The following is a 57,671-nucleotide window of genomic DNA, read 5'->3' as shown; positions in this document are numbered from 1 at the left end:
GTCCCTGTTGAACCTCCCTATGAATATGATGAATTTAAAACAATCCTACAAACAGGAGCAGAATTATTGCGTGTACCAAGTATCCGAATTCTTAAAATTGGCGATTTTGGTTATATTCATGGTGAAAAAATAGATTTACCTATGTCTGTTATTGATATACTTTGTCAAAACGAAATACTCAGTTATGAACATTTACAAAATGAAGAAACACAACAACTATTGCTTAATTTTGTTAATAAAGGCTATTGGTATTTTATTGATGAACAATAATATTATTTATCTGCCGATAATAAAATCGGCGGATAAAATAACCTTTTTAAGCTTTAGACTTGGCTTTTTATAAGTTTTAAGTATATACTTTGCCCCGCTTTAGATTACCCCCCGTTTAATGGCAAATTAAACATCACAAAATGCTAACTTTTAGCAAAAAATCTATTTTCAATTACTAGAGGTATACATGAAAACTGAATCAAACTCAGTCAAGCAAGTTGAAAGTGAAAAAGCAACACCATACCAAAAGAAAACGCTTTTTGCATCGACTGTCGGTTATGCATTAGATGGCATGGATATGATGATTTTAGGTGTCTGTTTTAGCCTAATTTCGGTTTCTTTTAATTTATCCAAAACCGATCTAGGGACGTTAACTTCTGTAACCTTACTTGGTGCTGTATTGGGAGGCATTTTATTTGGTGTTTTAGCGGATAAATATGGTCGAGTACGCGTGTTTTCATGGACTATATTAATCTTTTCTTTATTCACTGGTTTATGTGCAATATCCCCCAATTATGAAAGTTTTTTAATTTTCCGTTTTTTAAGTGGTTTAGGTCTTGGGGGTGAGTTTGGCATTGGTATGACACTCGTATCAGAAAGTTGGCCAAAGCATAAGCGCTCACGAGCAACATCGATTGTTGCGTTAGGTTTTCAGGCTGGTATTATCCTTTCTACTTTAACGGTCAATTTTGTTGGGCAAGCTTATGGTTGGCGATGGGCTTTTGCTGTCGGGGTATTACCTGCACTATTTGTTGCTTGGACTCGAAAAGGTTTAGAAGAGCCAGAAATTTGGCAAAATTTAAAAGATCAGAATAAAAATGAAATTGCAGTTGGTAAATTGTTTAAAACACCAAAAACCACTGCAACCACTATTGGTTTAACAATTGCATGTGCGGTGCAAAATTTTGGTTTTTATGGTTTGATGGTTTGGATGCCAAGTATGATTGCTTCTGAACTAAAATTACCATTTAAAGATACTCTTTATTGGACTATCTCAACCACAATTGGTATGTCATTAGGTATTTTGATTTTTGGTTGGCTTTGCGATAAATTTGGTCGCCGCCCTTCATACATTATATTCCTTTTAATTTCAGCAATATCTATTTGGTTCTATTTCCAACAAACCGATATGATAATATTAATTATATTTGGTTCAGCAATTGGCTTTTTTGTTAATGGTATGATGGGTGGATACGGCGCCCTACTTGCCGAACATTATCCTACCGATGCCCGTTCAAGCGCTGAAAATATTATTTTTAATGTAGGACGAGGAATTGCTGGAATATCACAAGTTCTAATTGCTTATTTCGCAACGGTGTATTCAATTAGTTACGCATTAGCTCTATTATCCGCTACATATCTATTATCTGCCGCAGCTTTTGTATTTCTCATACCAGAAACCAAAGGTAAAGCTTTAGAATAAAAGGGTAAAACTAAACAGGGCTATTGCCCTGTTAATATAATAGAATATTGATAACTATTTAAATTAATAAATTTTAGAACCCTAGTTAGCGTTACATGAAGCTGGCGTTAATTTTACGCTAAATAATTTTTCATCATCAATATAATAATTGTGAACAGCGCCATTTGGAAAAGCATCCCGGAACTCTTTAACTTGTTGATTGTCGCTACAATAAACTTTCTTCAAATTTTCAGACGTCATTTTTTCTGTTTCAGAAATTTGTAATTGGTCTTTAGATGCCTTAATAACATATCGATAATTAATAGAATTATCATCTTTAAAAATATCTACTAAACTGGTTACGGAATCAACTTGATAAGGAAGAGATTTTTTCGCATCACTAATAATTATGTCTTGTGTTTTAGTAAGCTTTTCTGCTTCATCTTTTTTTGCTTTCTCACTGTTATCACAACCAAACAATCCTAGACTTATTAAAACTAATGTTGTTATTTTTATAACTTTCATATTTATTCCTCAATTATTCATATTTTCAATATTATCAGATACTTTCTTAAGTATGTTTATGTATATAAAATATTGCCCACTGTTAATCTTATTTAAAATTACAATCTAATAACAACATATTATAAAACTGGTTAACTTTTATAAATAAACCTAAACAGCCAAAAATTGTTTTACATTAAAACATCACAATTAAAAAGCATCCTAACTTTTAAAAAAGTGTGGCTTATTGTACAAAATAGCGGCTAAAACTCAATAATTATTAGCTATATGCTTAAAATAAAAATTAAATTTCTTGTCTATCTTTTTTAAATGCAAATTTAAACAAACTCATGCGTATAACACATTGACAAAACTGAAATTATTTACGTAATTAATCATTCCTTTTTAAACAAAATGATGCAATTTTTGTTTCCAATTGAAATAAAAGGGCTCGAATGGCCCTTTTTAACAATAATTGATAAGTTCAAAATTATTTAGCATCACAATCACTAGGTTTTAAATCAAGTGTTAAAACTTTTTCTCCATTTAGGTAATAATTATGACTTGCGCCATTTGGAAAAACTAATTTTATGGCATTGATAGTCGCATCTTTACTGCAATAAAGGGTATGCAAACCATTTGAAATATTTTTTTGATTGCTTTCAGCTTGAAATGCGTCTTTAGTTATATTTTTTACATCATATTTATAACTAATAATATCGTTTCCTTTTGTTACATCGACTAATGTTGAATTTTGATCAACATCCAAAGGTAATTTTAAACTTAAACCTTTGATTATTGCATCTTGAGCAAGACTATAATTACCATCTTTTAAATTATTGAGGGCATCTTGAGTTGCAGATTTGGTTTGTTCATATAGTTCTGCTACTTTATCGCTAACCTTTGAACTCGTTTGCGCAACTTGTTCTTTGATATTATTAACTGTTGGTTTTGAATTATCACAATTTACTAAAAAAAGCCCCATCATTGCCAAAGTAATTACTTTAAATGTTCTCATTGTTCTGCCCTTATTGGTTATAAGTTCCGTATAGTTACTATTATGGTTTTGTATAATAGTGGTTAATTTAAAAGGAAATTAATTACTTAAACATGCAGTAAAAAGGCTCTTACAAGCCCTTTTACTGTAAAAAATATTAATTAATATGCATACCACCCGTTACACCATATGTTTCAGCTGTGGTATAACTTGACTCTTCAGAAGCTAAATGTACATATACACCAGCAAGTTCAACAGGTTGTCCTGCACGTTGTAATGGTGTTTGTTTACCAAATTCAGGGATAACGTCACTCGGTTGACCGCCACAGATTTGTAATGGCGTCCAAATTGGTCCTGGCGCTACACAGTTAACACGAATACCTTTGCTGCTTAACTGATTAGCTAAGCCACGGGTAAAGGCAATAATTGCTGTTTTAGTTGCCGCATAATCTAATAAATTGCCGCTTGGTTGATAAGCTTGAACAGAGGAAGTAGTAATAATCGTTGACCCTGGTTTTAAAAACCCTAAAGCCGCTTTAGTAACCCAGAAAAGTGAAAATACATTTATTTCGAATGTTTTTTTAATTTGTTCTGTGGTCAGTTCCATTATATCTTCCACAGCCGTTTGCTTACCAGCAACTAGGGTTAAATTATCTAATCCCCCCAACTTTTGATGTGCTTGTTCAACTAATTTTTTACAAAATGCCTCATCACTTAAATCACCAGGAATTAATACCGCTTTACGACCAACAGCTTCTATAACCTTAACCACATCTTCAGCATCTTTTTGTTCATAAGGAAGATAATTTATTGCCACATCAGCACCTTCTTTTGCATAAGCAATAGCCGCAGCTCGTCCAATACCTGAATCACCACCTGTTACTAACATTTTGCGACCTTCTAAACGACCATGACCTTGATAGGTTTTTTCGCCACAATCAGGAATCGGATCCATTTCACACTGTAGAGCAGGTGCTGCTTGTTTTTGTTTTGGAAATTTATCATGATGGTATTTTGTAAGAGGATTACAAATTTGTTTACTCATTATATTCTCCTAAGTTAACTATGTATTTGTACACAAATTCAATATAACTTAAATAAAATCAATTAGTAATCACAAAATCCTATTGTTAAGCCTATTTTAAATCTTTAAAATAACCAATTAATTCAATAAATTATATTCAATGACTATAAAATTTGAATATTTGTTTCTTAAAGCTAAATCATGTTGCTTAATGTTATCCTCTGTCTATTTAAGTTAATGAATAAAAAGAGGCAGAATATTATTAAAGGTGGCATTCCTTGATTGGCTTGGCGGGGTCACTGAAAGTAGTATTACCAAAGCCATGAGTGTTGCATAATCTTGCACCTCTCTCAGTTTAGCAAATTAATTTTAACTAAGCTAGTTATTACAAATTTTGCATTTGTAATTCGATTTATTGATAAATTTATATAAAGAAGATTAAATGTAATTATAGTAATTAAAACAGCTTTAACAATGATTAGCCAAACCATCATTAATATCTGTTTTTTTTATTTAAACATAATTAGATGTTTGTTTTCCAAAACTATAATTAAACAATGATAAAATATCAATTATCATTCAATGTGTCGTATTAACCTACCAAAATCACATTTTTATATTGAAACGTTTTATACTGAAATGTATAGTTAACCTGAAACTTTTTTACAATCTATTTCTAACACGTTATAAAAGCGAAAAAAATAGTTGCACTTTTTTTTAAAACGAGTATTTTGTTTAAAATAATTTTTAAAATGACGAAAAAGTTTATTAACACATATTATGAAATTTTCACTTAAAAACGTCCTTATCAACATTATTGTCAGCGTGGTCATTATTCCAACGCGGGGGCGTTTTTGAATAAAAATATGTTTATACATAAAATCAAAAACCCCGCTCCAAACAGCGGGGTTTTTTTATGAACAACGATTGGGCAAAAAAGAACAAGTGAGGAATAAATGTTAGGAACACAGTGGATAGTAAAAACCTTAAAAGAAAAAGGCGTTACCACCGTTTTTGGATATCCGGGTGGACAAATTATGCCTCTCTACGATGCTTTGTATGATGGAGGTATTGAACATGTATTATGTCGTCATGAACAAGGCGCAGCCATGGCAGCAATTGGTTATGCTCGTTCAACTGGCAAAACGGGGGTTTGTATTGCGACATCAGGCCCTGGTGCGACTAATATCATTACTGGACTTGCTGATGCATTAATTGATTCTGTACCTATTGTTGCCATAACGGGGCAAGTTCCAACTAATCTAATTGGTACGGATGCTTTTCAAGAAGTAGATGTTCTAGGATTATCCTTAGCTTGCACCAAACATAGTTATTTAATAAATGATGCTAAACAATTGCCCAATACATTAGAAGAGGCATTTAATTTAGCCAACTCAGGCAGGCCGGGACCAATTTTAATTGATGTTCCGAAAGATATACAGCTTGCCAATTTAGATTATCAACAATATTTAGCACCATCTTTAATAAAAAACAGTCCTGATAAAACACAATTATATACCATTCCTCCAGAAACAATAAAACTCGCTAAACAAATGATCGCTCAAGCCCGAAAACCGATGCTTTATATTGGGGGTGGTGTTGGACTTTCAGGCGCTATATCAGAATTGAAAGATTTTATGACATTGACTCAAATCCCAACTGTTTCAACATTAAAAGGATTGGGAGTTGCTGATATTAATAATCCTTATTATTTAGGTTTAATTGGTATGCATGGCGCTAAAGCAGCCAATTTAGCCGTACAAGAGTGCGATTTACTTATCGCCTTAGGTGTACGGTTTGATGACAGAGTTACAGGTAATCTTAATGAATTTGCCCGTCATGCAAAAGTGATCCATGTCGATATTGATCAAGCCGAAATCAACAAATTACGGCAAACACACTTAGGATTACAAGGTGATATTAAGCAGGTTTTACCATTGCTTAATCAAACTGTATCAATCGAAGCATGGCATAAAAAAGTGGATGAATTGAAAGCACAGCATCCTACACGTTATGATCATCCTGGTGAAGCCATTTATGCACCAGCATTATTAAAAACCATTTCCGAACGTAAGTCAGCCAATACGATAATCACTACAGATGTTGGTCAACATCAAATGTGGACAGCCCAACATATGCGTTTTAATCATCCACAAAATTTCATTACCTCAAGTGGATTGGGCACGATGGGATTTGGTTTACCAGCAGCGATTGGCGCACAAATGGCTCGCCCTAATGATTGTGTAATATGTGTATCGGGTGATGGATCATTTATGATGAACGTCCAAGAACTAACCACTATAAAACGTAAAAAATTACCGGTTAAAATAGTATTAATTGATAACCAACGTTTAGGCATGGTTCGTCAATGGCAAGAGCTCTTTTTTAACGAAAGATATAGTGAAACTAATTTATCAGATAATCCTGATTTTTTAATGTTAGCAAAAGCATTTGAGATTCCGGGTGAAATAATTACAAAAAAATCTGAAATTAATTCTGCACTTGACAATATGTTTAATTCATCTGGTGCATATTTATTGCATGTGCGCATTGATGAATTAGAAAATGTATGGCCATTAGTACCACCAGGCGCAGCTAACGAAAACATGCTCGATAAAAGTTGCAAGGAGTAAATGATGAATCAACAAATACAACATCAATTGACCATAAAGGCTAACGACACGTTAGGTACATTGGAACGTATTTTACGTGTTGTTCGTCATCGCGGTGGACATATTGAATCTATGCAAATGCAAACCATTGAAAATAATTTACTGATTTTGACACTCAGATTAACTATTGAAAGAGATCTTTCAATGTTACAAAACCAAGTAGCTAAATTAGAGGATGTTATTTCAATAGAATAAAAAACTTTACAGATAATTTATCGGTAAAACAAAAAGTTAAATTAAGATATGTCAATATTTTAGATATTAAACAAACAAGAAATTATTGTATAATGTTTGACGTTTAATTGATAAAAGCATAAAGCAAGATACATGCTAAACAAAAGTAAAATTTAAGAGGAAAACAGAAAATGAGTACTACAGCAAAATCTGATTATATTTGGTTTAATGGCGAATTGGTTCCATGGGCAGATGCTAAAGTGCACGTAATGTCACATGCACTACATTATGGTACATCGGTGTTTGAAGGTGTTCGTTGCTATAATACACATAAAGGACCTGCTATCTTTCGTCATAAAGAACATGCTCAAAGATTATTAAACTCAGCCAAAATTTATCGTTTTCCTGTTCCATATTCTCTTGAAGAAATTATGGAAGCAACACGCCAAACTATCAAAAAGAATAATTTAGAAAGTGCTTATATTCGTCCATTAGTATTTATCGGCGATGTTGGTATGGGCGTTATACCTCCAGCAGGTTATAAAACGGATGTCATGATTGCAGCATTCCCATGGGGAGCTTATCTTGGTGAAGATGCCTTAGAACAAGGTATTGATGCAATGGTATCATCATGGCATCGTTTTGCACCAAATACCATTCCAGCAGCAGCAAAAGCCGGCGGTAACTACTTATCATCATTACTCATCGGATCAGAAGCTCGCGCTAATGGCTTCCAAGAAGGAATTGCGTTAGACGTAAATGGTCAACTTTCTGAAGGTTCAGGTGAAAATCTATTTATCGTTAAAGATGGTATATTATTTACACCGTTATTATCTTCATCAGCACTGCCGGGGATCACTCGTGATGCTATCATCACCCTTGCACGTGATTTAGGTATTGAAGTACGTGAACAAACACTATCCCGTGAATCACTCTATTTAGCTGATGAAGTCTTTATGACAGGTACTGCCGCTGAAATTACTCCTGTTCGTAGTGTTGATCGTATCGAAATCGGTATTGGTCGCTGTGGTCCAATTACTAAAAAGCTCCAGCAAACATTCTTTGGTCTATTTAATGGTCAAACTGAAGATAAATATGGCTGGTTAGATCTAGTTAAATAAGGGATATCAGTTAGAGATCCTCCAGTTAACACGGCGGATTTTTTTCAAGAATGTGATTCACTTTATAGCATCATGTAAAGCAAGATATCGTTTTGAATGGTAACTTGAATAATAAAAAGTTGGGAGCAAGAAATGCCTAAATATCGTTCAGCAACATCCGTAGAAGGTCGGAATATGGCTGGAGCCCGTGCATTATGGCGTGCAACGGGCGTTAAAAATGAAGATTTTGGAAAACCTATAATTGCAGTCGTTAACTCATTTACGCAATTTGTACCGGGACATGTACACCTAAAAGATATTGGGCAGCTTGTCGCCAAACAAATTGAGGCATCGGGTGGTATTGCTAAAGAATTCAATACTATTGCAGTAGATGATGGTATCGCCATGGGGCATGGTGGTATGCTTTACTCACTTCCATCACGAGAATTGATTGCTGATTCTGTTGAATATATGGTAAATGCACATTGCGCTGATGCCATGATCTGCATCTCAAATTGCGATAAAATAACCCCAGGTATGTTAATGGCGTCACTTCGCCTCAATATTCCAACAGTATTTGTATCGGGCGGTCCAATGGAAGCAGGTAAAACAAAATTATCTGACCAAATTATCAAACTCGATCTTGTTGATGCTATGATCCAAAGTGCTAACCCAAATGTTAGTGATGCCGACAGTGAAGCCATTGAGCAATCTGCCTGCCCAACGTGTGGATCTTGCTCAGGTATGTTTACTGCGAACTCCATGAACTGTTTAACAGAGGCCTTAGGTTTATCACTACCAGGGAATGGATCACTTGTTGCCACGCACAAACAGCGAGAACAATTATTTCTTAAAGCAGCTAAACGTATTGTAGAAATTACTAAACGTTATTATGAACAAGATGATGCGTCTTATCTACCGCGATCTATTGCAACCAAAGCCGCTTATGAAAATGCTATGTCATTAGATATTGCCATGGGTGGATCAACTAATACAGTATTGCATTTACTAGCCACTGCTCAAGAAGGTGAAATTGACTTCACCATGTCAGATATTGATAGACTCTCACGCAAAGTACCACATTTATGTAAAGTAGCTCCAAGTACTGCCAAATATCATATGGAAGATGTCCATCGGGCTGGTGGTGTGGTATCAATTATGTCTGAACTTGATAAGGCTGGATTGCTTAGACGCGATGTTCACAATGTACTTGGACTGACTCTGCAAGAAACGTTTGCACAATATGATATTACCCAAACTAATGATGAAGCTGTGAAAAAAATGTATCGTAGCGGACCAGCAGGGATCCGTACAACTAAAGCTTTTTCACAGGATTGTTATTGGGATACGCTTGATGACGATCGTGAAAATGGTTGTATTCGTGACAAAGCCCACGCTTATAGTCAAGATGGTGGGTTAGCTACGCTTTATGGTAATGTTGCTCAAGATGGTGCAATTGTCAAAACCGCCAGTGTTGCTGCTGAAAACTTAGTTTTTCGAGGACCGGCCAAAGTATTTGAAAGTCAAGAAGATGCTGTCGATGCAATCTTAGGTGGTAAAGTGATTGCTGGTGATGTTGTAGTGATTATTTATGAAGGTCCTAAAGGAGGACCGGGTATGCAAGAAATGCTTTATCCAACCAGCTATTTAAAATCAATGGGTCTTGGCAAAGCTTGTGCACTTATTACAGATGGTCGATTTTCAGGTGGATCATCTGGTTTATCGATCGGACATATCTCACCAGAAGCGGCTAATGGTGGTTTGATAGGATTAGTACGTGATGGTGATATTATTGATATTGATATTCCTAACCGTAAATTAGTTTTAGATGTACCTGATGATGAACTTGAAAGACGACGTGTAGCAGAAATTGCTCGTGGTGATAAAGCTTATACGCCACATAATCGCAACCGCTATGTGTCATACGCACTGAAAGCTTACGCGAGTTTAGCAACTAGCGCAGATAAAGGTGCTGTTCGTGATAAAAGCAAACTAGGTGGCTAACTGTGAAACAAGAAGATAAAAAACTTACTGGCGCTGATTATTTAAAAGCAACACTTTGCAGCGCTGTTTACGATGTGGCAGATGTCACACCACTTGAAAAGATGGAAAAAATCTCATCAAGAATAGGAAACCAAATCTTTGTTAAACGTGAAGATCGGCAATTAGTCCATAGTTTTAAAATCCGTGGAGCTCAAGCAATGATTGCCAGTCTTAACGAAGATGAACGTAAATGCGGCGTGATTGCCGCATCGGCTGGAAATCATGCACAAGGCGTTGCTTTTTCGGCAACAAAATTAGGCATAAATTCGCTTATTGTCATGCCGTTAACTACAGCAGATATCAAAGTTGAGGCAGTCAAAGAATTTGGTGGTGAAGTACTTTTATATGGTGCTAATTTCGATGAAGCCAAAGCAAAAGCAATGGAATTAGCCAAAGAACAAAATCGAATTTTTATTCCTCCGTTTGATCACCCATTGGTCATCGCTGGCCAAGGCAGCATTGCCATGGAATTACTTCAACAAAATGCCAAACTCGACCGTATTTTTGTGCCTGTCGGGGGGGGAGGACTTGCTGCAGGCATTGCAGTATTAATTAAACAAATTATGCCGACAATCAAAGTTATTGCGGTCGAACCTTCTGATGCAGCCTGTTTGAAAGCTGCACTTGATGCAGGTAAACCCGTTGATTTAAGTCGAGTTGGGCTATTTGCTGAAGGTGTTGCCGTTAAACGTATTGGAGATGAGACATTTAGACTCTGCCAACAATACATTGATGATATTGTTACCGTTGATAGCGATGAAATTTGTGCTGCAGTAAAAGATTTATTTGATGACGTCCGCGCCATTGCTGAACCATCAGGTGCGGTTGCACTGGCAGGATTAAAAAAATATGTTAATCAACATAATATTCGTGGTGAAAATCTAGCACATATTTTGTCTGGTGCAAATTTAAACTTTCACAATCTGCGTTACATTTCAGAACGTTGTGAACTTGGTGAAAAACGCGAAGTGTTATTGTCGGTGACTATTCCTGAAAAGAAAGGTAGCTTTTTAAATTTCTGTAAATTATTAGGTGGACGCTCAGTAACGGAATTTAACTATCGTTATCATGACGATAAATCAGCCTGCATTTTTGTCAGCGTCAGAATCTCGAAAAGTAATGAAAAAGAAGACATACTACAAGAATTAACGGCTGCGGGATATCCTGTTGTAGATTTATCTGAAGACGAAATGGCAAAACTTCATGTTCGCTATATGATTGGTGGTAAACCGTGTAAAACGATTCAAGAACAAGTTTATAGCTTTGAATTTCCTGAATCACAAGGTGCATTACTTAAGTTTCTACAAACATTAGGAACAAATTGGAATATTTCCATGTTCCATTACCGTAGCCATGGCACAGATTACGGAAGAGTACTTTGTGCTTTTGAAATTGATGAAACAGATAGCAATAAATTTGCTCAACATTTAACTGAGCTTGGTTATGGTTTCCATAATGAAACACAAAATTCATCAATTAAACTTTTTCTTACCAACTCGCTTTAAAATAATGATGACCACCCTTTTTACTCTGGGTGGTCTAATGGGGATCAATTTTTAGTTCTGTTATATACGTTTCGCTTAAATGTAAAAGATGTTACTATTTATGCTATCTAACCTATTAATAATATAACAAAAAAATAGACTAAAACGTTATGTTAACCTCAAACTTTTTTACAAAAAAGTGATTAACATAGCAAATAAATTTATAAAGGCATGCATATGATTAGACTAGCAACAATAGGTAGCAACTGGATCACAGAAAAATTCATTGATGCCGCATTACAAACTCAACAGTATCAACTTGCAGCTATTTATTCACGAGATAGAGATAAAGCTCGCCAGTTTGCACAAAAATATAATATTGATGTTATTTATGATGATTTAATACAATTAGCTAACGATACTAACATTGACGTAGTCTATATTGCTAGCCCGAACTCACTACACTTTGCACAAGCAAAGTTAATGTTAGAAAACAATAAAGATGTTATTTGCGAGAAACCTTTAACTTCAAACTTAGTGCAAACTCAAAGATTATTAGATATTGCGAAACAGAATCAACAAATCATTTTCGAAGCACTAAAAACCTATTACTTACCTAATTTTGAATTAATTCGAAACTATCTACCTAAATTAGGAAAAATACACAAAGCTTTATTAAATTATTGTCAATATTCATCACGGTACCCTAGTTATTTAGACGGTGAAAATCCTAACACGTTTAATCCTCAATTCTCAAACGGCTCAATCATGGATATTGGTGTTTACCCCCTTAATTTTGCAATAGGCTTATGGGAAAGACCGAGTTCAATATATGCCAGTGGCACACAACTTGATTCCGGAGTTGATGCTCATGGTACGGTTTTATTAAATTATGATGACTTTGATATTATTATTTGGCACTCTAAAGTCACTAATTCATCTATTCATAGCGAAATACAAGGTGAAGATGGCACTTTAATCATTAAGCACTTATCTGTTTGTGAACAAGTATTCTATCAACCAAGACAAGGAGAATTACAAGAAATAACCCTTACACAAAATAGTAACGAAATGTATTATGAAGCGCTAGAGTTTGCTAATCTCTATCAACAAAGACAAATAAATCATAAAGGGCTAAAATATTCTTTGATTTCATCACAATTATTGACTGAAATAAGAAAGCAAATCCATGTAAAATTTCCAGCTGATAATGAATAAAATTTAAAGACAGCTTATAACATTAAATAGGTTTGGTTTACCGTTCATGCTTTGCTTCTATCAGGTTGTTTAAATGTAATTGATATTTACAACTATGCTAACTGAACACACTGAGTATAGACGAATATTCTTGGACTGTTTAAATTTTCTTAGCAAAAATTATCTATTTTAAATTATCATTTAATTAGTTTTCTTAATATTTATGATTAAACAGATCGCTAGGAAATTTTCAATGAAATGGTGAATATGACTTATATTGCAGCACCAATTTTTATCAGAAAATATAAACCTTTGTAAGCAAATAATCTAATATATTACTCAATATGTACATCAATTCCTTGTTTTTGCTGAATGTTAACAAATCGAAATAATTCAATAATATTTCGAATATGTTCAGTTATATTTTCAAGTACCTATTTTAATATCATTAAAAATGATTATTTGTGGCTTATTTTAAAAAATAATGCCACAAATGAATAATATTAAGCCTATACTCTAATTGAGTAATGGTAAAAAAATATTAGTTTAAATTAATATGCTCAATATAACCTTTAACAATTTCAACACTGTTTGCAAATAACTGTTTTTCCTTTTCAATAAAATTGAGTTCAATAATTTTCTTGATACCATGTTGGTCAAGTATGGCTGGTACACCAATAGCAACATTTTTGTAGCCATATTCACCGTCTAAAATACAACTAAGTGCTAAAGCTCGGTGACTATTGGTAAATATATGTTGGCAAATTTCGGTGATAGTACTAGCAATCCCATATTCAGTGCAATGTTTTCGTTCCATGATTTCAAAACCCATTTTTCGGGCTTGAGTACCGATTTGAGTAAAATCAATTTTATTTTTTTCTAATTGATTTAAATTGATACCATAAATCGAGGAATGTGACCAAACAGGGAATTGAGAGTCACCATGTTCACCAACAATAAAAGCATCAATACTTTGTGGACCAATATCCATTTTTTCACCCAATAATCGACGTAATCTTACCGTGTCAAGCCAAACTCCTGTACCAATCACACGGTGACGAGGTAATCCAGATAATTTCCAAACTTGATAAGTGATGGCATCACAAGGATTTGTCGCGACTAAAAAAATACCTTTAAATCCATTCTTCATCATATTAGGTATAATACTGGCGATAATTTTGGATGTTCCGTCTAACTCTTCTTTTCGGCTTTTTTGGGCTAGTCCTGATGTAACGGTGATAATAACAATGTCGATATCTGCACAATCAGTTGATTCGCGCAAGCTAACTTTAATCATATTTTGTCGATAGGCTGCTGCATCTAATAAATCTTGCGCATGTCCATATGCTAATTCTTTATTAAGATCAACGAGTGCGATTTCTTCACAAATACCTCGATTAACAAATGTATAAGCGGTTGTTGAACCAACATTACCAACGCCGATAATCATCACTTTTCGTAATTTCATGCTGCCCCCAATTAATTTCGGTGTATTCAAACATAAAGTTAATTAACTTTGTTCAATATTTATTCATCGTATACCTACTGTATGACAATTTCCAGCTATTAATGATTTATGATTTTTATAAAATCAATGTACATAAAATGATTAAATGGTAAATTTTTTGCTAGCTGGCTATATAGCGTAAGTTAATTGATTTAAAAAATTTCCAGAGAAATCTTAATTATGCTGATTTAAGTAATTAAGTGAATTTAACCTAAAATATCATGATTACCAATTTAATATTAATAAGCGTTTATCATGTTTTTTTATTTGTTAAAATTGGAATTTTAATGGTTTGCAATAGTTTACCGTCATCATTTACGGTAAACATTAATATTAGTAATTTTAATATATTCTTTTTAGATAATAATACTTTAAAAAAAGGTTGGGATTGTATCTATTTGTGAAAAAAAGATATTCTTAATATTCAATATTATTAATTAATTATTCTAGTATATTCACGTTTTTTATTAATAAATATAGGAATATTAATATTCCTATATTTCAAAACAGCTATATAATCTTTCAGCTTTCAGTTAGATGACTGATAAAATTATTGGCCTTATTAATCATATTGTTTCTTTTTTTCATTGCTTTTATCGTTATTCAGTATGATTTTTTTATTTCTTCAAGCAATTTAAAATCAGTTTTTAGGTGTTTTACGACTATATCTTAATCGGGCTTTACCATCTGACATAAAATAAGTACCATATCGAACCAATCCGCCCTCTTTAAAATAGCAAGTCATTTCATATGCTAATACCATGTTATCATTATTTTTTTCATCAATATTGATGTTAATGGCCTGTAGCCTTGGTTCATAGGTTAATAACGTTTGCTCAATTGCCCGCATTAAAACATAAGCTGAGGAAGGCAATGCTTGAAAAACTGTCGACATATCTGGTAATCCATAATCAGGCATATGCATAATTGCACCTGCCCGACTATTTAATATACGCTCAATGTTATCCATTACACTAATAACGGTTTGTTCATTTTCAGACACATCTTCAATGGCTATGCCTGATTCAAAATAACCATATAATATGTCGTATAAAGATGCACTCATTAATCTTTATCCACTAGTTTAATGATGTATTTACTTGCTTCTATTTTACGTGCTTTAGTTATGCGTAAATCAGAGCGTTTTAGTACTAATCGCCAATTATCCGCTTTTAAATCAGGATCGTTATAAAGAGCAACTACCGCAGCAAAATTTGCTCTACTGTCAAAAGGTATTTCGATTGACGCAGAAGTATCAGGTTTTAACACAATTTCTTTAGTATCAAGTAACGTTGCTTTCAACTCATCATTATCTTGATCAACCAGATTTTGATAAGACGCAGATTTAAATGCAGTATCTTTAGTTAATTGATAAATTCGAATAACAACAGGAGATGATTTCTCTTCGTCATCAAGATTTAATTCAGCTCTAGCTGTTATATCTAAGTGTAATGTTTTAATATCCCATGAAAAAATGCTGTTTCCAATACTTGTTGCGCCTTTCTTTACGCCTTGTGCTATACCACATCCACTTAAACAGATAGTTAATAGACAAATAATAAATAAATTAATTCGTTTCATACTTATTCCTTTTTTTTATGCTGTATAATCAATTCCACAATAGTGACCTAAATTTACAGCTACCTTATCTTGAATATACTCGCCATTTTCTGTCATTTTGGTTAATGATGCCGTCTGTCCTAAACGACAATTTTTTGATATTAGCTGGCTACGCGGCAAAAAATTTCGCTTAATATAAAGTGTAATTTTAGCATCAACTTGATAACCTAAATATGCACGCATCAATGCCATAAGATCCTTATATAACTGCCCATCAGGGAGTAAATCCACAATCTGATCTTCATGTTGAGGCGTTATGGCTATATGAATTGTTTGATTACATTCTTTAAAGCGAGATCCTAATACAGCACCACCATCTAAACCTATTCTGTTTGTTTTACCACCGACTTGAGCTGGATTTTCAATGGAATGCCAAGTAGGATAGAATTCCGTTATTTCAACTTTGGCATCACTAACTATTACTCTTGTTAAACCAGCAATACCCTCAGCTGTTCGTGTTTTTTGCGTAACTAGACCTAACAGGGCTAAAAATCGCGAAGCAGGTGAACCGATTTGTTCACTAGTCCCTTTTATTATAAGACCCGTTAGTCCAAGCAGACACTGAGATATAGAATCTTTACCACCATTTATAAAACAGGCAGGATAATGATATTTCAACCAAATTCGGTAAAATTGTGTTATAAATCGATGGTTGAATATATCTAAAAAATCGGTCATTGCATGATAGTTTTCTTCACGTCGGATAATATTGTGCAATAACCCAAAAGGTAATACTGCATCGACACCATACAAACCTAAAAAGCGAGTTCTTACAGTTGCCGGGCGATTTAAATACGGCGATCTTTCAATATACTGCAACTCGCTAGCAGGAAATGACATATTAATTGATGGTGCAAAGCGTAAAGGATCACCCGTTGGCGTTTCCGATTTTCCGAGTATAGGTTCTTTAGCATAGAGTTGCTCAAGTAACTGACAAAAACGATAAAAATTGATTTTTGGCAGTACTTTTTCAAGCTCCTGCATTAAAGGGCTACTTTCGATATTTTGCTCTGATTCCATACTATTTTATTTCCAACAGGTAGAAGATTAATGACTAATTGAGTAAATAAATTAACGTCAGCATATAGAGCAAAAAATTGATGTAATAACTCACCAAAAAGCATCACATCACCTTCGCCAGTAAACTGGAAACTATTTATAGTTACTTCGATCTCTATTCCCCTTTGTAACATTCCTTTTTCAATCCGTTTTATCATTCTATGAGATACATCGACGATACCTTCTAAGCGTCGACGATTAAGCTCATTTTCTGTCCAATCATATAATGCAAGCGTTCCCCTTAATACTTCTGCATTGATTAATGACAAATAATTTGGTGCTAAATGCGATAATACTCGCCAATGAAAGCGATCCTCGGTTGGCGGATAACAAGGCAACGTTGGTGAGCATAAATTTCTAACACTTGAAATACTATTTTGTGAACTACTCAGTGATTGTATCCGTGCATTACTTAACGTTTTCCGAGGCAACATACCATTGGTACCAGTAACGCGTAATGATAACGTTTCAGTTTCAAGAGATTGACCTTTATCCCAAATTTTACCGCCCAAAACTAACCAAGTTTCATGTAATCCAGAAGCACCTTTTCGAACATGAGTATGATAATATCTTTCTGGTGCATCATGACGTAACATACCGCCCCTATGCTTAAAGCTAGTAAAAGGTACATAACTATAACGACCGCTACGAGTTATAGCTTCAACGTTTTCAACTGAGTAAATTTCAATGTGTCCATCTTGACGTAATAATGGTCTAAGCAGATATTCACTTTCTAATTGATTAACTACAATAGGATCTGCTTCCATATCAAATAAATTTATAACTGGCACACAATGTAATCGAATGTTATCCTTATTAAAAGGCATATCACTTGGCCACGTTTGATTTAGAACAATTTCAATATCAATATATTCACAACCTTCTGGGACATTACGAATATTAAGTCCATGCAGATCGACAAACATAAATTTTTCACGAAACGCAAAATATTCTAATAATAATTGATAGCCTGCAAAAGCATTATCTGGTTTTAACCATAAGCGATCTTCTTCACTAAAGCCTACCGGCGTTATTTTTCCTTGAAAATGGACTATTTCATTAGGTTGATTAGAATAGCGCAACTGTATAGCTGAAACTTGATGAGTTAATGCATGATGTAAAGCTGATGCGATTGGGGCATCTGCATTTAAATAGAGTCGTAATTTAGATAAATCAACTTGTTCAAAATCAATTAGTTCACCAAAACCTAAACGAATGTTGATAATGCTTCGTCCATCTTGGTGTACCCCTAATCTTACTTGATTGATTTTAACAGGTTGCAGAGTTACTGGTTGAGTTGTTCTAAACGGACACTTTGTTCCTGTCGGTCCAAGTGGTTCGGTTTGAACTTGTAACCCTTTGGGGATAACTTCCAAACGTGATAATGTGGAGTAATTGGGTGTTAACTCAATAATCGATAATGAGGGTATTAATCGTAAATAATGAGGCCATAACAAACTCACAAGGCTCTCTGTTAATTCTGGTAAATCATCATCAATTTTTTGACGCAATCGCCCTGTCAAAAAAGCAAAACCCTCAAATAATCTTTCAACATATGGATCACGATCACCAACACGATCTAAATTCAATTGACCTGCTCTATCAGGATGAATTTTGGCAAATTCTTTCCCCGCTTCCCGCAAGTAACGCATTTCTGACTCATAATAGCGTAAAATCAAATCATCCATTTTTTATCTCTTTAGTTTTATATTTTTCTAACGTCACTCTTTTATTAAAAGTTTAAATCACACTTAGTGCCCTAGCTGGATTGAGCTGCATGAGTTCATGTTGCAAATTCTCTATTTGTTCACCAAAATTTTTATTATTATCTTTCTGTAGATTTTTTTGTTTAATTAATTTGAGTAAAAATCTTTTAATATCAAATAATAGTTCAGGTTCCCATTGTAACAAAGTAATTGATTGCTGTTGATTGTTTAATCCAGTTAGTAATGTTAATGCAATATCTTGTTTTCCTAATTGTTCCGCAACTCTTGCTTGCGTATATTGTAATAAATATTGTTGTTTAGGAGAACGCAATGATGGCAAACTTTGTATCCATTGGAATGCATGTTCTAGGCTTTCTGCATGAGCTAATTCTAAAGCTTGTTTTTCAATCTCACCCCAATCATTTTCACCCGATACAGCAATAGGTTGAATACTATCACCTTCACCTAAATTATGTATACGTGCATCACTGGCAATCCAGCTTAATGTTTCATCGTCAGCAAAAGGCATACCATTGTCAAAATAGAGGTTTTCAATTCCATGTAAACGCTCCAACATTAAGCCAATATCTGTTAAATAAATATCAGCCCATGACTGATAAGGCTCACCCATTTTTTTCAAGGCTAAAACAGAAGCACGTTGCAGATCTAACCAAAAATGATTTGCACTTTCCATAAAAGCACTTTCAACACGTTCGAAAAGTGTTGACCATTGCTTCTGAAGAATCAATCGATTAATATTTTGTTTAAGTTCTGCTCTTGGAGCTGGTAATCTTGTTTTACCTTTAGAATCAACAGGTGGCAAATCTACAATCATATCCCAGCGGATTACTCGCAAAAAACGTCCTGCAGCCAGATACCCTTCAGGATTTTCTCGTAAAAATGCTGCCATTTTTCGAGCTTGGTCAAGTAAATCTCGTTGAGAACTAATTTTTATTTCAACGTTACTTTGTTGTACTTCTGAAGCAGGTACAGGATTGGCCGTCGCTTGAGACGGTTGTTCTTCTTTTGTAGTTTTAACTGGTTGTTTTGCTATATTGCCAAAAAAATGAACCAACGCCGATAAATTAGGTGGTGGTGTTGACTGATTAGGCGTTTCAGAATCAAATAATTTTTGACAACTACTATCTATCTGACTTAACGCAGTGATAATACGACTTAAATACTCATCACTTATAGGTTGTAACTGTGTTAACTGTTCTATAAAACGAGCATTAGTAAGCCATTCAATGGCATTTTTGCGTATATTAGGTCTTGACGGATAAATCAATGAACCAAATTTATCAAGCAAACAAGCCAATATTTCAAGCCCTTCAGCAAAACCCTCAACACCATCTTGATATAATCGTGCTAAACAATAATATGTAGCCACACGAATATCTTTACTACTTCGTTTTAGTAAGTTTTCACTCTCAACAATAACAAACGTATAATCTATACCAGATATTTTTGCAATTTGTTCTTTAATATCTTGAAAAGTATCATGATAAGTCAGATCTTCACCAGTTGGTTTATCTGGATTGATTGGTTGTAACCAATCAATCCAAGTTTGATTTAACTCTTGTATCACTTTGCTCTGATCATCAGTACCTGTAAAACGGCTTAATAATTGACTAAACATAACATTAATCCAATATTAAATATAACATTATTCAAATACATTTTGTGGTAAAGTAAAATTGCGTAATTTCAATAACGTTAATGGTCCACCACCTAGTTGTGTTCTTAAAACATATCTAAGTTTATTACCGTCTTTAGCTTCCCAAACCAATTCATATCGACTGGAATCCAACGGTTTAATTGATGCTGATTCAAGTAATCTGATCCATGCCCAATCACCATTATAGTACTGATATAACCTTAAACCTGAATTATTACTACTCCAACTAAGCTGTGAATATGGTGCATATCCATCACCTGGCCAATTAAAACGTTGCCAAGTAGGTACTTGATTGAAATACTCAAGTTTCTGCTTATTAATTATTAATTCTGTTTTAGCGGTACTTGCTCCTGTACGAGGCATTAGATCGAATGATAAGGATACATCACCTGTTTCAAGTACTTCTGCGGAAAGTTCATTAAATAAGTTTAGTGCTTCAAGAAATTTAGGTGAAAAATTAAGACCTTGAGCATTAACATTATTTACAACCCACATACCACCTTTTTTATCTAATACACCATTTAATTCACTGATAATAAATTTATCTATAATGCCAGTATCAGCTCGAATAAAACGAGCTAATTCAGGTAAAGAAGCTTCGTTTTCACTATTTTTAAAAGGATAGCGACCAGCGAAAGACTTTTTCCACTGACTGACAACATAGTTTTGCCAAATATCATTAAAACTTTCTGCTGCTGGAGTCAATACTACTTGCCATGATTGTTCTAATGGTTTTTTGAATAAATTATAACTAAATCCTGACCACTCTTTTCCTAAATTAGCAGCGATTAAATTACCGTAATCTCGGGTTTCAGTTAAATCAACTGACGTGCCTTTAAACACACTTTTAGCTAATTCTTGCATCATAGTTTGTGGTTCAGCACTATTAGCTATATTTTGTAATTTCAATCGCACTTGAGTGATACGCGACAAATAGGTCTCTAAAGATAGACCATTGGCATTATCATTTCTTAACAAACTAACAATAGGTGCGAATGTCTCTGTTAAAGGACCCGTTGCTTCATTGTTCTTTTTAGACATTCCAGTTGATGATTTATTGTTATTAATAAGCTCTTTAGCTGAACGTAATATATTACTGGATAAACCGTCTTCGCTATACGCTACCTCTGATTGGTACTTAACCGCATTTACCAATGCGACTAAAGGAGATTGTCTAGTATCAGCAAGTATTGTTAGCTGTTCAATGACATCTGTTACATTATCAGATTGACGCCATTCTATAGCATTCAAAAAGTTCAACCATGCAGCACCATATTCACTAAAATATAGTTCGGTAAGTTGTTTTTTTAATGATTCAGACGAAATCGACTTAGGTAATGAATTATCTCCATCACTTAAAACCCAATCAATTTGTTCTTGGCGGAGTTTAGAGACTTCATTTATTTCCTGCTTAATTGTATTTTCCCAAGCTTTTCGTGTATAAATGCCTGGTAGATCTTCCTTACTAAAAAATAGTAAATGATTATCAAATCCATCAAGTAATTGATTCAAACTTTGATCTGCATAATTCTGACTAGCTTGTTGGATCATCTTTTTATAAATTGAGTTAACCGCATTTTGTGCGCCAATTTTATTAATTAATATTTGGCGAGCATTTTTTACTAATGATGCATCTTCTTTTTGTGCCCACTTAGGATTAAGATTTAATGATTGACCCCAAAAACGAACCAGATCAGGCATTAATCTTTGCCAATTACCATCACTAATGTCTTTCGGTGCATTCCATCTTTTAGTTGCAAATTGACTTAGATATTCACCATCACTTTTATCAGCACGACTCATCATCAGGTATACTTTTAATACATCATATGCCGATTCAACTAATTCGTCTCGGTGAGGATCATCTGGTGGTAATTGTGTTAATAACTCTAAATAATCCGTCATTATATCTTTAAATGGCACAACAATATTACGCAAGTTTGTTGTGTAATAGCTTGACCACAATTTTTTCAATAATTTACCATCGTGATTCAAACCAAAACGATAAGATAAAGGCGCGCCTTTTTGTTGACGGTACAATAATTGTTCTAATCTTTGTTGTAATTGATATTGAATTTGTAATCTTGAAGTATAATCTTTAGTAGCGGAATCATCAGCATTTTTGGCCAGTTTGATACTATCTTCAATTAATGATTGGTTCCGGAAATAAGATGTGAGCATAGCACATCCTGTCATGATCATAGATATAAATAAAACATAACAAGAAATTGCTCCCCAATTTAATCCAAGTCTTCGTCCTACATTTGTTTTTGCGTCATCAATGATTGACTGCCAAGTTGGTGTCATAAAGAAATGGTTTAAATCATAAAACTCTTGTTCTTCCGTTGGCTTCGATGACTGATGAGGCATAAAAAATAACCCACGAAGATTTGGAGCGTAACGAAGTGAAATCAATGAGCTCAAATATCGTTTGATTTTATCAATATCGTTTTTGACCAGATTCTGGCTTAACTGAAGCAAATAGGCATAATGAGAATTTTCTTTTACCTGTTGTATACCTCGTTGACAACATTCAGCTGCCAATTGTTTTAATGATAAATCCGCAGAATCAACGATGCTATTTTTAGATGAAGAAAAGGTTATCCCAACGCTTTGCTCAATTCTTCCTTCCTGTGACCATTCACTTGTTTGTCCTGATACTAAATAGAGCGGAGCAGACCATCTTAAAATTTTATCGCGGGATCTGAGTTGCAATATAGTTTTTTCAACTAAAACTTGTTGTTGTCGAGTATTATCAAGATAATTTTTTGAAACCGCCCAGATGATTGCATCTAGTGGTTTATGATAAAATGGCAAACAACGTGAGAAATGTTTCTTTAATGTTTTCATCCAAGGAATATTTACTTCACTTGAAACATCCCCGCCATAAACCATTAGTGTTTGACCACTTAACTGCCATTTCGCTTGTTGTAAATTAGGGAATAATGTTTCTATATCGGATGATGACCCAATAACCAAACATTTTCGAACTTTATAACGCCAAAACAGACCGTAACGCGATTGACACTGATTCTTTATTTCTGAAAATTCAGGAAAAGTAATAACTTTTTTTACAGGTTTTTTTTCAGCAGGATTTAAAGATTCACGCTTAACTTTATCCTTAGCCCATATTTTACGATTGTTGGTAATAATAACAGGTGTTAATAACAAGCCAAGCAATAAAAGCATCGCTTGCAACCATATAGAAAATTTCTGTCCTGTTGTTACATATCCTAAACCCGCTCCCCAGAAAAAAAGTCCAGCAGCTAGAATTAGTGCTCCTAATAATATAATGAAAATTAATCCAATCAGTTTCCATTTATTTTTCATTTACGACTCCCGACGTACTACCCGTCAAAATTGAAAGTAACCATTTGTTATGACTATATGCAGTCATAAGATTATTTTGGTTAGTGAGCATAACCATTTCACATCCCATAGCCAACGAAAGCCAAAAACTTAACACATTCTGATTACCAATAAACCTTTCTAATTTAACTAAATTGGTTGGGGAAATTTTTTGATGTGATAATAATGTTGTAATTTCTGTTTGTTGTTTATTATCCATATTAGCAAACCAAAGCTGTTTTACTTGCTTTATTGCTTGTTGCATATCTATCATTTGGTTAATAGCATTATCAAGTTCTGTTGCTATCATTGGTCTCAAGATTTCAACTTTCGCACTATTTATTCCCAAATCTTGACAATGTTGTTTGCTTGTTGCTAAAAAAGCACACAAAAATGCCGAGCTTGATGAGATAGTATTATTGATAATAACAAGTTGAAGACTCGCTTGTGAGTCATCTATCATTTCTTGTAGTATTTCAACATTAACATTATCTGATATATGCTGTGTTAACTTATATTTCCATGGCAGTTGTGCTGTTTGATAAGCATTATTAATATCTTCTTCTAAAAGAACATTTGATTCAAATGATGTATAAATAGTGATATTAATTGTTTCTTTTTCCGGTAAATCAAGTAACAATTTACGTAAAGATAAAAAAACTTCTTCAAGATATATGTTAATATTAAACTCGTCACCAAACTCTAATGATTTATTGACTTTTGTTGGTATATTTACACCGTCATTTAAGATGTCTTGTGCAGTTAGATGATTAGGTAAAACATAATAGCTATCAAGAATCACTAAAGATTTCATTGCCCAGTTTTTCCAATTTTCTTCAATGTTTTTTTGTTCTAACTGCCATATTTCATATTCTTCTTGAGCTAAACCATATATATATAATCGTATACTAACAGCAATCCCAGTAATTACTGTTGGAATAATTGTAGCAGATATCCAAAATATCCACTGTGAACCATAGTTTTCATTCGGCCAAATTAAAATAAGCAGAATAGTTGTGATAAAACTCAGAACTATAAAAAATAGATACCATCTACTGCGATGTAATTTTAACGGTGGTTTTAATGGATTAACTACCCTAGGTTTAGGCCAAGACATAATACTAGTCAATCTCCGATGTACTTAGTGTTGAAATCACTTTACAACCGCATTCACATGTACATTGATCCACGACAACTGGTTTACCGTCAGAAAAACAAGTCGTTGAAGCTTCAATAATTTTATTTACGCCATGTCCTTTCTTAGGACAGCTAACTAGATCACCTAATAGAGCTGCTGGTTTCCCTTCTACAATCATTGTTGAAGAAGCAGAAATAACCGCCCCACCATGAGTTGTAGGATCACCTAATCGAACCACGTTTTTTCCCATTATTTTATCCCTTACTTAAATTCTCAAATAAGAATGCTCGTTATACGATGTTTTTAAACTCACAATTTTTTCAGTATTAAAATCAATCGTATTGCATACGATTTTAGGTATTGATAGTAATTTAAGATATGTCATCAATACTTGTACTGTAATCACTATGATTAATAATAAATATTATCTTTGTCTATTTTAATTTTGTTTAAAACTGACCAATAAGTTTTAGACAAATTGGTCAGTTTATATCATTTAAAAAACATCATGTTATTAATCAATTTCATCTGATTTTTTTTGTTGTTTTTCCTTAGTTTTAGTAGATTTTGTTTTATTTTTTACGGATTTACTCTTTGTACTTTCTGAATTTTGTTTTATTGATCCATCAATTAATTCGAGAACAATGCCTTCCGTTTCGCTAAAATCTAATAATAATGTTGAAGCTTTCCCATTACTATTGTTCTTTCTTTGTAATAATAAATTTGAGATTGCAGGCAAAATTTGTTGATTCAAAATACTGTCAATATTACGAGCCCCTGTATCAGGTAACAAACAAGCAGACGCAAGTTGATCGTATAATTGATCACTAACTTTAAAGCCAATTTTGTAATGTTTTTGGATTCGTGAAGCAACTTTATCCAATTTCATTTTGACTATCTGGTTCAATGCTTTATCCGATAACGGTGTATAAATAACCGTTTGGAAACGAGCCAATAGTGCTGGTTGGAAATGTTCTCGAATAATTGGTCGTAATAACTCATGTTGAGTAGCCGTATCAGCATCTGGCATTTGTTCAAATAGAGCCATTAATTCATCATTACCTAAATTAGATGTCATGAGTATTAAGGTATTACGAAAATCGATTTCACGACCTTCGCCATCGCGCATAAATCCACGATCAAAAACTTGATAGAATAAATTAAGTACATCACGATGAGCTTTTTCAATCTCATCTAATAACACTACACTGTAAGGTCGTTTTCTAACTGCTTCGGTTAACACACCACCTTGACCATAACCAACATAACCTGGAGGAGAACCTTTAAGTTGAGATACTGTATGGGGTTCTTGATATTCAGACATATTAATAGTAACAAGTGACTGCTCACCACCAAATAATGTGTCTGCAAGTGCTAATGCCGTTTCCGTTTTACCCACGCCAGACGGACCAACTAATAAAAATACCCCCATAGGTGCATCTTCTGAAGTCAATCCTGTTTTAGTAGCTCGAATACGTTTTGCTAACTCAAATAAAGCATTATCCTGACCAACAATTCGTTTGCGTAAATCATCCTCAAGAGCCATAAGGTGACTTTGTTCATCCTTTAATAAGCTTTCTAAAGGAACCCCTGTCCAATCAGCAATAACAGAAGAAACTACTCGACTATCAACATCAAGGGATAATAAAGGTCTGTTTCCTTGTAATTTATTTAATTTTTCTTGTGTATCAGTCAACTGTTTTGACAATTTTGGATCTGGCGTAGCCGTTAATTGTTTTCTCAGTTCAATAAGTTCTTCAATGATTTTCTTTTCTTCTTCAAACTGAGTTTGCTCGATGCTTAATTGTTTTTGTAAATCATCTAATTGTTTGTTGATTTCAGTTATACGCTCAGATGAATTGTTTTCACCTAATAATAAATCATCTTCAATTGCTACTTTTTCGATTGTTAATGACGCAATTTTTGCTTCAAGTTCAATGATAGACTCAGGTATGGTATCAAGGCTCATTCTCACTCTAGCTGAAGCTGTATCTAAAAGATCAACTGCTTTATCTGGAAGTTGTCGACCACTAATATAACGACGAGATAATGATACAGCTGTTTTTACTGCCTCATCTAAAATGTGAACACCATGATGAATCGCATATCGTGATTTTAATCCACGTAACATAAGACAAGCTTTTTCATCATCAGGCTCATCAGCTTTAACCATCTGAAAACGACGTTCAAGTGCAGCATCTTTTTCAAAATACTGTTTGTATTCTGACCATGTTGTCGCCGCAATTGTTCTTAATTCCCCACGTGCCAATGCTGGCTTTAATAAATTTGCTGCATCTGCACCACCCGCGGAATTTCCCGCACCAATAATGGTATGAGCTTCGTCAATAAATAGTAGAATTGGGGTTTCTGATTGCTGAACAGCATCGATAACATTTTTAAGCCTTTGTTCAAACTCACCTTTTACACCAGCGCCCGCTTGCAACAAACCTAAATCAAGAGTTAATATGCTTACATCTTTAAGATTATTTGGTATATTGCCTTCTGCTATCCGTAAGGCTAACCCTTCAACTAGAGCTGTTTTACCTACGCCAGGCTCACCCACTAAAATTGGATTGTTTTTTCGGCGACGGGATAAAATATCAACCATCTGCCTAATTTCTTTATCACGACCTAATACAGGATCTATTTTTCCTGCTTTGGCTTTTTCGGTAACATCTTCAGTAAAACGCCCCAATACGGCTTGATGATGTTTCTGCTGAAGAGCTTTATTATCTTCTTTTCCACTTTCAGCTTGTGTTACTTGAGAATGATCACCTAAATTTTGCAGGTCGTTTTGTAAACCATCATTTGAATCATTAAAAGGACTTTCATCAGATAGTTCATCTAATTTTGGACGAAGTTTCTTTAAAGAAACAGGTGTTAAGCTAAGAAGTTGCCACGCATCTTGTGCTTTTAAACATTGTGGCATTTCTTGTAAAACTTGTAGGATATGAAGAGATCGAATTGTTTCTTCATGATCTTCTAATGAAGCTTTTAACCATGCTGCTTGCAATACAGCAATAAGTGATGATGATAAACTAGGTTTATTATTAATGGTATGCGGTAATGCATCAAGGAAATTTAAGAGGCCTTGCCAAATTTTATCCATATCAAGTTGATAATGCCTTGCTATGATTGTAATATCACCAGATCCTTGCTCTAATAGTTTTAACAACCAATGTTCAAGTGTGATTTCAGTATGAGCGCGGGTTTGACATAACTCTGCGGCTGATTCAAGTGATTTTGCACAGTAAGGGTTCAGTCGTCTTAATAAAACAGATGGATCGGCAATCATTACTATTCCTTTTATTATATATTGATTTCTAATCTTTATTCCCAAAGATGCTGACCCTTAAGTCAGAAAAGGGTCAGCAAATATTAAATTACGCTCGACTTTCTACCCAGCTATCTGAGTGAATGATGTTGCCATCTTTATAAGTCCAAGTAATTCTTTCATAACGAAGTTCAACACGCTCTAAATGATTGTATTGTTCTTTTGATGGGTCTTTGATATTGTGCATTTCTGGTTTAACAGATACAACTTTCACGCCATCCATTAACGTATTAAAATACTCAATTTCTTGACCAGCATCGTTAATTTTATACCATTTGATCTCAACTGATTTTAAGTTTTGACCAGTGGTCACTGCTTTATAAAGATAAGGTGATGAAGCATCAACTTCTTTAACAAACTCAAGTGCTTTATGAACACGTGTACCTGTTAATTTACCAGTGTTACCATCTGTTGGGATGTACACTTTGTGGTCAAACTCAACAACTTCAACACTACCTTCACGGCCAACTACGGTTACAGATCCTTTAATTTCCGCGCCACCGTCATCTTTTAAGAACATATATGCTGGAACAGCCATTGTTTTACTCCTTTTTTGTTTTAGTTAAATCCCTTAGTTTTCTTGTGTCAAAAAACAATTTGACATTTGAGGAACTAAGCTTATTTCCACACGTCGATTTTTAGCACGATTCTCTGCAGTATCGTTATCAACCAACGGTTTTTTTGAGCCATACCCTTGTATGGCAAAACAGGTTTCAGGCATATCGCTTGTTTTCATGAACCAATTTCTAACTGAAAGAGCACGATCTAAAGACAATTGTATATTTTTGTCCTCACTACCTGTGGAATCAGTATGTCCACCAATTAAGATGAGCCAGCCAGTTTCCTGATTACTATTTATTTGTTTTTGCATTTCAACTAAAGCATTGATCAGTATTTTGGTCGAATCAGGTTTCAAATTTGATTGGCCTGTTTCAAATAATGACAAGCTATCTAAACGTATTACCACTGGTATTACCACTTGAGGTGGTTCTATTATCACTTCTGGTGGTTTCGCTACGTATTTACTGATGGCAACATTTAACGGTTCTATAAGTTGCTGCCCATGGTATAAACCTACACCCAGACGTACAGGTTCACCTTGTGAAAAATACTTATTCAACATTATTCTGTCGTTTTTCAAAATTTCTAATGCTTTTAGTTTCTCATCATAATTATCCATAGCAATAGAATTATAAAAATCAATATCGCTTTCAACTTGCTTAGCAAGTTTTATATTATTTTTAAATGATGCACCTAAACATCCCATAGTAAATAAGGAAGTTATAACAATTAATCCACAGATCATTGAGCTAATAGGAGAAAACGGATATGCAATAGGCATAAATTTTACTAAATCATCTGGAGGACTAACGTTTTCCTGTATTTTTCGGGTATTAGGGAGTGTCATTGTTGTAAGACTTTCCCATTGACTCTGGATTATATTATTAGTAATAGCCTCTTGATTAACAGGATAAATAGCTGTAGCAGCGGGCATACATTTTGCTATGGGTTGTTTAGGATCCACTAATGTAGATAAGACAATCTTTTCAACCCAATCTTTAGTTTCATTTAAAAAAGCTTGAAGACTTAAACGACGTTCTCTTTCTTTAGGGGAAATTTTAATATCATTTACCCAATTATTTAACGGAGATAAATAACGATCAAGCAAGTATAATTTTTGGTTTTTAAGTTGAAACCATTGAACAGGAATAGATTCAAATTCATCATAAAGTAAATCATTGAATCCAATATGTACCGACAAATAAACAGGTAATGAATATTTAGCAATTTTGCTTGTATCAACCCAAGATTGGCGAAAAGCTTGTAATTTTGCAATAAATATCCCTTGTTTATCTTCAATTTCTGGTGTCAAAGCCAAAAAAATGCCTACTCTACCAAGCATATCAGGCCATTTAGCTATTAATGAATCATAGACTATTGGCAGGTGAGAATATTCATCAACATAGATCCAAACGGCTTCAGAAGAAACTAGAATATTCGATTGGGCTAAAGACAAATCATCAGGGAAAAAATCTTTCGCACCACTGCCAGTTACCAATAAAATAGGTAAACGATAACGCTGTTTTGCAGGTAGCAAATCAAGTTTCTCAGTTAAAAAAGCAATATTAGTCGTCGATGAAGCAAGTACTTTTCGGTAACGCTTCATACGCCATAATATACCCGTGGCTATCACTACCACTAAAACTGATCCTATAATTTGCCATCCTATTGTTATTGGCCAAAAAACTAATAACAATAATAGAGCTAAGACAGCAGCATAAATAATCTGAATACGCTTAGGATAATCGCTCATAAGACCTCTTTTTAACCAATAAGCGAATCAATTAAATTATCAAGTTGATTATTTAAGATAAAGTATAGTGCAATCACGCAAATAAAAGACAATGCTGTTAAAGATAATAGTAAAGTCTTTCGTCCCCAATAACGATGATCCTGAGCTTGTTCAATAATAGGATGATTTTGTTCTGGTTCTGATTCACGCAATGCTTCTCGAAGCGCTAATATAAGATGCTCCCTTTCCATTTGAGCTTTTCCTAAATAACATCCTTGGAAACCTAGCCCTAATACTCTATCAAAACAACTTAAAACAATTTCTTCTTTTTTATCATCTTTTAAACGACTACGAATTTTTTCAAATAAGTCATAACCTGCATTATTCGTATTAAAATAGATAACTTGGAGCGGTTCACCTAGCCACTCATCATAGCCTTGATCACTTGGATTATCTTTTTGATAAAGTAAAACTGTTTCATCTAATAAAGCACATAACGCATAACTAATATCATCTATAACATTTTGTTTATATTGCGCATTATATAAAGTTTCACGAACATGTTTGATTTGTTCTTTACAATGCTCATATAGTTTATGTCCTGAAGAAATTTTTGCTTTTGCCTTTAGTTCTACAACCACTAATATTGAGTCACGCAATAATTCATCAATAATAATTTTTTTTGGTTCTGTATTCATTACCTTAACCCTATGATCTCAGTACTGCGAAAAGTTCTAATGAAATATCTGGCATTGCCCTTGGAACATAAAATTCACAACATCTAGCAAGCAACATGTTTTTTGCTGCACTATGAGACAAATCCAGAGCAAAATATTGATTCTCTAAACGTAAAGGTATAGCTGCTGGTACATGATTTAATGCTTTGATCGGAATACCTGAAAGTGCTGAATGTATAATTTGTCTAACATCATCTGGAGCCCCTGCTTTACACAATATTGGAAATTGTGAAAGGAGTTGATGACCAGGCATACTAGAGCGAACTGAAAGATAAAAATCTGCATCCTCAACAAGGCGTGAATCATTCAACCGGCCTGTCCACAAGGTATCTTGATCATGAACCAAATCAATTTTAATGACGCGTGAAGGTAAGCTTTCTTCTAATAAATTACGCACTAACTCAAAAAGCGGAGGAAAAACCTCATTAAGTTTATCATGCTGATAACCAGGAATATCATTAACACTATTTGCTAATGAAAAAGTCAACAAAGAACCTGTAAACGCGGTTAAAGTTTGATAAAGACGTTCAGGATGAATTGTTGGATTATCACGTAAAAATTTAAGTTGAGGTTCAAATGAACTCAATGCATTAAGGAGCCAAAATAAAGAAACATCCGCAGTTGCAAATTCAGCAATTTGTTGATTACGCTCATGGCGCATACCAAGTAAATGCTGGCGTTTTGCTTGAATTTGAATACATAAAAGATCTAGCTCTTTCAGTAATGATCCACTTTGTGTCAAAAGATTCAATACTGGGGGAATATATTGAAAATCTAAAACGAATCGACCATTAAGATCACGTTTTAAACGAGCGACTGGACAGGTTACATAATCACTATTATCTTCAAAATCAAATAAAAAGGTTAAAGCAAAACGTTCAACCGCAATTGTTTCAGAGTTTTGACCAAAAAGATCAGGTACTTCAACCCACTCTTTTCGGTAACGAAGCGGTCTTTCTAGACGTTGATTATCTTGTAAACAGTTTCCACCATTAGCATTTAATAATGGAATTCCGATTAAAACAGTGACTTCATTAAGTTCAACTGGGATATCAGTGTTTAACATTCTTGCTTCTGGCAAATTATCAGCAATATCAGTATCAACAACTACACCATCATTAAACCGAATGCTGATCGATTCAGCTTTAAGACGATCAATTGAAAGCGATTGTGTATCAATATTTATTTTCTCAACTCCCCATGGATTGGCTACTAACATAGCCATTGAGTTTTGTGAGGAGTATTGCCGCCATAATTCTTGTTGTTGGAATTGCTGAGGCGTCAAAAAGACGCCTTCATTCCATAAAGGACGAAAAATTTTCATTTACCCTAAGACTCCAGTTTTTTCCTATAATTGATATTAATTTTTAGCTTTCGGCATTTGTGAAACCATTGATAAATTAATATCCATCCCTTCTATCTGGAAGTGAGGAACTAAGAATGTTTTAACACGGAAAAAGCCTGGATTATCTTCAATGTCTTCAACAATAACTTTTGCTTCACGTAATGGGTGCGATGCTTGAACTTCATCACTTGGATCGGTCATTTCTGTTACAAGATTACCAATCCATTTGTTAAGTTCAAGTTCAAGTGTTCTACGATCTTTAGTTGCACCAATATTTTCACGTTGAATAACTTTAAGATAATGAGCTATACGTGACAATAAGAAAATATACGGTAAACGAGAATTAATGCGACTATTTGCAGTTGCTTCTTTAGTATCGTAAAGCGCTGGTTTCTGTGTTGAATTAGCAGAAAAGAAACACGCATAATCTCTGTTTTTATAGAAAGATAATGGTATAAAGCCTAAATTAGCAAATTCAAACTCTCGAGTTTCTGGAATAAGGACTTCAGTTGGAATTTTAACTTGATTACCTGTTCCTAAATCATAAAGATGAATTGGTAAATCTTCAACTAATCCACCTGCTTGTGGGCCACGAATTTGAACACACCAACCATTACGGACAAAACTTTGTGCCATATTTGCAGCAAAAGCATAAGATGCGTTAGCCCAAAGATAACGATCATGGTCAAGACCTTTAACATCTTCAATATAGTTAAAGCTACGAACCGGAACAGTCTCAGGTCCATATGGTAAACGAGCTAATACACGAGGTAAAGTTAACCCAACATAACGTGAGTCATCAGTTTCTCGGAAACTGTTCCATTTTGTATATTCCGCACGATCAAAGTAGTTTCCAATATCTTTGATTGCTGCTACTTCTTCCATGGTTTCTTTACCAAAGAATTTTGGTCCAGCAGAACCAACAAATGGCATATGCGCTGAAGCAGCAACCTTAGAAATATTACGTAATAAAGCAATATCTTGTGAACTACGATCAAATTCATAATTTGAAATGGTTACACCAATTGGTTCGCCATCTGGTGTATCATATTCCTGAATATAAGTGTGTCTGTAAAAACCTGATTGGGAAATTTCCGGTGCATCTTCAAAATCTTGACGAAGATCTTCTTTAGATATATCTAGCAGTTCAATTTTTACATTTTGACGGAAATCAGTACGGTCAACTAAAAATTTTAGGCCACGCCACGTTGATTCAATTTCTTGAAAGGTTTTATCATGCATCACAGCATCAAGTTGACGACTAATTTTTTGGTCAATTTGACTAATATGATAATCAAGCAAATGCTTATCTAACTTTTCGATTTTTTGAGATGAACCTTGTATTAACTGAAGTAGTATATTAACAGCCATCGTAACTCGTTCATCTTGTGAAGTTTCAAACAAAACTTCACTATCTTCATACTTGTCAATATCACTTACTTTTTTAATTGTATTTAAATTTATTTTATCAAATAAAGATTGGTAAACACTTCCTGATTCTTGTGTAACTGTCTCTACAGTAGCTTTATTCTCTTGCTTTTGTTCCATTGTTGTTCTCTCGTAATACTTATCTTTAAGACACTAATTTATCATTGTTTTTTTGAAATAGTTCTTATAAAGAAACTATTTCGTACTTTCAGATACAATTGATTCTAATTCAGCGCGTAGCTCATCAGACAATTGTTCATCCTTAACGATTTTTTCAAGTTCATAACGAAATGTTGCGTTATCAAGCAAATTAGATTTTAAATCTCTTAGTAAATTACGCATTGCAAGCAAAGAACGTAACTGAGGGATTTTCTTAGCGACTTGTTCTGGAGAGAAATCATTCATTGATTCAAAAGAAATATTTACATTGACATCACTACCATCATCGGCAAGCGTATTAGGAACGGTAAGTGCTGCTTCAGGTTTAAAGTCTTTTAATACTGCATCAAAATTATTCTTGTTGATAGACACTTTTTCTTTTTCTGAAAGAGTACGTTTATCTTTACCACGACCATAATCACCAACAGATAAAATTTTTAACGGTAATTCAACTTTCTTTTTAGCACCACCAGTATGAAGATCTAGTTGAATATTAACACGAGCAGAAGGTACTTCATTTTGATAACTATTAGACATTTTAATTCCTTAATTTCCCTATTTTTTTAATCTTAGAGGCGAGATCAATTATTGATTCGTTACTGATTGGAATTTACACTAATTAAAATCAATTTACAACCTTCATTAATAATTTTCTTTAATTTTTCTTTTAAAAAAAAATTCTTATATCCTTTAAATAAAATTAGAAACTAAGGAACTTACTGTAAATATTAAGTTTTTTTTTAGTAAATTATAAAAAAATTTATTTATTAATAAATAATTTTCGCATGATAAAAATTCAACCGAACATTCAATTAAAAATTTTATTGCTTAAAAAATAAACTATTTTCAGAATAACTTAGTAATTTGTATATATTTTTTTGATAAAGATAAAAATTTTAACGATAAGTTAAATAATTATAAAAGCTTATTAGTAATATTACTTTCAATTTTTAGATTTATTTTATTTTGGCTATTGAAAACCTTTTTCAGTTTGAATACTACTTTTAACAAAAGAGTTTTACTGTTCATTGAATGATTAATATTTATCCAATAACTTGTTAATGTAGGCTATATTGTAATTTTAACGATTTTATATATAACAAATATAAAATGTAATCATTGTCATTTTTTTAAAAAAATGGGGTTACATTTATTTTCATATAAATTGAATAGATATTGTAAATAAATAGAGCTTGTATATTGTTTAATATTTTCAGGCATGCTTTTCTATAATATCTATCATTCATATAGATGGAACTATCTACTTTTAATTCAAATTTTATATACAATAAGTTATCTTTAAAAAATAAATTGTTCAATTTTACAAATTTTAGAAAAAAAGTTTGACTTTCATCTATTAAGTGATAATAATTCTCATTAACATTTAAATTAATAAAATTCTAAAAAAAAATTTAACACTCAAAGAATTATCAGTAAAACGGATTTTACTTTTTAAATCACCAAACTCTCACTGATTTTCTATAATTTGCTTTAATTTGATTATATATTAAACAAAGGAGTCGCTAATGAAGTTTAATTATTTTAAACGGCGCAAAACCCTACTATCAGTAATACTATCATCTTTGCTCGTTCTTACAGGTATGTCCGAGTCATCAGCAGCAGAAAAAAAATTTAAAGTTGTTACCACATTTACCGTTATCCAAGATATTGCCCAAAACGTTGCGGGAGATGCTGCAACTGTTGAATCAATTACTAAAGTAGGCGCCGAAATACACGAATATGATCCGACTCCTCAAGATATTACTAAAGCGCTTTCAGCCGATCTAGTTTTATGGAATGGACTTAATTTGGAACTTTGGTTTAAACGTTTTTTTGAAGATATTAAGGATGTTCCATCAGTTATAGTGACAGAAGGCATCGAACCGATGCCAATCCAAGAAGGTAGTTATAAAGGGAATCCAAATCCTCATGCATGGATGTCACCGACACTTGCTTTAACTTATATTGAGAACATTCGTGCAGCCTTTGTTAAGTATGATCCTAAAAACGCCACTATCTATAATAAAAATGCGCAGGATTATGTTGCTAAAATCAAAGCTCTTGATGCCCCACTGCGTGAGCGTTTGGCTAAAATTCCAGAAGCACAACGTTGGTTAGTGACAAGTGAGGGGGCATTCAGCTATCTAGCTCGTGATTATAATTTAAAAGAAGCCTACTTATGGCCAATCAATGCTGAACAACAAGGTACACCAAAGCAAGTTAAAAATCTTATTGATTTAGTTAGAGCGAATAAAATTCCTGTTGTTTTTAGTGAAAGTACAATTTCTGATAAACCTGCAAAGCAAGTTAGTAAAGAAACGGGCGCTAAATACGGTGGTGTGCTCTATGTCGATTCGCTTTCAACAAAAGACGGTCCTGTTCCAACCTATATCGATCTTTTAAAAGTCACGGTTGAAACCATAGCTAAAGGATTTGAGAAATAATGACACAAATATGCTTAAATGTTAATGATATCACGGTAACATACAATAATGGTCATACTGCAATTCATGACGCTAGTTTTCGCCTTAATGGCGGTACGATTTGTGCACTTGTTGGAGTGAATGGTAGTGGAAAATCCACGTTGTTTAAAAGTATTATGGGCATGATTCGCCCAACCCGTGGGCAAGTAACATTTAATGATATTTCAGTTGCTCAAGCATTAAAGCAAAACATCATAGCTTATGTTCCACAAACGGAAGAGGTTGATTGGGATTTTCCTGTTTTAGTATCAGATGTCGTTATGATGGGACGTTATGGTCATATGTCGTTTTTTCGTATCCCAAGTAAAGAAGATAAAAAACAAGTTGATATTGCACTTGAACGCGTAAATATGCTGGATTTTAAGCATCGCCAAATAGGTGAGTTATCAGGAGGGCAAAAAAAACGTGTTTTTTTAGCAAGAGCTTTAGCGCAGCAAGGTAAAGTATTGTTACTAGATGAACCCTTTACAGGAGTTGATGTAAAAACTGAAAATGCCATTATTGATTTATTAAAAGCTCTGCGAAAAGAAAACCATCTTATTTTAGTTTCTACCCATAATTTAGGTAGTGTGCCAGAATTTTGTGACCAAGTCGTATTAATTAATCAAACAGTATTAGCTTTTGGACCAACCGAAACTACCTTCACCCCTCAAAATTTGATAACGACTTTTGGTGGTGCATTGCGCTATCTGAGTTTGTCTGGCGAAAAATTACATCAAGATGAAGATCCCCGTAAAGTATCGATCTTAACTGACGATGAACGTGCGGCTATTTTTTATGGTGAAGGTAAAGATGATTCCCCACACCAAGATTTGTTGGTTGATGCCCAGTCAAATCAAGCAAAAGGATGACAATAATGGAATTCTTACTTGAGCCATTTACCTATGATTTTATGCTGAAAGCTATTTGGGTGAGTAGCATTGTTGGCGCTGCTTGTGCTTTTTTATCAGCCTTTCTAATGTTGAAAGGTTGGTCATTAATGGGGGATGCGTTGTCACATTCGGTTGTCCCAGGCGTAGCGGGAGCTTATGCGCTTGGTTTACCTTATTCGGTCGGAGCTTTTTTTACGGGACTACTTGCAGCGTTATCCATAACTATCATTCGTGCCATTACACGCTTAAAAGAAGATGCCATAATCGGTTTTATTTTCTCGACTTTTTTTGCAATTGGATTATTAATTATTTCGCTAAATCCCACCTCTGTTAATGCGCAAACTATTATTTTTGGGAATATTTTAGGCATTGATGATAGTGATATGTGGCAGGTACAAATCATTATTTTGGTTTCTTTGGTTTTGTTACTCCTTTTTTGGAAAGATCTGTTAGTCGTATTTTTTGATGAAATCCACGCACGATCAATTGGTCTAAAGCCTTTGCATTTAAAAATTCTTTTTTTCACTATTTTGAGCGCTTGTACTGTCGCAGCCCTGCAAACAGTTGGTGCTATTTTGGTTATTGCTATGGTCGTCACTCCCGGTGCAACCGCTTATTTGCTAACAAATCGATTTTCAAGGCTGTTAATTATTTCCGTGGTAATTGGCGCATCAACCAGTGCGATTGGTGCTTGGTTTAGTTACTTTTTAAATGGTGAAACTGGTGGCGTTATTGTTACGCTGCAAACATTGATTTTTATTGTGGTCTTTTTGTTTGCACCAAAACAAGGTTTAATCTCAAACCGTTTACGAATTAGACAAAGCCGATTAAATAACGGGGCAAATATATGACAGATTTATTGGAATATCTTTATTATCCTTTTACTCTGCCTCTTATGCAACGAGCCATTATTGCGGCACTAGCCACAGGTATTGTTTGCGCTCTCCTATCATGCTTTTTAGTGTTAAAAGGCTGGTCATTGATGGGAGATGCCATATCACATGCAGTATTACCGGGCATTGTACTTGCTTATTTAGCAGGGATTCCGATTATCATAGGTGCATTTGCCTCAGGATTATTGTGCTCGGTTGCCACGGGTTATATTAAAGAAAATAGCCGTATAAAAGAAGATACAGTAATGGGAATTGTGTTTTCGGGAATGTTTGCGTTTGGTTTAGTACTGTTTTCAAAAGTAGATACATCACAACATCTAAATCATATCCTATTTGGTAGCGTGCTGGGCACGAGTTATGCTGAGTTAGAACAGATTATGTTAATTGCAGGGATAGTATCAGCAATAGTAATCATCAAGCGTCGTGATTTACTGTTATATTGTTTCGATCCAGTTCAAGCCAAAGTTGTAGGTTTACCAGTAAAATTATTACATTATGGATTACTTTGTGTTTTAGCTTTAACTATCGTCAGCTCTTTAAAAACAGCTGGCGTGATTTTAGTTATTGCGATGCTGATAGCACCAGGCATTATTGCATTTTCGTTAACTAAACGTTTTGAAAAGATGCTATTAATAGCAGTAATTGTTTCGATGTTATCAACTGTTGTCGGAACACTAATCAGCTTCTATTTAGATGCTTCGACCAGTGCATGTATTGTCATTTTACAAGCCGCTATCTTTTTAGGCGTGCAGATTTACCAATTTATAGTAAGGCAAAGTGTAAGGAATTAATGAGAAATGTTAGGTATAAGCGTGAGTATAAATCTACTCACGCTTAATATTTTCGGTGATTGGCTATAATTATTCATCATCCATATATTTGCTGGCATCGGCATAATTATCAAATCGAGAAAAGTGGCCTTGGAATTTTAAGCGAACTTTACCAATTGGACCGTTTCTCTGTTTACCTAATATAATTTCAGCAATCCCTTTATGTTCAGATGCCTCATTATAAACTTCATCACGATAAATAAACATAATGACGTCAGCATCTTGTTCAATAGAGCCCGATTCACGTAAATCTGAATTCACTGGACGTTTATCCGCTCGTTGTTCTAAACTACGGTTTAGCTGTGATAGAGCTACTACCGGAATTTGTAACTCTTTTGCTAACGCTTTTAATGAACGTGAAATTTCGGCAATTTCGAGAGTTCGGTTTTCAGAAATATTTGGCACACGCATCAACTGTAAGTAATCAACCATGATCATACTTAAACCTTTATGTTCACGATAAATACGTCTAGCCCGTGATCGCAGTTCCATTGGCGTTAAACCTGCAGAATCATCAATATAAATATTTTTCTTTTCAAGTAATAATCCCATCGTACTGGAAATTCTTGCCCAATCATCGTCTTGCAATTGTCCTGTTCGAATGCGTGTTTGATCAACACGCGATAACGAGGCAAGCATACGCATCATAATTTGCTCTGATGGCATCTCTAAACTAAATATTAGTACGGGTTTTTCTTGCGTCATTGCTGCGTTTTCACATAAATTCATTGCAAATGTGGTTTTACCCATTGATGGTCTTGCAGCAATAATAATTAAATCTGAACGTTGTAAACCAGCCGTTTTTTTATCTAAATCAATATAACCCGTTGAAACGCCCGTCACCCCGTCATGTGGACGTTGGAACAGTTCTTCAATTTTAGCAACCGTTGCTTCAAGCACTTCAGTGATACTTTTTGGACCTTCGCCCTGTTTGGTTCGACTTTCAGCAATTTGAAAGATTTTACTTTCTGCTAAATCTAATATTTCGTTACTATCTCGACCTTCTGTGGCATAACAGTTATCAGCGATTTCATTTGAAGCGCTAATTAATTCACGCAAAATTGCCTGCTGTCGAATAATCTCACTATAAGCAACCACATTAATCGCACTTGGCGTGTTTTTAGAAAGCTCAGCTAAGTATGCAAATCCCCCCACATCCGTTAATAGATCTTTGCTCTCTAAACTTTCCGATAAAGTGATTAAATCAATCGGTGTACCTTTGCTAATCAGCGAATGCATTTCTGAAAAAATCAGCTGATGATGGCGCGAATAAAAATCACGATCCAAAATCATTTCAGCAACCGTATCCCAACGTTGATTATCAAGCATCAAACTACCAAGTACAGCTTGTTCTGCCTCAATTGAATGCGGAGGCATCTTGATATTATGTAGATTTGATTTTTTCGACTCTTGATTTCTAGAATCTCTGCTTAAGCTTGTTTCATCTGTATTCATTACGTTCATCTTTTTTTAAACTAATTTATCGTTAAGCTTATTTACTTACGCTAAAAATAATGGCCCTAATGCAAGATTAGGTATTTGATACTCATCTGGATAATCCACTTGAACTAAATATAATCCTTCAGGTTTAGCGGTTGCTGCCGCTTGAGTCCTGTCTTTTATTTGTAGAAGTTCATTAATCCATATTGGCGGTTTATTGCCTACGCCAACTTCAAGTAAACTACCTACTATATTGCGAACCATATGGTGAACAAATGCATTAGCTTTAATATCAACAATGATATATTCGCCCTGCCTTGTTACTTCAATATGATGAATATTACGCCAAGGTGTTCGTGATTGACATTGTGCCGCTCTAAATGATGAAAAATCATTTTCACCTAATAGATACTGTGCGGCTTGATGCATCAATGCCTCATTCAAAGGCAAATAATAGTGTGAAACACCTTTGGCCAAAATTGCTGGACGATAACGGTTATTATAAATGACATAACGGTAACGCCGAGCTGTTGCACTAAACCGAGCATGAAAGCTATCATCGACCACTTGCGACCAACGCACGGCAATATTTATCGGTAAATGTGCATTGACCCCCATTGTCCAAGCAGTTTCAGATCGTATAGCTTGGGTTTCAAAATGCACAACTTGTCCTGTTGCGTGCACGCCCGCATCGGTTCGACCTGCACAAAATAGGTTTATTGGCTCATTAGCGACAGTCGATAATGCTGATTCTAATCTTGCTTGGATAGAATCAACTGATTGCTGACGTTGCCAACCAAAATAGCCACTACCATCATATTCAATACCTAAAGCGATTTTAGAGGTAGTCATTAATTAGGATCTCAAGCGTCTCTATTAACATTAATGCACCTAAATAGCGAACATTGTCAGCTACTGACCAAAATTGAATTTGTTCATAATGCCCATAACTATGCCGTAAATTAGACAATTTTATTGTCAATTGAGATTCTGATTCGGCACTGACTTCCGTAACGGGTGTTGGTAAGTTACCTTCTTGTACCTCAACACCATATTCACCAAATCGCGCCATATCTAATTCAATAGGTAAACTACTCGATACATTTATTGCCTGTGCAAGCCCATAAAATACTGGCACCACAACCGATTCAATCGAAACCGGTAAATCATAATTATTAAGAACTTTGCGGATTTGATTAATCTGTGATTTTTCACCTAAAGCCACATCATCACGTTCATGTGATATTGGTAATAAATTAAAAGCCAATTGTTTATCAAACAGTTCATTATCAACTGGCATACCATTAAGTAGACGTGCACTTTGTCCTGCTAGTTCATCAACACCTGGCTTACCGTAGAGTGATGCAGGAATAAAACTGGTTGCATGTAAATTGGTTAATAATTCAGTATCTGTTAACGATGCCACACAACGCAATAACTGACATACCGTCGCACTTGCCACTGCAACAATATTATCATTACGATATTCAGTTAACACATTGTTGTTAACTTTAGGTACAATTAATGGAATATGATCTTGAGTAGCAAAATAACCACTGGCATCAATAACAACGCAACCAGAATCGGTCGCTACTTGTGCATATTTTTCACTCGTTTTTGCACCAGCAACAAAAAAGGCAAAATGGCACTGACTCCAGTCCATTTGTGCACTATCAATAACCGTTAAGTTTTTACCCGCAAAGCGCACAATTTCGCCAGCACTATTATCACTTCCAACTAAATAAAGATTTTCAATCTGAAAATTATGTTTTTGCGCACTATCAGTTTGTGCTTCGTCTGTTTGAACACAATGTTCTTGTAACAATTCAACTAGCGCAGAACCTACTTGTCCTGTCGCACCAACAATCGCAATATTCCATGCAGACATATTTAATAACCCAAATAAAAAAGTTTAGTAGTAATTATATCACTATATCTTAAATATAGCGGAAAAAGATACTTCACAATGATATTGGCATTTGTTCTTTTTACCATTATTCATATAAAAGGAGTTGATTAGACTAGGTTTTAAAAAAAACTTAACGTCAGTTTTTAATAATTTTTTTATAACTCTAATAAATTTTTTGGAACATTGATCGACAAAAATAATCTTTCTCAGTTACTAATTGAATAAACATCGTAAAATTAAAACGATTATAAAACGAATTTAGAAACATCTACCATGGCAAAAAAAACATTATCAACCATTGCTAAACAAGCCAATTTATCCATTGCTTCCGTGTCGAGAGTTTTAAAAAAACCACATTTAACCTCACCCATGACACAATCTAAAGTTTATCAAGCCATTGAGGAGCTCAACATTGATATTCATAATAATTTTAAACCACATAATGATCATAATAGCAGTAATAAAATATTAGTGTTGGACAATCAATTTATCACAAGAACATTAATCAACTACGGTTTAGAGCAAACGTTAACTCAAACTGGTTTTGCAATTTTTTACTTTCGCTTTCCCTATCAAACAAAAAAAGACATCCATTATTTAATCAAATACATTAGTCAAAATTCCTTTGCTGGTATTTTAGTTATTAATGATGCGCCTTATTTGCAGGAACTTGAGCATTTTAAGAAAGCTTTACCGCCTATTGTGTTAGTTAATCACTTTTCTTTAAACTTTATATGTGTTCATTTTGATCATTTAGTGATTGGACATCAAATAACCCAATATTTGCTCAATAATTCTCACTCCAAAATTGCAGTGCTATTTAATGATAACAATAAAATCAGTTCAACACTCTTTTTACAAGGCTACAAACAAGCTTTACTAAGAGCAAATATTAACCTTAACAAAGACTATCTTATCGAAGATTGCTTTACCTATGAACATGGCAGAGCGGCGATTAAACAATTAATAAATAGTAACCATCCCCCTACCGCTATTATCTGTTGTGATAATGTTAATCTAAATTATTTAGATGAAAGATTTCAAAACTATCCATCTTTTTCAACAAATTATAGTGTTATCTTAGGCGCATTACATCAAGCAAAAGAGAGTGAAATTCAGCTACCTCAACCGATTACAATAACTTATCTTAGCCACTCAACAGATAGGCAATACAATGAATTAGATAAGCTAAGTCGTGTTAATAAACCCATGTATAAAATGGGTCAAGAAGCCGCAACCTTGCTTTGCCAATATATAAGAAATGAATTAGCTACAACTAAACGCTACCATATTATTGAAACAGAGACATTTTTTTATTAAAAATAGTAAATTATTCTGTGTTAACTTAACTCAATTTAGCCAATTCATTCACTTAAATATGATTAAATATTATGAAGTTGATATTAATCGTTTTGGCGATAATTTATTAAACAGTTGTATTCCTGCTCCAATAAATTGTTCATCTTGATAGATTCTTACCAATGTTTCAACTGCTTTACTAGTATCAAGTTCAATCGTTCGACCCAATAAAATATCATCACCTTGAGCATGTGTCAGTATTACTTTAGGCCAATCTTGTAATGGACTATCTACGGGCATCAAAAGTTGATCTTTATCGTTCATCTCTTCTAATGTTTCTAACGTGACCATATTTTCAATAGGATAGTTGGATACTTGCAAACGTCTTAAATAAATAACGTGTGCACCACAACCAAGTCGTTCACCCAGATCATCAACAATTGTGCGGATATAAGTTCCTTTAGAACAATGTATCTCTAACGTCAATTCGTTTTTTTCAACATCAAATTGAATAAATTCATTTTTATAAACAGTGATAGGTCTAGCTTCGCGATCAATTACAATACCTTGACGAGCATACTCATAAAGTGGCTTACCTTGATATTTTAACGCTGAAAACATCGTTGGCACTTGTAAAATATCACCACGAAAATGTGTTAAAGCTTCATTGATTTGCGATTCAGTTATATCAACTGGTTTGGTACTAACTATTTGACCATCAGCATCAGAAGTATCAGTTCGTTCACCAAGTTTAGCAATGACAAGATAACACTTATCAGAATCTAACAAATATTGAGAAAATTTGGTCGCTTCACCAAAGCAAATTGGTAACATGCCCGTTGCTAATGGATCAAGCGCTCCGGTATGCCCTGCTTTTTTCGCATTAAACAATTTCTTTACTTTTTGCAACGCATCGTTTGACGTCAAGCCTTGTGGTTTATCTAGCAATAAAACGCCGTGAAGATCACGGCGAGTTTTTTTTATATTCATCATCTTTTTATACTGAAACGTATAGTTAACCTGAAACTTTTTTACAAAAAATTAGAAGTTATTTGTAAAATTAATCTTTATGACGCTCGTTATCTTGCTTAATAACATTCGTTACTAAATTAGACATATGCATACCTTTTACCAGAGACTCATCGTAAAAGAATTTAATCTCAGGAATAATACGTAAGCTCATGGCTTTACCAATTAAAGTACGAATGTAGCCTTTCGCATCATTAAGCACTTTTAAACCTTGCTCGATAACTTGCGGGTCTTCATCATTTAAAAAAGTTACAAAAACTTTAGCGTATGAAAGATCACGTGAAATATCTACGCCAGAAACCGTTACCATACCTAAACGAGGATCTTTAATTTCTCGTTGCAAGATGATTGCAATTTCTTTTTGTAATTCATGTCCGACTCGAGATGAACGATTAAATGCTTTTGCCATATCTATTTTCCTTCAAATATAAATAAGCAAGGCTTAAACCTTGCTTATAAAAGACAGCGTAATGACTAAATCGTACGTTTGATTTCGATAGTTTCAAACACTTCAATAGTATCGCCAACGCGAACATCATTATAGTTACGTACACCAATACCACATTCCATACCATTACGAACTTCGTTGACGTCATCTTTAAAGCGACGTAATGATTCAAGTTCGCCTTCATAGATAACCACGTTATCACGTAATACACGGATTGGATTATGACGTTTCACCACACCTTCCGTTACCATACAGCCAGCAATCGCACCAAATTTTGGTGATTTAAAGACATCACGTACTTCGGCAAGACCAATGATCTCTTGTTTGTACTCAGGTGCAAGCATACCGCTCATTGCTTGTTTAACTTCATCAATAAGATCATAAATTACTGAATAGTAGCGTAGATCTAAGTTCTCTGTTTCAACAACTTTACGCGCAGATGCATCAGCACGTACGTTAAAGCCTAAAATAATTGCATTAGATGCTGCCGCAAGAGAAGCGTCAGTTTCAGTAATACCACCTACACCTGAACCGATAATTTTAACTTTAACTTCATCGGTTGATAGTTTAAGTAATGAATCGGAAATTGCTTCAACGGAACCTTGAACATCTGCTTTTAATACGATATTGAGTTCAGATACATCACCTTCGGTCATATTGGTGAACATGTTTTCAAGTTTCGCTTTTTGTTGACGCGCTAATTTCACATCGCGGAACTTACCTTGTCGATAAAGTGCAACTTCACGAGCTTTCTTCTCATCACGTACAACGGTTGCTTCATCACCCGCCGATGGTACACCAGATAGACCAAGAATCTCAACTGGGATAGATGGACCCGCTTCAGTCACTTCTTTACCTAATTCATTGCGCATTGCACGAATTCGACCATACTCAAATCCACAAAGTACAATATCGCCTTTACGTAGAGTACCTGATTGAACCAGTACGGTAGCAACAGAACCACGACCTTTATCAAGGAATGATTCAATAACAACACCACTTGCCATTCCAGTTTCGTAGGCAGTTAATTCAAGTACTTCAGCTTGTAATAAGATCGCTTCAAGTAGTTGGTCGATACCCGTACCTGCTTTAGCTGAAACATGAACAAACTGAGTATCACCGCCCCAATCTTCTGACATAACGCCATATTGAGCCAATTCGCCTTTTACACGCTCAGGATCGGCTTCTGGTTTATCAATTTTATTTACAGCAACAACAATTGGCACATTCGCAGCTTTAGCATGCTGAATAGCTTCAATTGTTTGTGGCATTACACCATCATCAGCAGCAACAACAAGTACCACGATATCGGTCGCTTTCGCACCACGAGCACGCATTGAAGTAAATGCCGCATGGCCTGGAGTATCTAAGAAAGTAATCTCACCATTTGCAGTTTTAACATGATAAGCACCGATATGCTGAGTGATACCACCCGCTTCACCTGATGCTACTTTCGCTTTACGAATATAATCAAGTAACGATGTTTTACCATGGTCAACGTGTCCCATAATGGTCACAACAGGTGCACGTGCAACTTTTTCTGCGCCAGTATCACGATCGCTCATAAGTGATTCTTCAAGCTCGTTTTCACGGCGAAGTACAACTTTATGTCCCATTTCTTCAGCAACAAGCTGTGCTGTTTCTTGATCGATTACTTGGTTGATGGTTGCCATTGCGCCCATTTTCATCATGGTTTTAATGACTTCTGATCCTTTAACAGCCATTTTATTGGCTAATTCAGCAACGGTAATTGTTTCACCAATCACAACATCACGGTTAACCGCTTGTACTGGTTTATTAAAGCTTTGTTGCAATGCGCTTTTACCTTTCTTTTTGTGACCACTTCGGGTAACAGCTCGCGCTTCTTCACGTTCAGCTTTACCTTCAGAAAGTTTGCTACCTTTTTTCTGCTTAGTTTGTTTACCGTTGCGGCCACGTCCACGAGCGCTTTCTACTTCACGATCGGTATCGTCTTCAGCGGCTCTTGCATATTTAGAAGTGGTAACATGATAATCATCATCATCTGAATTGTCAGTCTCATCCGTATCACTGTATTGTTCTGCTAATTTACGTGCTTCTTCAGCCATACGTTTAGCATCTTCTTCAAGTTTACGACGATTTTCTTCTTCTGCTTTTCGTTTAATTTCGTTAGCTTCGGCTTCTAAACGAGCCTTCTCTTCTTGTGCTTTTTTCACTTTAGGATCCACAGGGTGCGCTTGTTCTGTTTTTGCTACTTGCTTAGCTTTTTCTTCTTCAGCCTGAGCTTGTGCTTGAGCCTGAATTTCGGCTTGTTTTTTAGCTTCTTCTTCACGTTTTTTGGCTTCTTCTGCAGCTGCTAATCGCTCTTTTTCTTCCGCTTCTTGGCGGGCTTTCAATTCAGCTTCTTGCTTAATTTTTTCGGCTTCAAGACGAGCTTTCTCTTGTTCTGCTACAAGTTCAGCCGGATCGCGCTTGACAAAAGTTCGTTTTTTACGAACTTCTACTTTAATTTCTTTGCTTTTACCACCAGCACTTGACACATTTAAAGTTGAATGTGTTTTACGTTGCAGCGTTAATTTGGTCGGACCTTGCTGAGGATTTAAATGCGCAAGCAAAGCTTCTTTTTCCTTTTGTGTAACAGTATCAGATGCTGTTTTTTTCATACCTGCATCGGCAAACTGTTGCAAAAGTGTTTGCACTGGAGTATTTATTTCCTGAGCCAGTGTTTCGATTGATACTTTGGTCATGTATAACTTTCCCTCAATTATTCATTTGCAAACCAACAAATATTACGTGCAGCCATAATAAAATCGCCAGCTTGTTTGCTTGTTAAACCTTCAATGTCGGCTAGATCGTCAGTACCTTGTTCAGCTAAATCTTCCAAAGTAGTTACGTCATGTTGTGCTAATTGATAGGCCAATTCTTGTGTCATACCTGCCAAATCTAATAAATCTTGAGCAGGTCTTTTGTCACCACTCGTCGCTAATGCCATTGTGGTTAATGCATCCTTTGCTCGACTTCTTAATGCTTCAACAAGTTCTTCATTAAGTTCTTCAATTTCAAGTAATTCATCAACAGGTACATAAGCAAGCTCTTCCAATGAAGTAAAGCCTTCTTCAACTAATAGTTGTGCAAGATCTTCTTCAATATCTAAATGCTTCATGAAATTACTAATTGAAGCAAAAGATTCTGCATGATGTTTTTCTTGTAAATCTTCGGTACTCATAACATTTAATGTCCAGCCCGTAAGCTGTGATGCTAAACGAATATTTTGCCCATTTCGACCAATTGCCTGTGGCAACGTATCGGCATTAACGGCGACATCCATAGTATGTTTATCTTCATCAACAACGATTGACACCACGTCTGCAGGCGCCATAGCGTTAATTACGTATTGTGCTGGGTTATCATCCCATAAAACAATATCGATTCGCTCACCACCAAATTCATTTGATACCGCTTGAACACGCGCACCACGCATACCAACACAAGCACCGACTGGATCAATACGACGGTCATTGCTGCTAACTGCAATTTTGGCACGCGATCCTGGATCACGAGCAACACCTTTAATATCAATCATCTCTTCACCAATTTCTGGCACTTCGATACGGAATAATTCTTCCATCATCTCAGGGTTAGAACGACTGATACAAAGTTGTGCTGGTTTGTTATCTTGTTCAACAAGGTATAAAATACCACGAACACGGTCACCAATACGAAAGTTTTCACGTGGTAACATGTCATGACGTAACATCATTGCATCGGCATTATTACCTAAATCAAGAATTACACTATCACGGTTAGTTTTCTTGACAATACCCGTTACGATTTCACCAATGCGATTTCTGAACATGTCAATTACCATGGCTCGCTCAGCTTCACGTACTTTTTGTACAATAACTTGTTTCGCTGTTTGGGTAGTAATACGGTCAAATGCTACTGATTCAATCTGTTCTTGAACATAATCACCGAGTTGTACTGATGGATCTTCGTATTGTGCTGCTTCTAATGTTATTTCTTTCGTTGGTTGAGAGACATCGCTCACAACATGCCAACGACGGAATGTGTCATAATCGCCTGTTTTATGGTCGATTTTTACAATAACGTCAATATCCACATTCTGTTTCTTTTTAGTGGCTGTTGCTAATGCTGTTTCTAGCGCTTCAAAAATTTTGTCACGCGTTAGTGCTTTTTCATTTGATACTGCTTCAACAACAGCTAAAATTTCTTTATTCATCCTTTACACCCGTACTCTATTTAAGGTTAAAATTAGGTACTATGTTTGCTTTCTGTATATTACTAAAAGCAAACACTTCATTATTATCTTCCACCGTTAATGTAATCATGTCATTATCAATGGATTTTATCCTACCTTTCCACTTGCGACGATTTGCAACAGGAATGCGTAAACTAATAGTGACTTCTTCACCAATAAAGCGTTGATAATGTTCAAGCGTAAACAGAGGTCTATCCATACCTGGCGATGAAACTTCAAGGTTATAGGCGTCTTTAATAGGGTCTTCAACATCAAGTACTGCGCTAATTTGTCGGCTAACATCAGCACAATCATCAACAGTTATACCATTTTCATTATCAATATAGACTCGAAGTACAGGATAACGACCACGAATGTATTCAACGCCAACTAACTCAAAACCAAGTGCATTTACTGGTTCTTGAATGATATCAGTTAATTGCTGTTCTATATTAGCCAAACAAACCTCCACTGCAGAAAATAAAAAAGGGCATAAAGCCCAACATTCTTTTTAAACTTACGCTTAAAATCACAACACGAAAAAAAACCTCGACATGCGAGGCTACATTTAAAAAACCAATTATAATGAAGCCACTTGAGTTGAACTTTCATGCAATAAAAAGGATTGATTGATTTATGAATGAAAATTTAAGTGGTTGCGGGGGCTGGATTTGAACCAACGACCTTCGGGTTATGAGCCCGACGAGCTACCAAGCTGCTCCACCCCGCGATAGATGACTGAGAATTATACTTCTTTTTGGATAAAATGCAACTTAAAATCACGCTAGTTTTATCAATTATGCTTAAAGTTTTTAAAAATAACACACTAGAACTTTGCTTGTGCATTCAGATAAATTAAGCATAATTGGTTACCTAATATTGGTATAAAAATCCATATTTCAAGTTTATTATACCAATGATAGTTCTTTAAATAAGATTACTTGCTTGTCGCCTGTTTCATCGTTTTAACAAAGCTCGCTAATTCACTCAGCATTTTATCTGTGTTATCCAGATTATGCTCAATAATTTTAACTGTAGCCGAACCAGCAATAGCCCCAGCAGCACCCGATTTAATGGCTTCACTGATTTGGAACGGTTCAGAAATACCAAATCCTTGAATCGCTGGCGGAGCACCATATTCATGCAATTTATCTAGTAAATGGGTTAAAGGTTTATTAGCACGATTTTCAGTACCGGTTACGCCTGCACGCGAGACCAAATAAGTATAGCCTTTACCTTGTTTAGCAATATTCTTTATCACTTCATCATCTGCATTAGGCGGACAAATAAATATTGGGTCAATTCCATGTTTTTCAGCAGAATCGGTAAATTCTGGTGCATATTCCACAGGTAAATCAGCAATTAATACTGAATCAACGCCCGCTTTGGCACATTTAGCATAGAAGTTATCAATACCATTTTTGAACACCAAATTAGCATAAATTAGCAAACCTATTGGGATATCAGCATTTTGCTTTCTTATTTTATTTAAAATTTCAAATGATTTTTCAACACTAATACCACCTTTAAAAGCACGAATATTAGCATTTTGAATGGTTGGACCATCGGCCATTGGATCGGAAAATGGGATACCTAATTCTAAGGCGTCAGCACCAGCATCAACCAAGGTTTGGATAATTTTTAGCGAAAGGTCAGGTGTTGGATCGCCAACCGGTACAAAAGGAACAAATGCACCACGTTTTTCCGTTGCTAAAGTTGCAAACAGTTTTTGATAACGGCTCATTGTATTTCTCCTTTTGCTTTTAAAACATCATAAACAGTAAATATATCTTTATCACCACGACCAGATAAGTTAACAATTAATAGTTGTTCTTTGTCTGGGTTTTCTTTAATCATTTTCATCGCGTAGGCTAATGCATGTGATGATTCAAGTGCGGGGATAATTCCTTCATGACGGGATAACTCTTTAAACGCATCAAGTGCTTCATCATCAGTAATAGAAACGTATTGCGCTCGACCAATGCTATCTAAATAAGCATGTTGTGGACCCACTGCTGGAAAATCAAGTCCTGCCGAAATTGAATAAGACTCTTCAATTTGCCCTTCGTCAGTCTGCATCATTGGGGTTTTCATTCCAAAATAGATGCCTAGTTTACCATGTTTTAATGAAGCGCCATGCTCGCCACTTTCAATACCATGTCCGCCGGGCTCAACACCAATTAATTTAACGGATTTATCATCAATAAAGTTAGCAAACATACCAATTGCATTAGATCCCCCACCAACACAAGCAATGACAGCATCAGGCAAACGACCTTCACGCTCTAAAATTTGCTGTTTAGCTTCACGGCTGATCATTTGTTGAAATTCACGCACAATAGTTGGGAAAGGATGGGGTCCCGCTGCTGTACCAAGCATATAGTGAGCGTGTTCATAACTACCAGACCAATCGCGTAGCGCTTCATTACAGGCATCTTTCAACGTTGCTGAACCTGTTTCAACCGGGATTACTGTTGCGCCCATGAGCCGCATTCTAAAGACATTAGGTGCTTGACGTTGAACATCTTTAGCGCCCATATAAATTCGGCATTTTAAGCCTAATAGAGCACAAGCTAAAGCTGAAGCAACACCATGCTGCCCTGCTCCAGTTTCGGCAATAATTTCAGTTTTACCCATGCGTTTAGCCAGTAAAGCTTGACCTAATACTTGATTGGTCTTGTGTGCCCCACCATGCACTAAATCTTCTCGTTTTAAATAAAGCTTAGTTTTAGTTCCCGCCGTTAGATTTTTACATAATGTCAGCGCGGTTGGTCGACCCGCATAATTAACTAATAGATCATTAAACTCTTTTTGGAAATCTGGATCATGTATCGCTGATAAAAAAGCTTGCTCAAGTTGTTCTAGTACAGGCATTAATATTTGGGGGACATATTGCCCACCAAATTCACCAAAATAAGGATTTAATTTAGACATAACCATTCCTTTTTATAATTAAAAATTAAATTTGTTCAAATACTGCGTTGATTTTCTGTTTATCTTTGATGCCAGGTGCCTGTTCAACCCCTGAATTGAGATCAACCCCGATTACACTGGTTGCAATAGCTAACTTAATATTTTCTGGATTGATGCCTCCAGCTAAAATCACATTACTTAACTCATGATTATCAAGTAATGACCAATCAAAACTTTTACCCGTTCCCCCCGCACCATTGTCAAAGACATAACGTGCAACTAATGGATTATGATGCTCAGGTATTATGTCATCAATACTTAATGCTTTCCAAATTTGGCAGGTTAAAGGTAACTTTTCGCGTAAAGCTTGTATGTAGTTAGCATCTTCTTTACCATGCAATTGCACTGCATAAAGAGATAACTGCTCAGCAATTTGACATACTTCATCAATGTCTTGGTTTTTAAAAACGCCCACCCAATTAAGAGGTGCTGCCGACATTACGCTACGGGCAATATTTGGTTGAATATAACGCGGTGAACTGCTGACAAAAATCAACCCGCCATATACTGCTCCAGCTTGGAAAACATTGACCGCATCTTCGGCACGAGTTAACCCACAGACTTTATTTTCGCCCAACACAACTTTGCGAATAGCTAAATCTAAATTAGGCTCCGACATCAACGCGCTGCCAATTAAAAAGCCTTTAGCATACTGGCGCAGATCCTTTACTTGACTATGGGTATAAATTCCTGACTCGCTAATCACAATACGATCATCTGGGATCGTTTTCGATAAATCTTTAACTCGGTTTAAATCAACGGTTAGATCGCGCAAATTACGATTATTAATACCTATGACTTTCGCCCCTAATTTTATTGCCCGTTCTACTTCGCTTTCAGTACTCGCTTCGGTTAAAACGCCCATATTAAGTCGATGAGCAACCTCACTTAACTGTTGATACTCATCATCTGTCACGACTGATAGCATTAATAAAATGGCATCAGCTTGGTAATAACGAGCCAAATAGATCTGGTATTCATCAATAATAAAATCTTTACAAAGTACCGGTTGTGTCACCTCATTACGTACAATTGTCAAAAATTCAAAGCGACCTTGAAAATATTTTTCATCGGTCAAAACCGAAATAGCCGATGCATAATTTTTATAAATTTTAGCAATATTGGCGGGATCAAAATCCTCACGAATTAATCCTTTAGATGGCGAAGCCTTTTTACACTCTAAAATAAATGCAGTTTTAGCTTGATTTAAAGCTTGATAAAAATCACGATCACTGGGTTTCACCTCCGATTTAAAAATTGCAAGTGGCGTAGCTGCTTGCTGCTGAGATAACCAAATCTGCTTATCATGAATGATCTTTTTTAATACTGTTGCCATTTCAACATTTTTGGTTAATGCTGCAATTACCATATTCTTCTCCATCTATTATCTTGCTGCTAACTTTTGCAATAACTCGTAAGATTTACCGCTATGCATCATATCGATCGCGCGTTTAGCATTCTGTTTAAGGTCAGCTTGACCAAACAAACTCATCAACATCGCCACATTGACAGCAATTGCTGCTTCATGAGCAGGTTTACCATGACCTTGTAAAATCGCAATTAACATATCACGATTCATCTCTGGTGTACCGCCCTCAATATCTTTTAGCGTATAGGTTGGTAAACCAAAATCTTCTGGCGTTAAAGTAAAATAACGAATTTCGCCGTTTTTAACTTCACCCACTTGGGTAGCGCCATGAATCGCTACCTCGTCCATACCCGCCCCATGTACCACATAAGCATGAGTATAGTTAAGCATTTTTAATGTTTCTGCAATAGGTTGGATTAAATCAGGATGATAAACCCCTAATAAAATACGTTTAGGACGAGATGGATTAATCAATGGTCCTAATACATTAAAAATAGTACGGGTTTTTAACTGTTGTCGTACTGGTGCTGCATGACGGAACCCAGAATGATACTGCTGGGCAAACAAGAAGCAAACACCTAGTTCATCTAAAGCTTTACGTGATGCTTCGGCTGGCATATTTAATTTAATGCCTAAAGCAGATAACACATCAGAAGATCCCGATTTGCTCGACACACCACGATTACCATGTTTTGCCACTTTATAACCCAATGCAGCGGCTACAAAGGCACTGGCGGTTGAAATATTAATACTGTTCGTACCATCTCCACCCGTACCGACTATATCGGTAAAATCATAATCAGGTATTTCAAAACTATCTGCATTTTCAAGCAAAGCCTGCGCTGCACCCGCAATTTCATCTGGTTTTTCGCCACGCACTTTCATACTGATGATAGCCGTTGCTAATACCGTTGGCTCAATTTTACCTTGAATGATAAGGTTGAAAAGTATTTTGCTCTCTTCCTGCGTAATTGTTTGGCCTAAATACAATTTATTTAATATTGGTTGAATATTGTATTCTTGCTTATCAACAATTGCTTTTTGCTGATTAGGTTCAGCTATTTTTTGTGGTGGATTAAGTGCCCAAGCTATGGTTTGCTCTAACAGTTTTACACCTTGAATGGTTAAAATCGATTCCGGATGAAACTGAAAACCACAAACTCGATCCTCATCATTGCGCACAGCCATTACAATATTGTTGCAAAGTGCATTAATCGTGAGCGTTTTGGGAATATTCTCACCTTTTAAAGAGTGATAACGCGCAACGGGCAATGGATTAGGCAACCCTGCAAACATCGCTTGCTCATCATGCTCAATAAGTGATGCCTTACCATGTAAAATATCACCCGCTGGCACAATACTGCCACCATAGGATTCAACAATAGCTTGATGCCCAAGGCAAATACCAATGATTGGTAATTTACCTTTTAACCGTTTTAACAGTTCAGGCATAGAGCCCGCTTCGCTTGGAGTGCCAGGACCAGGAGATAACATCAAAATAGGATTTTGCATTTGTGATAATTTTTCAATAATCACATCGGCAGGAATCGTATTACGATAGACAGTCACACAATGCTTGCTATTACGTAATTGATCAACCAAGTTATAAGTAAATGAATCAATATTATCAATAAATAAGATATTAGCCATTAGAATACACCTTCTACATTATGTGCTGCCATAATTGCCCTAACTACTGCGCGAGCTTTATTACGTGACTCGTCTGATTCGGACTGAGGATCCGAATCCAACACCACACCCCCACCCGCTTGCACCGTGGCTATGCCATCTTCAACATAAGCACTGCGAATCACAATACAGGTATCAAGATCACCATTTGCGGTAAAATAACCTACCGCTCCGCCATAACTACCCCGTTTCACTTTTTCGGATTCGGCAATTAATTGCATTGCACGCACTTTTGGTGCGCCAGTTAATGTACCCATATTCATCGTAGCTTTATAAGCATGTAATGCATCTAAATCTTGACGTAACTGCCCCACAACCCGCGAAACTAGATGCATCACAAACGAGTAACGATCGACTTTCAACAACTCTTTGGTATAACGTGTACCCGGCTCACAAATACGGGCTAAATCATTGCGGGCTAAATCAACCAGCATTAGGTGCTCGGCCAACTCTTTCTTATCGGTTCGCATCTCAAGTTCTAAACGACTGTCTAAATCATAGTCAATATCGCCATTCGCGGTCAGACCTCGTGGGCGTGTGCCGGCAATAGGGTAAATTTCAACTTGATTGGTAGCCTTAGTATATTTAAGTGCACTTTCAGGAGAAGCACCAAATAACACAAAATCTTTATCTTGCATATAAAACATATAAGGACTTGGATTATTGGTTTTTAGTACTTGATAAGCTGATAACGGTTTTGGACAAGGCAATGTAAAACGTCTTGATGGTACTGCTTGAAAAATCTCGCCTTGCTGAATGGCATCTTGCATTTTTTTTACGATGGTATTGAAATCATCATCGCTCTTATTGCAACTTACATCAATTTTGGCAAGCGATTGGCTATCAATTGGTTTCATCGGTTTGCTTAACGTTGTTTGTAGTTCATCTAATCTTTGCGTTAATCGTTCAATTTCTTTAGTGTCAGACGTAAATGCGGTTGCTTTTAAAATGGATAGATGATCTTTATGATTTATTTCTAACAGTGTTTCAGCTAAATAAAAACAGAAGTCTTGGCAACGCTGTTCAGAAGATAAAATTGGTAGATTTTCAAATCCCGCGACCAGATCATAACAAAATAATCCGCCAACAAAAACCGCATCTGAACTGGAATTTTCTGGCACATTAACGATTGTTAACAAGGTTCTTAATGCATCAAATACCGACAAAGATTTCAAACGTGAATCCTCATCTTGCAGATGATCAATGTCAGGAAAAACTAACGTTAATGTTTGCGCATTAGCGAACGTTTTAACCACTTTATCGTCAACGGCTTGTTGCAACAAAGGTAATAGTTTTTCACCATTGGTTGTTAACGCTTCAATAGTGACTTTAGTATTGATTGCTGAAATGCGCAAAGCACTATCAACAATCATCACACTTTTAATACCTTGCTTATTATCAATTTCAGCCGATTCAAGCAGCAATGTCGCAGGTCGGCTGTCACACAATTGATAAAACACCTGAGTCGGATCTTGATAATAACCGATGGTTTTGGTTATTTGAGTTAATGTTGGCTTATTCATTGTTGACTCTCTATGTTTAAATTTTTATTCAGACGAATTCTTTTAATATCCTGAAACTAAAAAACCCGCACTAAGCGGGTTTTGCGAAAAAGACCATCCATCATCACATTACCCGCAAAATGAACAACACCACCAACCAAAGTAAGTGAATGGACGAGTAATAAAATGTAAAGATTGTATTTTCATGATGTTATCGGTATAAAATAAATTTTGTACTATTAAACTAGTTCAATGATGCAATGTCAAGTGAATATTTTATGTTCGATGAATAAAACTTAATTTTTATAAAATAAAAAAGCGCGTTGTGAAGTGACCCCATAAAGTTGGACACTTTTATTAAGCGGCTTGTAAGGCCTGATTTCGATATTCAACTGGAGTCAGGCCTTTTAATTTGGCTTTAATCCGTTTGGTGTTGTAGTATTCTATATATTCTTCTATTTTTTCAATCAATTCATCTG

General features: G+C 35.1%; 45 protein-coding genes, 1 tRNA gene and 2 pseudogenes (1 of these 48 running past the window's edge). 13 read left to right on the top strand and 35 right to left on the bottom strand.

The window, feature by feature from the left end:
* A protein-coding gene (locus tag H3T96_RS09325; RefSeq protein WP_144092380.1) for a cupin domain-containing protein crosses the window boundary here: on the top strand, positions 1 to 270 show its end. 846 nt of this gene lie to the left of the window's left edge; the window shows 270 of its 1,116 coding nt (coding positions 847-1,116); the start codon falls outside the window, past its left edge; the stop codon is at positions 268 to 270.
* 187 nt (positions 271 to 457) lie between these two features.
* Complete coding sequence (locus H3T96_RS09320) at positions 458 to 1,693, top strand: MFS transporter (RefSeq protein ID WP_065738808.1); 1,236 nt, start codon at positions 458 to 460, stop codon at positions 1,691 to 1,693.
* Between the two features lie 81 nt (positions 1,694 to 1,774).
* Here H3T96_RS09320 and H3T96_RS09315 read toward each other — a convergent pair whose 3' ends face one another.
* The 3 genes from H3T96_RS09315 to H3T96_RS09305 form a co-directional block, all read right to left on the bottom strand.
* Positions 1,775 to 2,197, bottom strand: a complete 423-nt coding sequence (locus H3T96_RS09315; protein WP_144092378.1) for a hypothetical protein — start codon at positions 2,195 to 2,197, stop codon at positions 1,775 to 1,777.
* A 469-nt stretch (positions 2,198 to 2,666) separates the two neighbouring features.
* A complete protein-coding gene (locus H3T96_RS09310; protein WP_086327314.1) occupies positions 2,667 to 3,194 on the bottom strand; it encodes a hypothetical protein in 528 nt (175 codons plus the stop codon).
* A gap of 136 nt (positions 3,195 to 3,330) precedes the next feature.
* Positions 3,331 to 4,218 carry an SDR family oxidoreductase gene (locus H3T96_RS09305; protein WP_144092376.1) on the bottom strand — a complete coding sequence of 296 codons (888 nt, stop codon included), beginning with the start codon at positions 4,216 to 4,218 and terminating at the stop codon, positions 3,331 to 3,333.
* Between the two features lie 935 nt (positions 4,219 to 5,153).
* Here H3T96_RS09305 and ilvG point away from each other — a divergent pair.
* The 6 genes from ilvG (at position 5,154) to H3T96_RS09275 (ending at position 12,888) form a co-directional block, all read left to right on the top strand.
* Positions 5,154 to 6,830, top strand: coding sequence for an acetolactate synthase 2 catalytic subunit (ilvG, locus tag H3T96_RS09300; RefSeq protein WP_144092374.1), 1,677 nt, complete (start codon positions 5,154 to 5,156; stop codon positions 6,828 to 6,830).
* Between the two features lie 3 nt (positions 6,831 to 6,833).
* The gene (gene ilvM / locus H3T96_RS09295; protein WP_065738802.1) at positions 6,834 to 7,064 is read left to right on the top strand and encodes an acetolactate synthase 2 small subunit; all 231 of its coding nucleotides are present in this window, start codon (positions 6,834 to 6,836) and stop codon (positions 7,062 to 7,064) included.
* A 170-nt stretch (positions 7,065 to 7,234) separates the two neighbouring features.
* A complete protein-coding gene (locus tag H3T96_RS09290; RefSeq protein ID WP_065602053.1) occupies positions 7,235 to 8,164 on the top strand; it encodes a branched-chain amino acid transaminase in 930 nt (309 codons plus the stop codon).
* 132 nt (positions 8,165 to 8,296) lie between these two features.
* A complete protein-coding gene (gene ilvD / locus H3T96_RS09285) occupies positions 8,297 to 10,147 on the top strand; it encodes a dihydroxy-acid dehydratase (protein WP_144092372.1) in 1,851 nt (616 codons plus the stop codon).
* A 2-nt stretch (positions 10,148 to 10,149) separates the two neighbouring features.
* Entirely contained in the window at positions 10,150 to 11,691 is a 1,542-nt protein-coding gene (gene ilvA / locus H3T96_RS09280; protein WP_039128576.1) for a threonine ammonia-lyase, biosynthetic, read from the top strand.
* Between the two features lie 216 nt (positions 11,692 to 11,907).
* Positions 11,908 to 12,888, top strand: coding sequence for a Gfo/Idh/MocA family protein (locus H3T96_RS09275; RefSeq protein ID WP_144092370.1), 981 nt, complete (start codon positions 11,908 to 11,910; stop codon positions 12,886 to 12,888).
* Positions 12,889 to 13,408: 520 nt separating this feature from the next.
* Here the strand turns inward: H3T96_RS09275 and H3T96_RS09270 are convergent.
* From H3T96_RS09270 to tssB, 16 genes are all read right to left on the bottom strand, one after another.
* On the bottom strand, positions 13,409 to 14,335 hold the full coding sequence (locus tag H3T96_RS09270) for an L-lactate dehydrogenase (RefSeq protein WP_144092368.1): 927 nt from the start codon (positions 14,333 to 14,335) through the stop codon (positions 13,409 to 13,411).
* A 679-nt stretch (positions 14,336 to 15,014) separates the two neighbouring features.
* Positions 15,015 to 15,440 (bottom strand): type VI secretion system baseplate subunit TssE, encoded by a 426-nt coding sequence (gene tssE, locus H3T96_RS09265; protein WP_039128585.1) that lies wholly within the window; start codon positions 15,438 to 15,440, stop codon positions 15,015 to 15,017.
* Positions 15,440 to 15,955 carry a type VI secretion system lipoprotein TssJ gene (gene tssJ, locus H3T96_RS09260; RefSeq protein ID WP_039128589.1) on the bottom strand — a complete coding sequence of 172 codons (516 nt, stop codon included), beginning with the start codon at positions 15,953 to 15,955 and terminating at the stop codon, positions 15,440 to 15,442. Before tssJ ends, tssE begins: the two co-directional genes overlap by 1 nt.
* 15 nt (positions 15,956 to 15,970) lie before the next feature.
* Complete coding sequence (tssG, locus tag H3T96_RS09255; RefSeq protein ID WP_086326103.1) at positions 15,971 to 17,014, bottom strand: type VI secretion system baseplate subunit TssG; 1,044 nt, start codon at positions 17,012 to 17,014, stop codon at positions 15,971 to 15,973.
* Positions 16,978 to 18,741, bottom strand: coding sequence for a type VI secretion system baseplate subunit TssF (gene tssF / locus H3T96_RS09250; protein ID WP_144092362.1), 1,764 nt, complete (start codon positions 18,739 to 18,741; stop codon positions 16,978 to 16,980). The genes tssG and tssF overlap by 37 nt, the downstream gene beginning before the upstream one ends.
* 52 nt (positions 18,742 to 18,793) lie before the next feature.
* On the bottom strand, positions 18,794 to 20,398 hold the full coding sequence (tssA, locus tag H3T96_RS09245; RefSeq protein WP_144092360.1) for a type VI secretion system protein TssA: 1,605 nt from the start codon (positions 20,396 to 20,398) through the stop codon (positions 18,794 to 18,796).
* A gap of 27 nt (positions 20,399 to 20,425) precedes the next feature.
* On the bottom strand, positions 20,426 to 23,767 hold the full coding sequence (locus tag H3T96_RS09240) for an ImcF-related family protein (protein ID WP_039128934.1): 3,342 nt from the start codon (positions 23,765 to 23,767) through the stop codon (positions 20,426 to 20,428).
* A complete protein-coding gene (locus H3T96_RS09235) occupies positions 23,757 to 24,902 on the bottom strand; it encodes a DUF805 domain-containing protein (protein ID WP_144092358.1) in 1,146 nt (381 codons plus the stop codon). The genes H3T96_RS09240 and H3T96_RS09235 overlap by 11 nt, the downstream gene beginning before the upstream one ends.
* A 4-nt stretch (positions 24,903 to 24,906) precedes the next feature.
* Positions 24,907 to 25,173 (bottom strand): PAAR domain-containing protein, encoded by a 267-nt coding sequence (locus H3T96_RS09230; RefSeq protein ID WP_086326107.1) that lies wholly within the window; start codon positions 25,171 to 25,173, stop codon positions 24,907 to 24,909.
* Positions 25,174 to 25,437: 264 nt separating this feature from the next.
* Entirely contained in the window at positions 25,438 to 28,218 is a 2,781-nt protein-coding gene (tssH, locus tag H3T96_RS09225) for a type VI secretion system ATPase TssH (RefSeq protein WP_086326108.1), read from the bottom strand.
* Positions 28,219 to 28,306: 88 nt separating this feature from the next.
* Positions 28,307 to 28,795: an Hcp family type VI secretion system effector gene (locus H3T96_RS09220; RefSeq protein WP_086326109.1), complete on the bottom strand. Its 489-nt coding sequence runs from the start codon at positions 28,793 to 28,795 to the stop codon at positions 28,307 to 28,309.
* Positions 28,796 to 28,828: 33 nt separating this feature from the next.
* Complete coding sequence (locus H3T96_RS09215; protein ID WP_144092356.1) at positions 28,829 to 30,571, bottom strand: OmpA family protein; 1,743 nt, start codon at positions 30,569 to 30,571, stop codon at positions 28,829 to 28,831.
* 11 nt (positions 30,572 to 30,582) lie between these two features.
* Positions 30,583 to 31,248 carry a type VI secretion system protein TssL, short form gene (gene tssL, locus H3T96_RS09210; protein WP_086326111.1) on the bottom strand — a complete coding sequence of 222 codons (666 nt, stop codon included), beginning with the start codon at positions 31,246 to 31,248 and terminating at the stop codon, positions 30,583 to 30,585.
* Between the two features lie 10 nt (positions 31,249 to 31,258).
* The gene (gene tssK / locus H3T96_RS09205) at positions 31,259 to 32,611 is read right to left on the bottom strand and encodes a type VI secretion system baseplate subunit TssK (RefSeq protein WP_086326112.1); all 1,353 of its coding nucleotides are present in this window, start codon (positions 32,609 to 32,611) and stop codon (positions 31,259 to 31,261) included.
* Between the two features lie 36 nt (positions 32,612 to 32,647).
* Complete coding sequence (gene tssC, locus H3T96_RS09200; RefSeq protein WP_198248638.1) at positions 32,648 to 34,180, bottom strand: type VI secretion system contractile sheath large subunit; 1,533 nt, start codon at positions 34,178 to 34,180, stop codon at positions 32,648 to 32,650.
* Positions 34,181 to 34,255: 75 nt separating this feature from the next.
* Entirely contained in the window at positions 34,256 to 34,756 is a 501-nt protein-coding gene (gene tssB, locus H3T96_RS09195; protein ID WP_086326114.1) for a type VI secretion system contractile sheath small subunit, read from the bottom strand.
* 989 nt (positions 34,757 to 35,745) lie between these two features.
* On the opposite strand from tssB, the gene H3T96_RS09190 reads away from it, so the two are divergent.
* Genes H3T96_RS09190 through H3T96_RS09175 form a run of 4 tightly spaced genes read left to right on the top strand, consistent with a single transcriptional unit; the run spans position 35,746 to position 39,258 of the window.
* A complete protein-coding gene (locus H3T96_RS09190; RefSeq protein ID WP_065738782.1) occupies positions 35,746 to 36,663 on the top strand; it encodes a metal ABC transporter substrate-binding protein in 918 nt (305 codons plus the stop codon).
* The gene (locus H3T96_RS09185; RefSeq protein WP_086326983.1) at positions 36,663 to 37,553 is read left to right on the top strand and encodes a manganese/iron ABC transporter ATP-binding protein; all 891 of its coding nucleotides are present in this window, start codon (positions 36,663 to 36,665) and stop codon (positions 37,551 to 37,553) included. The genes H3T96_RS09190 and H3T96_RS09185 overlap by 1 nt, the downstream gene beginning before the upstream one ends.
* Before the next feature lie 2 nt (positions 37,554 to 37,555).
* Positions 37,556 to 38,425 (top strand): metal ABC transporter permease, encoded by an 870-nt coding sequence (locus tag H3T96_RS09180; RefSeq protein ID WP_086308868.1) that lies wholly within the window; start codon positions 37,556 to 37,558, stop codon positions 38,423 to 38,425.
* Positions 38,422 to 39,258 carry a metal ABC transporter permease gene (locus H3T96_RS09175; protein WP_144092354.1) on the top strand — a complete coding sequence of 279 codons (837 nt, stop codon included), beginning with the start codon at positions 38,422 to 38,424 and terminating at the stop codon, positions 39,256 to 39,258. Before H3T96_RS09180 ends, H3T96_RS09175 begins: the two co-directional genes overlap by 4 nt.
* A gap of 69 nt (positions 39,259 to 39,327) precedes the next feature.
* On the opposite strand, the gene dnaB is transcribed toward H3T96_RS09175, so the two are convergent.
* Genes dnaB through H3T96_RS09160 form a run of 3 tightly spaced genes read right to left on the bottom strand, consistent with a single transcriptional unit; the run spans position 39,328 to position 42,625 of the window.
* Positions 39,328 to 40,752, bottom strand: coding sequence for a replicative DNA helicase (gene dnaB, locus H3T96_RS09170; RefSeq protein ID WP_039127589.1), 1,425 nt, complete (start codon positions 40,750 to 40,752; stop codon positions 39,328 to 39,330).
* 45 nt (positions 40,753 to 40,797) lie between these two features.
* Positions 40,798 to 41,589, bottom strand: coding sequence for a tRNA pseudouridine(38-40) synthase TruA (gene truA, locus H3T96_RS09165; RefSeq protein ID WP_086308836.1), 792 nt, complete (start codon positions 41,587 to 41,589; stop codon positions 40,798 to 40,800).
* A complete protein-coding gene (locus H3T96_RS09160; protein ID WP_144092352.1) occupies positions 41,576 to 42,625 on the bottom strand; it encodes an aspartate-semialdehyde dehydrogenase in 1,050 nt (349 codons plus the stop codon). The genes truA and H3T96_RS09160 overlap by 14 nt, the downstream gene beginning before the upstream one ends.
* 294 nt (positions 42,626 to 42,919) lie before the next feature.
* On the opposite strand from H3T96_RS09160, the gene H3T96_RS09155 reads away from it, so the two are divergent.
* The gene (locus H3T96_RS09155) at positions 42,920 to 43,966 is read left to right on the top strand and encodes a LacI family DNA-binding transcriptional regulator (protein WP_144092350.1); all 1,047 of its coding nucleotides are present in this window, start codon (positions 42,920 to 42,922) and stop codon (positions 43,964 to 43,966) included.
* Between the two features lie 69 nt (positions 43,967 to 44,035).
* On the opposite strand, the gene truB is transcribed toward H3T96_RS09155, so the two are convergent.
* From truB to H3T96_RS09095, 13 genes and pseudogenes are all read right to left on the bottom strand, one after another.
* Positions 44,036 to 44,938 carry a tRNA pseudouridine(55) synthase TruB gene (truB, locus tag H3T96_RS09150; protein ID WP_144092348.1) on the bottom strand — a complete coding sequence of 301 codons (903 nt, stop codon included), beginning with the start codon at positions 44,936 to 44,938 and terminating at the stop codon, positions 44,036 to 44,038.
* A gap of 67 nt (positions 44,939 to 45,005) precedes the next feature.
* Entirely contained in the window at positions 45,006 to 45,383 is a 378-nt protein-coding gene (rbfA, locus tag H3T96_RS09145; RefSeq protein WP_039127604.1) for a 30S ribosome-binding factor RbfA, read from the bottom strand.
* 65 nt (positions 45,384 to 45,448) lie between these two features.
* Positions 45,449 to 47,614: pseudogene (gene infB, locus H3T96_RS09140) on the bottom strand (translation initiation factor IF-2); the annotation flags it as partial.
* Between the two features lie 122 nt (positions 47,615 to 47,736).
* Positions 47,737 to 48,148, bottom strand: a pseudogene (locus tag H3T96_RS15070) (translation initiation factor IF-2 associated domain-containing protein); the annotation flags it as partial.
* Positions 48,149 to 48,165: 17 nt separating this feature from the next.
* Complete coding sequence (gene nusA / locus H3T96_RS09135) at positions 48,166 to 49,641, bottom strand: transcription termination factor NusA (RefSeq protein WP_039127608.1); 1,476 nt, start codon at positions 49,639 to 49,641, stop codon at positions 48,166 to 48,168.
* Positions 49,642 to 49,657: 16 nt separating this feature from the next.
* The gene (gene rimP / locus H3T96_RS09130) at positions 49,658 to 50,119 is read right to left on the bottom strand and encodes a ribosome maturation factor RimP (RefSeq protein ID WP_039127611.1); all 462 of its coding nucleotides are present in this window, start codon (positions 50,117 to 50,119) and stop codon (positions 49,658 to 49,660) included.
* A gap of 193 nt (positions 50,120 to 50,312) precedes the next feature.
* Positions 50,313 to 50,389, bottom strand: a tRNA-Met gene (locus H3T96_RS09125).
* Positions 50,390 to 50,596: 207 nt separating this feature from the next.
* Positions 50,597 to 51,403, bottom strand: coding sequence for a tryptophan synthase subunit alpha (trpA, locus tag H3T96_RS09120; protein ID WP_144092344.1), 807 nt, complete (start codon positions 51,401 to 51,403; stop codon positions 50,597 to 50,599).
* Positions 51,400 to 52,593 (bottom strand): tryptophan synthase subunit beta, encoded by a 1,194-nt coding sequence (trpB, locus tag H3T96_RS09115; RefSeq protein WP_039127618.1) that lies wholly within the window; start codon positions 52,591 to 52,593, stop codon positions 51,400 to 51,402. Before trpB ends, trpA begins: the two co-directional genes overlap by 4 nt.
* A 25-nt stretch (positions 52,594 to 52,618) precedes the next feature.
* The gene (gene trpCF / locus H3T96_RS09110; protein ID WP_222102810.1) at positions 52,619 to 54,001 is read right to left on the bottom strand and encodes a bifunctional indole-3-glycerol-phosphate synthase TrpC/phosphoribosylanthranilate isomerase TrpF; all 1,383 of its coding nucleotides are present in this window, start codon (positions 53,999 to 54,001) and stop codon (positions 52,619 to 52,621) included.
* A gap of 15 nt (positions 54,002 to 54,016) precedes the next feature.
* The gene (trpD, locus tag H3T96_RS09105; RefSeq protein WP_144092342.1) at positions 54,017 to 55,651 is read right to left on the bottom strand and encodes a bifunctional anthranilate synthase glutamate amidotransferase component TrpG/anthranilate phosphoribosyltransferase TrpD; all 1,635 of its coding nucleotides are present in this window, start codon (positions 55,649 to 55,651) and stop codon (positions 54,017 to 54,019) included.
* Positions 55,651 to 57,213 carry an anthranilate synthase component 1 gene (locus H3T96_RS09100; protein WP_144092341.1) on the bottom strand — a complete coding sequence of 521 codons (1,563 nt, stop codon included), beginning with the start codon at positions 57,211 to 57,213 and terminating at the stop codon, positions 55,651 to 55,653. Before H3T96_RS09100 ends, trpD begins: the two co-directional genes overlap by 1 nt.
* Before the next feature lie 336 nt (positions 57,214 to 57,549).
* Positions 57,550 to 57,671, bottom strand: a 122-nt coding sequence (locus H3T96_RS09095; RefSeq protein WP_144092339.1) for an IS3 family transposase, incomplete at its 5' end; no start/stop codon positions are given.

This window comes from Gilliamella sp. W8136 (assembly GCF_016101285.1).
Taxonomy (GTDB): Bacteria; Pseudomonadota; Gammaproteobacteria; order Enterobacterales; family Orbaceae; genus Gilliamella; species Gilliamella apicola_N.
The sequence above is the reverse complement of the archived record's forward strand: the minus strand, read 5'-3'. Positions and strand labels throughout refer to the sequence as shown.

Coding starts and splice junctions, on each gene's coding strand:
- H3T96_RS09320 (WP_065738808.1), top strand. CDS start 458: ATGAAAACTGAATCAAACTCAGTCAAGCAAGTTGAAAGTGAAAAAGCA.
- H3T96_RS09160 (WP_144092352.1), bottom strand. CDS start 42,625: ATGTCTGCATGGAATATTGCGATTGTTGGTGCGACAGGACAAGTAGGT.
- trpCF (WP_222102810.1), bottom strand. CDS start 54,001: ATGGTAATTGCAGCATTAACCAAAAATGTTGAAATGGCAACAGTATTA.
- tssF (WP_144092362.1), bottom strand. CDS start 18,741: ATGGATGATTTGATTTTACGCTATTATGAGTCAGAAATGCGTTACTTG.
- tssG (WP_086326103.1), bottom strand. CDS start 17,014: ATGGAATCAGAGCAAAATATCGAAAGTAGCCCTTTAATGCAGGAGCTT.
- H3T96_RS09235 (WP_144092358.1), bottom strand. CDS start 24,902: ATGTCTTGGCCTAAACCTAGGGTAGTTAATCCATTAAAACCACCGTTA.
- H3T96_RS09230 (WP_086326107.1), bottom strand. CDS start 25,173: ATGGGAAAAAACGTGGTTCGATTAGGTGATCCTACAACTCATGGTGGG.
- tssC (WP_198248638.1), bottom strand. CDS start 34,180: ATGGAACAAAAGCAAGAGAATAAAGCTACTGTAGAGACAGTTACACAA.
- dnaB (WP_039127589.1), bottom strand. CDS start 40,752: ATGAATACAGATGAAACAAGCTTAAGCAGAGATTCTAGAAATCAAGAG.
- ilvG (WP_144092374.1), top strand. CDS start 5,154: ATGTTAGGAACACAGTGGATAGTAAAAACCTTAAAAGAAAAAGGCGTT.
- tssJ (WP_039128589.1), bottom strand. CDS start 15,955: ATGAAACGAATTAATTTATTTATTATTTGTCTATTAACTATCTGTTTA.
- truA (WP_086308836.1), bottom strand. CDS start 41,589: ATGACTACCTCTAAAATCGCTTTAGGTATTGAATATGATGGTAGTGGC.
- H3T96_RS09290 (WP_065602053.1), top strand. CDS start 7,235: ATGAGTACTACAGCAAAATCTGATTATATTTGGTTTAATGGCGAATTG.
- H3T96_RS09155 (WP_144092350.1), top strand. CDS start 42,920: ATGGCAAAAAAAACATTATCAACCATTGCTAAACAAGCCAATTTATCC.
- trpD (WP_144092342.1), bottom strand. CDS start 55,651: ATGGCTAATATCTTATTTATTGATAATATTGATTCATTTACTTATAAC.
- trpA (WP_144092344.1), bottom strand. CDS start 51,403: ATGAGCCGTTATCAAAAACTGTTTGCAACTTTAGCAACGGAAAAACGT.
- rbfA (WP_039127604.1), bottom strand. CDS start 45,383: ATGGCAAAAGCATTTAATCGTTCATCTCGAGTCGGACATGAATTACAA.
- H3T96_RS09100 (WP_144092341.1), bottom strand. CDS start 57,213: ATGAATAAGCCAACATTAACTCAAATAACCAAAACCATCGGTTATTAT.
- ilvM (WP_065738802.1), top strand. CDS start 6,834: ATGAATCAACAAATACAACATCAATTGACCATAAAGGCTAACGACACG.
- tssB (WP_086326114.1), bottom strand. CDS start 34,756: ATGTCTAATAGTTATCAAAATGAAGTACCTTCTGCTCGTGTTAATATT.
- H3T96_RS09310 (WP_086327314.1), bottom strand. CDS start 3,194: ATGAGAACATTTAAAGTAATTACTTTGGCAATGATGGGGCTTTTTTTA.
- tssE (WP_039128585.1), bottom strand. CDS start 15,440: ATGAGTGCATCTTTATACGACATATTATATGGTTATTTTGAATCAGGC.
- H3T96_RS09185 (WP_086326983.1), top strand. CDS start 36,663: ATGACACAAATATGCTTAAATGTTAATGATATCACGGTAACATACAAT.
- H3T96_RS09305 (WP_144092376.1), bottom strand. CDS start 4,218: ATGAGTAAACAAATTTGTAATCCTCTTACAAAATACCATCATGATAAA.
- H3T96_RS09240 (WP_039128934.1), bottom strand. CDS start 23,767: ATGAAAAATAAATGGAAACTGATTGGATTAATTTTCATTATATTATTA.
- truB (WP_144092348.1), bottom strand. CDS start 44,938: ATGATGAATATAAAAAAAACTCGCCGTGATCTTCACGGCGTTTTATTG.
- H3T96_RS09190 (WP_065738782.1), top strand. CDS start 35,746: ATGAAGTTTAATTATTTTAAACGGCGCAAAACCCTACTATCAGTAATA.
- tssK (WP_086326112.1), bottom strand. CDS start 32,611: ATGAAAATTTTTCGTCCTTTATGGAATGAAGGCGTCTTTTTGACGCCT.
- H3T96_RS09215 (WP_144092356.1), bottom strand. CDS start 30,571: ATGAGCGATTATCCTAAGCGTATTCAGATTATTTATGCTGCTGTCTTA.
- ilvD (WP_144092372.1), top strand. CDS start 8,297: ATGCCTAAATATCGTTCAGCAACATCCGTAGAAGGTCGGAATATGGCT.
- H3T96_RS09315 (WP_144092378.1), bottom strand. CDS start 2,197: ATGAAAGTTATAAAAATAACAACATTAGTTTTAATAAGTCTAGGATTG.
- tssL (WP_086326111.1), bottom strand. CDS start 31,248: ATGAATACAGAACCAAAAAAAATTATTATTGATGAATTATTGCGTGAC.
- trpB (WP_039127618.1), bottom strand. CDS start 52,593: ATGTCTAAATTAAATCCTTATTTTGGTGAATTTGGTGGGCAATATGTC.
- H3T96_RS09275 (WP_144092370.1), top strand. CDS start 11,908: ATGATTAGACTAGCAACAATAGGTAGCAACTGGATCACAGAAAAATTC.
- tssH (WP_086326108.1), bottom strand. CDS start 28,218: ATGATTGCCGATCCATCTGTTTTATTAAGACGACTGAACCCTTACTGT.
- H3T96_RS09220 (WP_086326109.1), bottom strand. CDS start 28,795: ATGGCTGTTCCAGCATATATGTTCTTAAAAGATGACGGTGGCGCGGAA.
- tssA (WP_144092360.1), bottom strand. CDS start 20,398: ATGTTTAGTCAATTATTAAGCCGTTTTACAGGTACTGATGATCAGAGC.
- H3T96_RS09270 (WP_144092368.1), bottom strand. CDS start 14,335: ATGAAATTACGAAAAGTGATGATTATCGGCGTTGGTAATGTTGGTTCA.
- H3T96_RS09175 (WP_144092354.1), top strand. CDS start 38,422: ATGACAGATTTATTGGAATATCTTTATTATCCTTTTACTCTGCCTCTT.
- nusA (WP_039127608.1), bottom strand. CDS start 49,641: ATGAATAAAGAAATTTTAGCTGTTGTTGAAGCAGTATCAAATGAAAAA.